This is a genomic window from Nonomuraea sp. B10E15 (genome assembly GCF_039871615.1).
Lineage (GTDB): Bacteria > Actinomycetota > Actinomycetes > Streptosporangiales > Streptosporangiaceae > Nonomuraea.
Genome location: NZ_JBDPMB010000022.1, coordinates 55,180 through 112,138 on the forward strand (window position 1 = coordinate 55,180; position 56,959 = coordinate 112,138).

The window sequence follows — 56,959 nt, forward strand, 5'->3', positions numbered from 1 at the left end:
GCGGCGTTGCTCACCACGAGCGCCCGCCCGGGAGGCACGGCGGTGCGGAAGAACTCCGTGAGCCCGTTGGCCAGCCGCAGCGTGCGCCGGGGCGCGGGCACGAGGATCCGTTCCTCCTCGGACAGCTCCGCGTCGATCGTCACTCGCACGGCCGGCACGATCCCGGCCAGCTCGGGCGCGGCCGCCCTGATCTCGATGTCGTACGCCGCCACGAGGTCGCTGGAGCGTTCCAGAACGGCCGGCACCAGGTGCCGCAACAACGCGGCGGCGACGGTGTACGGGCCACGCGGCCGCCGGTGCCCGTCGATCACCGGCATCAGCAGTCGCGCGAGCCCAGTCCGGACATAGGGTTCGCCCGGAATCCTGTGGTGGGACCTCGCGTCGGTCACCCCTTGTGAATGACGCTGGAGGTCCCCGCGAGCCTCACGGTGCCAGGCTTGCGGACGATGATGCGCTTCATGATTGCACCTCTCCACTCGGGGATAATCCCCCATTATTAGGGCACGCCACCGAATATCAAGGTTCAGGCAGAATTAGTGGTGGATTAATGGATAACAAGCACTTGCCTTTTGAATGGTATTTGTAACCTATCGGGAGCGAAACCAGCGGTGCAATCCGGTGGCACGAGTCCGTTCGGACTGCTCCATCAAGTCGCACAGGCATCTGCCGAGCAGCGTGACCGACTGGCAGCAGCCGGGCCGGGGCAGGTTGCGCGCCCTGACGATGAGGGTGGCCCGCTCGATCAGCCGCTCCAGGCTCGGTTCGCCCCCTCCCTTGAGCGAGCGGGTGTGCCAGGGACACGACCCGACGTCCTCGCAGGCGGTCTTGGCGATGACCGGCGACGGGGCGCCGTCCAGCCGCAGCCGATCGACCCGTTTGACTCTCAGGTCGGCGAGCCTTCTGGCGGCGACCCTGGTGGCGCCCGCGAGGTGATCGCGCTGACCACGCCCGCGGCGCAGGGCGGCGGACCTGCCCGGCAGCGCGAGCAACATCGCCCCGGCCATCAACCCGCCCCCGACGACCATGCTCACGCCCATCGCCTCGTCGAACCAGATCACCGCGATCGCGGCCACCCAGACGGGTTGCGACGACATGAGGATCGCGCTGGGCACGGCGGGCACGTGCGCCTGGCCGTACGAGCGGGCCAGGAAGCCCAGCGCGCACGAGACCACCGACAGGTGCGCCAGCACCGACCAGTCGTGCAGGCCGGCCGGCAGCACGATGCCGTCGCGCACGGCGTAGCCGCCGGTGAGCAGCCCGATGGTGAACAGCTGGATCACGGTCAGCGCGTACGCGTGGAAGCCCACCCCCCGGTTGGACAGCTGCGCGAGCAGGAGCGTGTGGCCGGAGTAGAGGGCGGCGGCGGCCAGCGTGACGCCGAGCGCGAGCACCGAGACCTCGTGCTCCTCCATCTCCTGCAGCAGCGTGAACACCGTCATGCCGGCCAGCGCGAGCACGACCCCGGCCCAGATGCGCCGCGGCACCTTCGTCTTGTGCAGGAGGAGCGCCAGGATCGGCGTGATCACCACGCCGCAGCCCACGGCGAACCCGGACACCGCCGACGGCAGCCCGTGCAGGGCGACCGCCTGCCCGACCTGCCCGACCCCGAACATGACCCCGAGGATGATTCCGTAGACCCACGTCACCCGTGGAAGACCCCCGAGGCAGCCCGGCCTGATGGCGAGCAGCGTCAGCGCCGCGAGGACGTAACGCTCGGCGAGCAGATCCTCGACCGGTATACGACCGATGAGATCCTTCATCAGCGGGAAGGCCGACCCCCAGGCGGCGCTGACGAACAACAGAAGCACAGCTCCCAGGAGGGGGCGGGGAGCGGGCAAGACTGCCATGCCCAGAAGCATCTCATTACAATTCGCATCCGTAGCTGTACAGTCAGCAGCCGGTGATAGTCCTCTACAACTCGGTGTTAAGAGCCTCACCCGCGGGTTCGTACATCCTTATCCGCGGCAGCGGGAGCCGGTCGTTGCTGACAGATTCGCCAGGCTGATCATCCGCGATCGTCCGCTTCACGAGACTGCCGCTCGTCACTCTGCGTGACGAGGGGGGGTAGGCGGGAAGGTCACACCGGAAGTGCGGGGAGTGCGGGGAATGGTCACCCGAGGAGGGGTACGGCCCCGGAGGGGGTGGGTGGGGCCGCCGGACGAGCGGAGTCGCTAGCGGTCGAGAGGCACGCCCGGGGTCAGCAGTTTCTCGACGTTGACCACGACGAGCGCGCCCACCTTGTGCCGGGAGAGCTCGCGCCACCCCTGGCGCGCGTAGAGCGCCAGAGCGGCCTCCTGGTTGAGCGTGGTGTCGCCTCTGACGCGCTCGAAGCCGAGCTCCACGGCCCGCTGCTGCAGGGTGACGAGCATGGCCTCACCGAAGCCACGCCGCTGGACATCGGGATGGACACGCAGCCGGCAGATCTCGGCCGTGCACGTGTCGACGGGTTTCAGCCCGCCCATGGCCACCACCCGGGAGTCGATCTCGCCGACGAGGAAGTCGCCGCCGCAGGCCAGATAGATCTCCTGGATGCGGGGGAAGTCGTCGTCGTAGTAGACGCCGTCACCGGGCACCAGGCCCACCTGCGCCAGGCAGATCTGGTGGAGGGTGAGGACGGTGTCGAGATCGGACCATCGATAGCGCCGGATCTTCAGTTTCATGCGCCCCCTTTCAGCTGGGCCCGTGCTCGCCGCAACTCGGCGCGGTAGCCCTCGAGCCCTGGGGCGTCGGCGTCACGGGACGCGATCGCCTGCTCGAGCGCCAGCGCCGGCCGCACGATGAAGTCGGTGAGATATTCGTCGCCCACCAGGCGCAGCGCCTGGGTGCCGATCGCCAGCGCCTCATGGACGTCGCCGTCGATCAGCCGGCACTGAGCCTGGTCGAGCCTGATCAGCGTCTGGTCGAGGATGTGGTCCTGGTATTTGGTGAGCGCCTGGCCGAGCACCACCTCCGCCTCGATCGTCTGGCCGAGCTTGGTGAGCACGTCGCCCTGGTAGAAGTAGAGCTGCTTCTCGGTGTAGCCGAAGGCGACGTCCTCCTGGTCCTCGCTCTTCAGGTGGGAGAAGGCGCTGCGTGCCCTCGACAGCGCGCGTTTGGCCTGGTCGACGACCTCCTTCTTGCTGTCGCCCCCTGACATCATGGCCAGTGCCCTGGCCTCGACGACCGGTGCCATGGCCTGCGCGGCGCACGGCATCGAGCCGGCCAGGTCGCGGCTCTTCTTGGCGAGGTTGAGCGCCTCGCGCGCGTCGCCGAAATAGAGGGGGACGAGCGACTCGCGAGCGGTGATCCAGGCGCGCAACGCGCGGTCACCGGTCTCGTCGGCCGCGGTGCGCCCGGTGCGGAAGAACGAGCGGGCCAGGCGGTGGTCACCGAGGTTGATCATGATCATGCCGCTCAGCCCGGACAGCTGGGCGGCCATCCTGCACAATCGTTCCTGCAGGTCGATGGGCTGGCGGCGGGACATCGCCGTACGGACCGCGCTCAACTCGAGCAGCACGTCGCACAGCAGTCTCAGGGGGCCCGTGGTCGTGTACTGGCGGCCGAAGCTGAGCGTCGCCTCTTCCCACTGGTCGAGCATGGCGGCGGACACCGTGGCCGAGACGAGGGTTTCGTCCATGCGCCGCCTGATGCCCTCGCACGCTCCGAGCACGACCCCGTCGAGGGCCGTGTTGAGGTTCGTGTCGGTGTGGAGCAGGTTTAACATCGTGCGCCGGAGGATGTTCTCGTCCTCCTGCGCCGCCGGCTCGGTGACCATGGGCTGGATGTTGAGCTCACGCTCCGTGGGCAGCAGCGGCGGCGGATCCTTGGACTCCGAGCCGCCGAGTGCCCCCGCCGGCCGGTGCGCGTGGCCGTGACCGCAGATGCAGGGCCCGTCGTAGCCGAGGGCGGCCGGCTCGACGCGGTAGACCGTGCACAAGTAGTGGAGATATTCGGGCCCCGGGCGTTTCAGCCCGCTCTCGTACGCCGAGAGCAGGGTCTCGCCGATGCCCGGCGTCGGTTTGGAGTCGCGCTCGAACAGGGCCCTGACCTGCTCGATGACATCGGCCAAGGCGATCCCGTAGGACAACCGGTGCGCCTTGATGCGGGTCGTGCTGAACTGCGAAGCGCAAGCCTCGTGGATCTCATCCGCGATCTGGGCCGAGATGCGCCCGGCGGCCAGGCCCTTGGCCCTGATCCGCCGGGCGATCTCCGTTTCCCTGTGCTGTCTGCCGGACATCCCGGCCCCTTCCAAACACGTCTCGACCGGTCCGCAACTGGTGACTCAGCGTAGCTCTCAGATCGCTGTCCGCCTACCCATGACTATGAACCAGGGACTGCGGGTTTGAAAACGCCTTCAGCCGACCCACGGTTAAGGATCGTCCACCCCGGGACTGTTTCTTCCATCCTTCGGGAGAAGAGCAACTCCCTGTAGCCGCACAAGCTCGTTGCGTTCGCCGTTGACATGAGACATGTTTGGCCCACCAGCGGCGATTGCTAGGGAGGACCAACGGTGGGGGACGACGACTTCGAGCACTTGGAGCGACTCGTGTCCGAACTGGGCGCTCACGGGTTGCTCGCACGAGTGGTCCAGAGCCAGAGCGGTCGCAGGTTCGTACGGGTCATCAACCCGAACGCGACCAGCCTGACCGAGAACGTCACTTGCAGGCCGGCCACTGTGTCCGATATGCCGGATTGGTGGTATTGCTGGTCCTGGGGCGAACGGATGCACACGGCCGACGACCCGGCCGGTGCCGCGACGAAAGTCGCCCGCGTGCTGGCCGCCGTGGCGGAATGATCGACGTGGTGGGCCGGGTGGAGCGCAGCCACCGCGGCGCGCCGCATCCACGGCGGCATCACAGGGCCGGCGGAGTGACCGGTGCGGAGGGTCCCGCACCTGTGGGGTCCTGGTCACTCCGCCGGTTCTGGCCTCACATCTGACTGCGGCCGGTACGGCCCGCACGCCGTACCCGCGAAGCCACCCTCCCGGTCCGCCGGGCGGGTGTTGGGGGGGATCCCTCCCGGAACCGGTACGGGACATGCTTCCGGGTGCCTGTCCCTTGCCGAGCCGTCCGTCATCGGAGCGTCGCTCTCTCCCTCCGCGGCCCAGAGAGCCGACGACCCCGTCTTCCCCGGCGTGATGTGACGGCGGGCGGTTCGGTCGGCGGTATTTTGGATCGCAACGGTCCAAAAGCCCGACCGAACCGCTTCTGGAGGGGGATCCACCTTTGTTACTGCTGGTGACACCGTCGCCGCCGCCCGCCTCACCGTCGAGCGGGCTTCCGGACCCCGAGAAGGTCGTCCAGGACATGGCCGGGATCTGTACCAAGGATCCTGTTTGCTCTACCCTCGTCGGGATGTTCGACAATGCGGTCTGGGCACCCATGGCGGCCAGCGCGATCGTCATCGTGCTGATCATCGTGCTGGGGTTCGTGCTCCGGAAGATCTCGCACCGGATGATCACGAGGGTGGTCCACCGCGCGGCCGCGAAGAGCTCCATCACCAGCCGCTTCCGCAAGGGCGCCGCCACCGACAGCATCGACGCGCTGCTCCGCGAACGCAGGAAGCAGCGGGCCGAGACCATGGGCTCGGTGCTCAAGCACGTCGCCTCGATCGTCATCCTGGGCACCGCGGTGCTGACCGTGCTCGACCGGCTGACGATCCCGATCGCCCCCCTGCTGACCAGCGTCGGCATCCTCGGCGTGGCCATCGGCTTCGGCGCGCAGGAGCTGGTGAAAGACTTCATCGCCGGCATGTTCATGCTGCTCGAGGACCAGTACGGCGTGGGCGACGTGGTCGACGTGGGGGCCGCGGTCGGCACCGTCGAGACCGTCACCCTGCGCGTCACCCGGCTGCGCGACGCCGACGGGCGCGTCTGGTATGTCCGCAACGGCACGATCACCAGGGTCGGCAACGAGTCGCAGGGCTGGTCGCGGGCCTACGTCGACGTGCCCGTGGCCTACGACGCCGACATCGTCAGCGTGCGCGTGCTGCTCGAGCACCTGGCCGAGGAGGTCTGGGCCGACCCCGAGCTGCGCGAGAGCAAGATCGTGGAGCAGCCGCAGGTGTTCGGCGTGGAGCAGCTGTCCGACAGCTCGGTGGTGTTCCGCATCACCGCGAAGACGCTGCCCAACGAGCAGGCCGAGGTGGCCAGGGAGATGCGCATCAGGGTCAAGACGGCCCTCGACGACGCGGGCATCACCATGGTCGCGGTGTGAGCGCGATGCACCACCACACGAGGCACACCCTAGGCTGGTGAGCGTGACTGAGACCTCCTTCTACGACGCCGTCGGGGGCGAAGAGACCTTCCGGCGCCTCGTTCAGCGCTTCTACGAGGGGGTCGCGGACGACCCGGTGCTGCGGCCGCTCTATCCCGAGCCCGACCTGACGGGGGCGGAAGATCGGCTGCGGGGCTTCCTGATCCAATACTGGGGCGGCCCCAAGACCTACAGCGAGCAGCGCGGTCACCCCCGCCTGCGCATGCGTCACATGCCGTTCGTGATCGGTGAGACCGAGCGCGACGCCTGGCTGCGGCACATGCGCGACGCGGTCGACTCGCTCGACCTGCCGGAGGAGCTGGAGACCCGGCTCTGGGACTATCTGGTCTACGCGGCCCACAGCCTGGTGAACTCACCCACGTAACGGGGCATGACACGCCACATGGATATCCCCTGGTGGCGTGATGCCGTCGTCTACGAGATCTACGTTCGCAGCTTCGCCGACGCCTCGGGTGACGGCGTCGGCGATCTGGCCGGAGTGCGCGAGCGCCTGCCGTACCTGCGCGATCTGGGGGTGGACGCCCTCTGGCTGACGCCGTTCTACCGCTCGCCCATGGCCGACGGCGGCTATGACGTCGCCGACTACCGCGGCGTCGACCCGCTGTTCGGCACGCTGTCCGACTTCGACGCGCTGGTCGCCGGCGCGCACGACCACGGGCTGCGGGTGGTCGTGGACATCGTGCCCAACCACAGCTCCTCCGCCCATCCCTGGTTCCAGGCGGCGCTGCGCGGCGAGGGCCGCGAGCGCTACCTCTTCCGCGACCGGACCAACAACTGGCAGTCCACCTTCGGCGGGCCCGCCTGGACGCAGGTCGAGGACGGCCGGCACTACCTGCACCTGTTCGCGCCGGAGCAGCCCGACTTCAACTGGCGCAACCCCGAGGTGCACAGGGAGTTCCTCGACATCCTGCGGTTCTGGCTGGACCGCGGGGTCGACGGGTTCCGCATCGACGTGGCGATGGGGCTCTACAAGGCGGAAGGGCTGCCCGACGTCGGCGACCAGTCGTTCAAGGGAACCTCCCCGATATGGGGCCGGCCCGAGGTGCACGACGTCTACCGCGACTGGCGCAAGGTGCTGGACGGCTATCCGGGCGAGCGCATGGCCGTCGGCGAGGTGTGGACCGACAGCTCCGAGGACCTCGCACTCTACGTGCGGCCCGACGAGCTGCACCAGAGCTTCAACTTCGCCTGGTTGCAGGCGCCCTGGTCGGCGGCGGCGTTCCGGAAGGTGATCGACGACACGCTGTCCGCCGTCCCGTTCGCGACGTGGGTGCTGTCCAACCACGACGTCGTACGCCACCGCACCCGCTACGCGCCCGACGACCCCGTCACCGGGCTGCAGCGGGCGAAGGCGGCGCTGCTCACGATGCTGGCGCTGCCCGGCTCGGCCTACCTCTACCAGGGCGAGGAGCTGGGACTGCCCGAGGTGAGCGACCTGCCCGACGCGGCCAGGCAGGACCCGATCTTCTTCCAGTCGAAGGGCGAGCTGCCTGGGCGTGACGGGTGCCGGGTGCCGATCCCGTGGACGGTCGATCCGCCCTCCCACGGGTTCGCGCCCGGCGGAGTGCGGCCGTGGTTGCCGCAGCCGGTCACGTTCGCGGAGCTGAGCGTCGAGAAGCAGGCAGGGGACGCCGGATCCACGCTCGAGTTCTACCGCCGGGCCCTGGCCTGCCGCCGTGACCTGGCGCGATCCATTCCTTATACGTTGGAGTGGCTGGAATCTCCCGAAGGAGTGCTTTTCTTCACCCGCGGGCCGCTGATCTGCGCGCTCAACTGCGGCACCCGGCCGGTGCACCTGCCGGAGCACGACGCGGTCCTGCTGGCGAGCGGGCCGCTGAGGGGCGACCTGCTGCCGCCCGACACGGCCGCTTGGCTGCGCCGCACGTCATAACCGCTCGCCGTCCTCGCCGCGGAAAGGGATGACGGGCAGTGAGAGCAGCGCGCCTCCCAGCCCCGCGGCGAAGGCGGCCCAATAGCCGACGTTCGTGATCAGCACGCCGGCCATCGGCGTGACGACGAAGGAGACGGCGTTCTGGACGGTGTTGTGGGTGCCGAGCACCCGGCCCGCCCACCCTGGCCCGGCCAGCTCGCCCGCCGTCAGGTAGGCGAGCCCGTTGCCTGCCACGGTCATCACCGCGGCCACCGCGAGCGCGGCGGGCCCGAGCCAGGCGCCCGAGAGCGTAGCGGTCACCAGCAGCGCCATCACGCCCAGATTGCAGACCGTGATCAGGAGCAGGGGCCGCATGCGCAGGCCGACCCTGTCGGACCAGCGACCTGCCGCGATGCGCACCCCTGCCCCGGCGATCGCCGCCACGCCGAACAACTGTCCGGCCGCCACCTCGTCCCAGCCGTACAGGCGTACGAGGCAGGTCACACCGTACGTGCTGACCACGATCTGCGGCAGCACGTGCAGGGCACTGGTGGCGTGCACCCGCCACAACGCCCGCTGCCGGTACGGCGAGCCCTGCGGCGCCGCGCCTGACCCGGAGATCGCGCGCGGCGGCTCGGCCAGGAAGATCGCGGCCAGCACGGCGGCCAGCAGGCTCGTGCCGGCGCACACGAACAGCACGCCGGCCAGGCCGTGCGCCTGCGCGATGGGCGGCAGCACGAACGCTCCGGCGGCCATGCCGAGGGTGAAGGAGACCTGGCGCAGTCCCATGGCGAGGCCGCGCTCCGGCGGCTCGAACCAGCGCAACACGATGCGCCCGCCGCCGACCATCGCGGCCGAGCCCCCGGCCCCGGCCAGGACCAGCAGCCCGATCACCGCCCAGATCTGGTCGGCGAACGCGACGGCGCCGAACAACACGGCGGCCAGGCCCACGCCCGTGCCCAGGATCACCCGCTCACCGTGCCGGTCGGCCAGCGCGCCCCAGGCCACGAGCGCCAGCAGGACGCCCAGGGAGGGCGCGTTCACCATGATCCCCGCCACGGCCAGCGGAACGCCGAAATGCCGCTCTATCTCGGGAATGACGAGGGGAAGGCCGAACAGCCCCAGCGTGACGCTCGCGTGGGCGTTGACCCCCAGCGCCAGCATCAGCCAGCGTTTCATGCGGAGAAACGTTTGAGGTACGCCAGTTCGCTCTCCGAGAGCCTGCGCGGGGCGGCCCGCTCGACGTCGTACGCCGCGAGCTCGGACGTGGCGGTGACGTAGACCGCGTCGTCGTCGCGGATCTCGTACGCGAGGGTGAAGCGCACCGGCCTGATCTCCGTCACCCACGTCTCGACGCTCACCGGCTCCGCGCGGAAGCCGAGCGGGCGGCGGTAGTCGATCTCGTGCCGGGTGACCACCAGGCCCTTGAACGGCTCGTCACCCGCGTTGTGCGGATCGATGTGGAACATGCCGAAACGGGCGTCCTCCAGGTAGTCGAGAAAGCGCACGTTGTTCACGTGCCCCTGGGAGTCGACGTCGGCGAATCTCACCGCTCGGGGGTAGAGGTGGCGCTGGGCCGGAGTGCGTTCAACCACGCCAGTCACCGTACCTGCCCCGGTCAGGAGGATCTGCGGCGGGCCAGGCAGGCGAGCACGGTCAGCACCGAGACGGTGGCCATGGCGGCGAGCGCCCAGCGGTAGCCGGTCACGAGTTGCTCGACCGCGCCGCCGTGCAGGTGGGAGAGCGTGCCCGCGAACACCTGCTCGTGCAGCGCGGCGGGCAGCGGCGCGGTGATGATCGACAGGACCAGGCCGGTGCCGACCACGTTCCCCGTGTTCTGCAGCATGAGCCGCATGGCGTTGACGATGCCGAGCCGCGCCGAGGGCAGGCCGTCCAGGATGGCGGTGGTGTTGGAGGGCATGAACACGCCCGAGCCGAGCCCGATCAGCACCAGCCCCGCCGCCACCGCCGCGTACGGCATGGTCGAGGACATCACCACCAGCATGACCACCAGCCCGCAGGTGGTCGCCGAGGCTCCGGCCACGGCCAGGGTGCGGGCGCTCATCAGGCGCTGCAGGAAGCCGGAGGCCACCGACGCGGTCATCGCCGCGACGGCCAGCGGCAGCACCTTCAGCCCTGCCTGCACGGGATCGTCACCACGCACGGCCTGGAAGTAGAGGGCGACGAGGAACACCATGCCCATGCGCGCGACGGCGTTGAGGAACGACGCGAGCGTGCCGAAGGAGAAGGCCCGGTCGCGGAACAGGCCCAGGTCAACAACCGGATGCGCCGCCCGCCGCTCCCTGACCAGGAACAACGGCAGCCCCACGGCGAAGCACGCGAGCCCGGCCATCACCACGGGGTGTCCCCAGCCGAGCCGGGTGAACTCCGACAGCGCCAGTAGCAGCCCGCCCAGGGTGACCAGCACGAGCACGCTGCCGGGCAGGTCGAGCCCTCGGTCGCGGCGGTCGGGGACGGTCCTGCGCAGCACGAGCGCGCCCCAGACCAGGCAGATCACCCCGATCGGCACGTTGAACCAGAACACCCAGCGCCAGCCGAGGCCGTCGGCCAGCACCCCGCCCAGCGTCGGCCCGATCAGCCCGGCGATCGAGAACGAGGCCACGTAGACCCCCATGCCCTCCCCCAGCCGCTCGCGCGGGAACGCGTCGCTGACCAGGGCGGCGCTGTTGGTGAGCAGCATGGCCGCCCCCGCCGCCTGGACCACCCGCATGGCCACGATCACCCACGCGTTCGGCGCCAGGCCCGCCAGCAGCGCGGCCACCGTGTACGTCGCCAGCCCGAGCAGGTACAGCCGGCGCCGGCCGAACAGATCCGCAAGCCGCCCGAATACCACCATGAGCACGGTCGTGGTCAACTGGAAGCCGAGGAGGATCCAGCCCGCGGCCGTCGCGTCGGCACCGGTGTGCCTGGCGATCTCGGGCAGGGCGACGTTCATCGCGCTGCCGCCGAGACCGGTCAGCACGCTCGCCAGGCTCACGACCGACAACGTCCGCCACGCGTGGCCTAAGGGGGTCGCAGCCGGCAAGGGCCTGTCCTTTCTAGATCTGGATACTAGAATATTATTCGAATCGTCAGCAGGTCGAGGAGCGAGGTTTCGGATGGGCGGGATCGTCGAAGGCCGCGTGGTGATCGTCACAGGTGCGGCCAGGGGCATCGGGCGCGGGCACGCGCTCGAGTTCGCCAGGCAAGGGGCGAAGGTGGTGGTCAACGACCTGGGCGCCGCGGTCGACGGCACCGGCTCGTCCGGAGCGGCCGCCGAGGTGGTGGCGGAGATCGAGGCCATGGGCGGCCAGGCCGTCGTCAACGGCGAGGACGTCTCCGACTTCGACGGCGCCGAGCGGCTGATCCGCTCGGCCGTCGACCACTTCGGCGGCCTCGACGTGCTGGTCAACAACGCGGGCATCCTGCGGGACCGTATGCTCGTCAACATGACGGCCGAGGAATGGGACGCGGTGGTCAGGGTGCACCTCCGGGGCACCTTCGCGCCGCTGCGCCATGCCGCCGCCTATTGGAGGGCCAAGGCGAAGTCGGGCGAACACGTGGATGCCCGGATCATCAACACCACCTCGTCCTCCGGCATCTACGGTAACCCGGGGCAGGGCAACTACGGCGCCGCCAAGGCCGGCATCGCGGGCCTCACCGTCATCGCGGCCAAGGAGCTGGAGCGCTACGGCGTGACCGTGAACGCCGTGGCCCCCGCCGCGCTGACCCGCATGACCGAGAACCTCATGCCCGCCGGCGCCACGGGCGCCGACCCCGACGACATCGCGCCCCTGGTGGTCTGGCTGTCCAGCGCCGAGGCCCGCGGCGTCACCGGCCGGGTGTTCAACGTGCGCGGAGGCGCGATCAGCGTCGCCGAGGGCTGGCACGCCGGGCCGGGCGTCGACAAGGGCTCCCGGTGGGACCCGGCCGAGCTGGGCGGCGTCATCCCCGCCCTGGTCGACAAGGCCGCGCCCAACGCGATGACCAACGGCCGCATCCCCGGACGGGAGGACTGACATGCCGCTCGACCACTCCATCGTCGGTGTCGAGGGCCCGGCCCACGAGCGCACCTGGACCGCCAAGGACACCATGCTGTACGCGCTCGGCGTCGGCGCGGGCACCTCGGAGCTGGAGTTCACCACGGAGAAGGGGCAGCGGGTGCTGCCGACGTTCGCAGTGCTGGCCGCGCAGTCTTTCGGGCAGTCTTTCGGGCGGCGGCTGGGCGACTTCGACCCGGCCCTGCTGGTCCACGCCGAGCAGGGCTTCGAGCTGCACAGGAAGCTGCCTCCCGAGGGCGGCGTACGGACGACCTCGAAGGTGACCGGCATCTACGACAAGGGCTCGGGCGCGCTGGTGACCTCCGAGGCGCGGGCCGTCGACCTCGGCACGGGCGAGCCGGTCATCTCCAGCCGCAGCGCGGTGTTCATCAGGGGCGAGGGCGGGTTCGGCGGCGACCGGGGGCCGCGCGAGGCGTGGGCCGCGCCGGACCGCGCGCCCGACCACAAGGTGACCTACCCGACGCTGCCGGAGCAGGCGCTGATCTACCGCCTGTCCGGTGACCACAACCCGCTGCACAGCGACCCCGAGTTCGCCGCCAGGGCGGGCTTCGACCGGCCGATCCTGCACGGGCTCTGCACGTACGGCGTGACGGGCCGGGCGCTGCTGCACGCCGTGGCCGGATCGGACCCCGGCCGTTTCCAGGCCATGTCGGGACGCTTCACCAGCCCGGTCTTCCCCGGGGAGTCGCTCACGGTGTCGATCTGGGTGGACGGCGAGGACGTGCACTTCAGGACCGCCAAGGACGACGGCACCGTGGTGATCGACCGAGGCCGCGCCACGATCAGTCGCCGGTGATGTCCTTGAGGGGATCGAGGCGGCGGATCAGCTTCATCGCCGCCTCGATGACCTCCCTGGCCTCCTCCTCCGTGTCCGAGGTGGCGACCTCGCGGGCGGCCTCGCCGATGATGCTGGTCAGCACCGCCACGGTGAACCGGGCGAGCGCGTCGCCGCCGGCCCCGAGCAGGACGGCGTTCTGGCGTACCCACTCCCTGCCTCGGGTGCGGCGCAGCAGCTCGAACCCCGGCGGCCCGTCGCCGTCGATGAACAGCCTGACCAGGTCGCGCCGCTCCCACGCCCCGTCGAGGTAGGCGCGGGCGCCGGCGATGAGCAGCTCGACCGGGTCGTCGACGCCGGACTTCCTGGCCTTGGCCACGCTGGCGGCCGACGCCTGCTCGTGCGCCGCCTGATGGTCTTCGTAGAGGGCCAGGAAGAGCTCGGTCTTGCCGCCGAAGTGGTGGTAGAGGCTGCCGACGCTGGACCCGGCGCGGGAGACCACCTCGGCGACGTTGGACTCGGCGAAGCCGTGCTCGCTGAAGACCTCGCGAGCCGCCCGCAGCATGCTTTTGCGGGTCTGGGCCGTACGGCTCCACTCCCACGAGGACTTGCGTGCCATGCCGGCCATCCTACCGCGCATAATTCTAGAATTCTGTTCTTGACACGAGACCTCATCGGCCAGAACCTCTTCCTAGATAAATATTCTAGAAATTTCCGGGAGGCGGCCGTGGACTTCTCGCTCACCACCGAGGAACGCCAGATCCGCGACACCGTACGGTCCTTCGTGGAGAAGGAGGTCATGCCGCTGGAGCCCGAGGTCCTGCGCAACGAGCGCGAGGGCCGGCCTGCGCTGGACGCGGACGCCCTTCGCGACCTACGGACCAAGGCCAGGAAGTCGGGCTTCTGGGGCATCAACACCCCCGAGGAGTACGGCGGCGCCGCCCTGGGACCGATCATGTCCGCGATCATCGCCATGGAGCTCGGCAGGACGTTCGTGCCGTTCTCGTTCGGCGGCAGCGCCGACAACATCCTCTACGCGGGCACCGAGGAGCAGAAACGCCGCTACCTGCTCCCCACCATCGAGGGCGAGCGCCGTTCCTGCTTCGCGATCACCGAGCCGGGCGCGGGCTCCGACGCCCGCAACATCCGCACCCGCGCCGTCAGGGACGGCGCCGAGTGGATCCTCAACGGCGAGAAGACCTTCATCACGGGCGGCAACGAGGCCGACTTCGTCATGGTGTTCGCCGTGGCCGAGCCGTACGGGGTGACGTGCTTCCTGGTGGACCGGGACATGGGCTGGCGCTCCGAGCCGATCCCCACCATGGGACAGTGGGGCCCGGCCTCGCTGGTGTTCGAGGACGTACGGGTGCCGGAGGAGAACATCCTGGGCGAGCCGGGCAGAGGCTTCGAGCTGGCCATGGAGTGGATCGGGCAGGGACGCTACATGATCCCGGCCCGGGCCATCGGCTCCGCCGAGCGCATGGTGCAGATGGCCGTCGACTACGCCAAGATCCGCAAGTCCATGGGGCGGGCGATCGCGGAGTACCAGGCCATCCAGTGGATGATCGCCGACTCCCAGGTCGAGATCGAGGCGGCGAAGTGGCTGACGCTGTACGCGGCGTGGCGGGTGCGGGAAGGGCTGGACGCGCGGCACGCCTCGTCGATCGCCAAGCTCAACGGGGCCGTGATGGCGAACCAGGTGGTCGACCGGGTGCTGCAGATCCACGGGGGCATGGGGTACACGAAGGAGCTGCCGATAGAACGGTGGTACCGCGAGCTGCGGCTGCTGCGCATCTTCGAGGGGACCGACGAGATCCAGCGGCGCACGATCGCGCGCAACCTGATCAAGGGACACGCGAGGCTCGGCCTGATCGGTGAGTGATCGCGGCGCCCGAGGCCGGAGCCCCGTCTCCCTACGGTGCAGGGCGGCGGCGGGCGGCCGCCGCCGTGCCGGGGAGCCGCGTTACCCGCCCCGGAAGCGGCCTGCCGTTCAGAGCGACGCCTCCTCCCGAGCGCGCGGTCTGGCCCGCATGTGCATGCGCTCCCCCTGGCGCCCGAACAGGACGTACAGTGCTCGGGGTCCTCGCGCGGCACACGCCGGCCGTCATCCCCCTCGTCCTGCTCCTCGGGATCGCAGGTTTCGTCCTCAACCCGGCCATCTACGCGCGGGTGTTCGCCATCGCGTCCGACGCCCCGTCGCTTGCCGGGGCCACCACCGTCTCCGCGTTCCAGCTCGGCATCAGCCTCGTCCCGGCGCTCGCCGGGGCGGCACTCAACGCCGGCGCGGGCATCACCTCCGTCACGTGGATCGGCGCGGCCCTGGCGGCGGCCGTCGTGCCGGCCGTCCTCACCGACCGGATGATCTCCCGTCGCGGGCCGCGCCAGGGTTGAGGGTCGCCGTGACACCGCCTATCGCTGCTGGGACCGGGATGTGGGGCAAGGACCGGTGGGGGCACAGGAGATGGTCGACGACGCACCAAGCCAGGCCGGGGTAGGCCACGCTCGGCGAGGACCCAGCGGATCAGGGAGGCCGCACGCTCGGCGAGGACCGGAGCGGGGTCAGCAGGGGTCCGGGCGGTCGGCGAGGGGTGCGGGGTCAGGGAAGGCGGTTGGCGAGGACCAGGGTGGCGGCCGAGGCGAACATGCCGCCGTTCCCCAGCACCACACCGACCTCCACCCCCGGCACCTGGGCCGCCGCCTCACCGCGCAGTTGCCGCACCGACTCCTGGATGGCGAACATGCCGTACATCCCCGTGTGCGTGTACGACAGGCCGCCGCCGTTCGTGTTCAGGGGGAGGCGGCCGCCCGGTGACGTGTGGCCCTCGGCGATGAAGGCGCCGGCCTCTCCCCTGCCGACGAACCCCAGGTCCTCCAGGCCGTAGATCGGCACGTGGGCGAACGCGTCGTACACCATGAGGTGGTCCACGTCGTCATGGCCGATCCTGGCCTCGGCGAAGGCCGCCTCGCCCGAGAGCCGGAACGCCTTCGACGTGGTGAAGTCCTCCATCTGCGAGATGATCGGGGACTCCGCCGACTCCCCCGAACCCAGCAGGTAGACCGGCGGCCGGCGGGACAGCTCCTCCGACGTGACGATCAGGGCGCCGCCGCCGTCCGTCACCAGGCAGCACTCCAAGAGGTGGAACGGGTACGCCACCATCCTCGACGCGAGCACGTCGTCCACCGTGATCAGGTCGCGGTGGAGGGCGCGCGGGTTGAAACGGGCCCACCGGCGCTGGGCCACGGCGACCTCCGCCAGCTGCTCGTGCGTCAGGCCGGTCTCCTTCATGTGGCGCAGGGCCGTGATCGTGAACGACGTCGGCGGGCCCATCACCCCGTACGGCAGCTCGAACTGGCCGATCAGCGAGTCGGGGCCCATTCCGTAACGGCCCGCTCCCACCCGTGACCTGCCGGACTCGCCATGGGTGATCAGCACCGTCCGGCACAGGCCGGCGCGGATCGCGGCGGCGGCGTGGCGTACGTGGAAGAGGAACGACGAGCCGCCCACACCCGTGCCGTCCAGCCAGGCGGGCGTGATGCCCAGGGCGTGGGCGATCTGGATCGGACCCGGGGTCCCGACCGTGGCGATGCCGTCTATGTCGTCCTTCGTCATGCGCGCGTCGGCGAGCGCGTTCCTCGCGGCCTCCAGGTGGAGCCGCATGGTCGAGTGGCCGGGAAGGCGGCCCAGCGCATCGGTCTCGGCGGCGCCCGCGATCACGACGGTCATCTGCGGCCCGCGGCGGGCTCGAAGAGGGGCACGTGCACGTCCCCCCGCTGCTCGAACACCACCCGCAACTCCATGTCGAGCGGCAGGTTCTCGGGGGTGCTGGGGACGCCCACGATGTTGCTCATCATGCGCACGCCCTCCTCCAGCTCGACCACCGCGATCGTGTACGGGGCATCGTCCTCGAAGCCGGGGGCGGGCCGATGATTGATCACGTACGAGTAGAGGGTCGCGCGGCCGCTGGCGCGTACCCACTCGACCTGGTCGCCGCCGCAGTGGGGGCAGCTCGGCCGCGGATAGAAGTAGTGTCGCGCGCACGTCTGACAACGCTGGATCCTGAGCTCGCCCGCGGCCGTGCCGTCCCAGAACGGCTGGGTCTCGGGCGTGGGCTTGGGTACCGGCTTCATCGGCTCCCCCATCTGGTTCTAGAATTTCACTCTAGATCCAGATCGGGCAGCCCTTCAAGGGCTCGGTACGCCGTCGCCGTCCCTGCCCCGGCCCGACAGCACCTCGTCGAGCGTCGGACGGGTGTCGCCGGGAAGGCGCGGCCCCGGCTGGGCGAGCTGGATCAGCACCCCATGCGCCTCCTTCGGGTGCAGGAACACCTCACGCCAGCGCGGGTCGGCCGTGTTGAGGCCGTGCAGCCGGTAGCCGCGGGCGGTCAGCCTGGCAACCGCCTCGTCCAGGTCATGGACATGGAAGTTCAGATGGTGAACGCCGCCCCTGCCTCTGGTGAGCTCGAAGAAGCTGTCGAAGAACGTCGAGCCCGACAAGGGCTCCATGAGCTCGACCTTGCCGCCGTTCGCGTACGTGAGTTGCAGCGTGCGGTAGCCGGCGATCCGGTGGTCGCCACCTCCGCCCAGGTGCCGGCCGCCCAGCAGATCGCGGTAGATCGGCAGCAGATCCCTGATCCGGGGAGCGGCCACGGCGGTGTGGTCGAAGGACACGTCGAGGCCGTCGAGTTCGAGATCCAACGCGGGCTCCTTGGGTGGGGGCGATCCTAGAATCCGATTCTAGCGGCCGCGGTTCGCACCGCCCTGACGGACGTCCGAACACCATCACCACCGGGGATCTCCGGAGCCGGCTACCACTCGACAGGCGGGCGCCGACACGAGCACGTCCGTCCTGGCTCACCACGTGCCTCGCCGTCTCGTCCGGCCGGAAAGCGTGTCCGCCGACCCCGGGGTGACCGATCGGTCCACCGCCCGGCGACTCGTCCGGCGCAGCGCTCAGCGGCTCGCCGGAGGGTCGCACGGCTCTCACCCGAGAGTGCGCGCGCCGCACGGCGCTCCCCAAGGGTCGTGTACGCGCACAACAAGGACGGCACATGCCCACGAAAACGCCCGGGTCCATGCCGTGTCACCACCCAGACGGCCGACGGGCCCGCCGTAACGGCGGGCCCGGTGTGCGGGTCAGCGGGCGTCACCCTCGACGCCACCAGCCACGGTCGGCGGATGGCGTGCCCCTGGCTGTGCCGTAAAGACGAAGCTCTTCTCCGGGACCGATCCCGATACGGACCGATCCCGCCTTACAGATCCACCGTCGGGCGGATCACTCTCGGTGCAGCTTCCGGTAGGTGACACGGTGGGGACGGGCGGCGTCGGCGCCCAGCCGCTCGACCTTGTTCTTCTCGTAGTCGGCGAAGTTGCCCTCGAACCAGAACCAGTTCGAGCCCTCCTCCCACGCCAGGATGTGGGTGGCGATGCGGTCGAGGAACCACCTGTCGTGCGAGGTGATCACCGCGCAGCCCGGGAATTCGAGCAGCGCGTTCTCCAGCGACGACAGCGTCTCCGTGTCGAGGTCGTTGGTGGGCTCGTCGAGCAGCAGCACGTTTCCGCCCTGCTTGAGGGTGAGCGCCAGGTTGAGCCGGTTGCGCTCGCCGCCCGACAGCACCCCCGCCTTCTTCTGCTGGTCGGGCCCCTTGAAGCCGAAGGCCGCGATGTAGGCCCTCGACGGCATCTCCACGTTGCCGACCTTGATGTGGTCGAGCCCGTCGGAGACGACCTCCCACACGTTCTTGCCGGGGTCGATGCCACCGCGCGTCTGGTCGGCGTAGGAGATCTTGACGGTGTCTCCGACCACGATGGAGCCGCTGTCAGGCGTCTCCGAGCCCGTGATCATGCGGAACAGCGTGGTCTTGCCGACGCCGTTGGGGCCGATGACGCCGACGATGCCGTTGCGGGGCAGGTCGAACGTGAGCTTCTCCATCAGCAGGCGGTCGCCGAATCCCTTGGTCAGGTCGTCGGCCTTGATCACCGTGGTGCCGAGGCGCGGGCCCGGCGGGATCTGGATCTCGTCGAAGTCGAGCTTGCGGTGCTTGTCGGCCTCGGCCGCCATCTCTTCGTAGCGCTGGAGGCGGGCCTTGCTCTTGGTCTGGCGGGCCTTCGGGTTGGAGCGCACCCACTCCAGCTCGCCTTCCAGGCGCTTCTTGCGCTTGATGTCCTTCTGCCCTTCGACCTTGAGCCGCTGAGCCTTGGCCTCCAGGTAGGTGGAGTAGTTGCCTTCGTAGATGAAGGGACGGCCCCGGTCGAGCTCGAGGATCCAGCCGGCGACGTTGTCGAGGAAGTAGCGGTCGTGGGTGACGGACAGCACGGTGCCCGCGTATTTCTCCAGGTGCTGCTCCAGCCACTGCACGCTCTCGGCGTCGAGGTGGTTGGTGGGCTCGTCGAGCAGCAGCAGGTCGGGCGCCTCGAGCAGCAGCTTGCACAGCGCGACCCGGCGGCGCTCACCACCGGACAGCTTGGTCACGTCGGCGTCGGGCGGCGGGCAGCGCAGGGCGTCCATCGCCTGCTCGAGCTGGCTGTCGAGATCCCAGGCGTTGCGGTGCTCCAACTGGTCCTGGAGCTTGCCCATCTCCTCCAGCAGCTCGTCGCTGTAGTCGGTGGCCATCTGCTCGGCGATCTCGTTGTAGCGCTGGAGCATCGCCATCGTCTCCGCAACGCCCTCCTGCACGTTGCCGAGGACGGTCTTCTCCTCGTTGAGCGGGGGCTCCTGCTGGAGCATGCCCACCGAGAAGCCGGGCATGAGCTTCGCCTCGCCGTTGGACGGCTGCTCCAGGCCGGCCATCATCCGGAGCAGCGTCGACTTCCCGGTGCCGTTCGGCCCCAGGACACCGATCTTGGCTCCGGGCAGGAACGACAGGGTGACGTCGTCAAGGACAACCTTGTCGCCGTGCGCCTTGCGCACGCGCTGCAGCGTGTAGATGTACTCCGGCATGCTCTCTAGCTTAGGGGCTCCTGGCCCAGGCTTCCGCCGCTCCCTCCGTCGGCCTCCGCCCGGACGCGCTCCAGGCAGATGTACGGCCGCCGGAACAGCCAGGCCGTCCGTGCGGGGCCGGAGGGCCGACCCGCTGGAGCGCCGATCCGGGACGTGCCATGGAAGCGCGCGGACATCGGGGCCGGAGCCGGGACGGGCAAGGGAGGGTCGGTCAGGAAGCGGGGTCGTCGGGGAGCGGTCGTGGGGGTGGCTGGACGACAGGAACGCAGACGCGGTCACGACCGAGCTCCTTGGCGCGGTAGAGGGCCAGGTCGGCGGCGGCCAGCAGCTCGATCAGGTCGTCGCCGTGCACGCTCATCAACGCGACGCCGACAGAGACGGTGACTCTGATCAGGGTGTCGTCGGCGGGGACGGCCATGTGGCCGGTGCGGGTGCGCAGGCGCTCGGCGACCCGGCGCGCCTCGTGGATGTCGGCCCCGGGCAGGAGCACGACGAACTCCTCACCGCCGAACCTGCCCACCACGTCGTAGTCGCGCAGCTGGCTGCGGAGCGTGGCCGCCACACCCACCAGCACCTGATCGCCCACCAGGTGGCCATGGGCGTCGTTGACACGTTTGAAATGGTCGATGTCGATGATCAGAAGCGCCAGTGTGTCGCCGGTGCGGCGCGCCCGGACGATCTCGGTGTCGGCCTCGCGCTGCCAGGCGGCCGCGTTGAGCAGACCGGTCTTGGCGTCGGTGCGGGCGGCTGCCTGCAATTGGGCGTGCAGGAGACTGCGCTGGAGCAGCACCACCGGCGGCAGCGCGAGGAGCAGCAGCACCGGGTTGACGCCGCAGCCGATCGACACCGTGACGCCCAGGCAGAGCTCGACGATGTCGAGCAGCAGGCTCTCCTTGTTCCACAACACCTCGCGCCAGGGTGTCTCGGGGTCGGCGGTGTGCGCGGCGATCGCGATCAGGGAGATGTTGAGCAGCGAGAAGAGCGCGGCCGCCGCCACCGCGTGGAAGATCGGCCCGCCGTCGCCCTGCGACAGCGCCCACGGGTCGTCGACGACATGGTGGAAAGCCAGGGAGGCCATACACCCTGCCAGGCCGATGGCGGCCGAGCTGAACACCCGCCGATAGAGCACCGTCGCCTTCACACGCACCTGCAGCAGGATCTGCAGCACGATCGGCGAGAAGAGGGCGTAGACCGGCGGCAGCAGCAGCGCCACGGGCAGCCACCAGGCGGACAGCAGGTCTCGCGCGACTCCGGCGGGCATGCCGAGACGCCTGGTCGCCTCGATGCACACCGCGCCGCACCCCATGAGGGCGCAGAACATCAGCAGATCCCGCCACCGCAACGAGGTGGACGCTCCGAGCACCACCATCGCGACGAGATCGAGACCGACGATCGCGCACAGATAGATCACAAGCGGGCGGCGTTGCCCAAGCAACGGCCATCGACCAGCGAGTGTTGACACACCGTCATGAGACTTGATCGAGGCGTGACCGGTAGCCGCCATCGCATCTCCTCCCTAACTAACGATGTGTAACACAATAATTGCGGAGTGTGCGTTGCGCGATGGGAACCGATACGTTGATATGGACCCACTCCCGCTCAGTCCACGAGCGGGCGGTGTTGTGGAGCCGCGCTGGAAAGGAGCAGCCATGGTGCGGGGCGTGACCTGGACCTATCAGGTGCCTTAGCCACCTGATCAGAGCTACACTCCATCGGCCGCCCTCGGGGTGCCAGTTCGGGCCACGCCGGTGCCCCCTCCCCCTCCGCTCAAGCCACGCCTGCCTGCTCTCCCAGCGTGTGATCCATCTCCTCCTCGCCGTCCCCGCAACATGCGCAAAGCCCCGACCGGCCTCCCAGCGACACCCCGCATCCCCGCCATCCCGGGCCCACCATCGGTGCGCGGCCCTCGGAGACACCCTCCGCACCGGCCCACCGGCAACCCTGAACACCGGACTCGGCGGCGCCGGGTGTGCCGGGCAGGGGGCATCGGGCGGCGCCGATGCCCCCTGCGCGGGCCTACGCAGCCACCCGGTCCTCCAGCTTCACCTGGTGCTCCTCGTCGTCAGAGCGCCCGTCTCCGGTGACGGACCGGTCGGCTTCGGCCCCGAGGATGCGAACGGTGTCGCCCTTCGACCGGGCGGAAACTCCGGCGGTGTCGCCCTTCGACGGTGTGACGGCGCCGGGGGTGTCGGTTGCCGGGGTGGGCTCGGGGCGGGACAGGGCCCGGAAGGGACGCGAGCCCATGGCCCAGTCGCTGGTCTCCTCGTCCAGGCGCTCGCGCATCTCCTTGCTCATCGAGCCGAGCCCGCCGCCGCGCTCGGGCTTGGCGAAGACGCCGGTGCCCCAGCGCAGGTCGTGTCCGACCGCGCTGGCCTCGATCTCGGGCACGAAGCGCCGGTCGCCCTCCGCGCCGAACTCGCGGATGCGCAGCTTGCCCGACACCACCACGGGCTGGCCGGCGCGGATGGAGGCTGCGACGTTGTCTCCCAGGGCGCGCCAGCAGCGAACCGTGAAGCAGACCTTCTCACCGTCTGTCCACTGGCCCGTCTTCCTGTCGAAATAGCGGTGTGAGGTGAGCACCCGCAACGAGGTGACCTTGGTGCCTTCGTCGAAGCTGTATTGCCTCGGCTCTGCTGCGACGTTTCCGGTCAGCGTGACGTAGATGTCATTCATCCCTGTGCCTCCCCATCTGGCGGGCCGGGTGCCCGCGATCTGGGGCCAGCGTGCCGCGGGGAGGCATGGCGGCGGCGTACGGAACGCGGTTCTGTGGACAGAGGGAAGGGCGGCCGGAGAGCCTGTGGACGGAGGGTCAGACCGACAAGTCCCGCAACGCGGTGAAGAAGGAGTGATGGCGGCCCAGCTCCCGCTCGACCGGCTCCACCACCATCGTCGCGGACACGGCGGCCACCCTGCGCCTCATCTCCCGCTCCAGCCGCTCACGCTCCCGGGAGGCGCCCAGCTCGACGAAGTTGCGTGCGGCGATGCCCGACAGCGCCCCCAGCCCCAGCACCGAGGCCATCATCAGCCCCACCCAGGGCAGCGCCCCGCCCTCGCCGAGCAACTCCAGCTGCGGAGGCAGCTGTCCCGGCATGAGCAGCCCGGCCACCAGCCAGACCACCCCGGCCACGAACACCCCCACCAGGGTGTACTGCCACACCTTGAGCGCGCGCCACCAGCCGGGTATCCGGTCGAGCTGCGGCGCCACCTCCGTGAGGTCCTCGGTCAGCGCCTGCGGGAGCTGGCCGGAGCGCGACCTGGCGGCCTGGTGCACCGCGGAGCGCCACACCGGATGCATGCCGGCGGAGAGCCCGTCGGCGAGCGCCTGCACGGCGTTGGCGACCTCGGCGGACTGGGCGCTCACGGAACCGGTCGTGATGCCGCGGATCTCCGCGCTCACGTCCTCCAGGCGCAGGGCCTTCAGCGGATCGGGGCGCAGCTTCGCGAACCACCGAGGGTACGGCCACCCGACCCACTGGCCGGACCGCTCGGCGTAGACGTTCTCCAGCGCCTCGCCCACCGCGGGCACGCCCACGGCGTCGCAGAGCGCGTCGGTCAGCCCCATCCGGCGGGCCTCGTCGACCGACGACGGCGCGGAGAGCGCCTCGCCGAGCGGCATGGCCTCGCCGAGGCGCTGCTCCAGGCGGTGCAGGTCGGCCTCGAGCTTCTGGATGGCGGCGCGCCGCCGGGAGACGGCGGTCGCTATGACGCTCTTGAGGCTTTCGATGCCCCGCCCGGTGACCGCCGAGGTGGGGACGACGCTGGGGTGGTCGACGCCTTCGCGGCGCAGCAGGTCGTTGAGGTCGATGACCAGCTCGGCCAGCTCTTCGGTGGTGAGCCGGTCGGCCTGGTTGAGCGCGAACACGGTGACCGCGTCGTGCCCCGCCAGGTCCGTGACGTAGCGCCGGTGCGTGGAGGCGTCGGCGTATTTCTGCGGATCGAGCACCCACACCACGAGGTCGGCCAGCCCGATCAGCCGGTCGGCCTCGGTGTCGGTGAGCGCCCTGATGGAGTCATGGTCGGGCAGGTCGAGCAGGATGAGCCCGTGGAGCTGGCTGTCGCCCTTGTCGAGGGCGCTGGCGCGGGAGAAGCGGTGCCGCCACTGGATCTGCAGCCAGTCGAGCAGCGGCCCGGCGCCCTCCAGCCCCCACACGCAGGCGTGGGTGCGTGCGGTGGTCGGCCGGCGTACGCCGGTGGGCGAAAGCTCAAGCCCGGAGATCGCGTTGAACAACGACGACTTGCCGCTGCCCGTGCCGCCCGCGAGGGCGACGACGGTGTGCTCGGACGACAGCTTGAGCCGGTCTCCGGCCCGCACCAGCACCCCGCTCGCCTCGTCGAGCAGCTTCTTGTCCAGCCGCCCCGGGCCCAGCTCCACCACCTTGGTGAGCGCGGTCAACCGCGGAGCGAGCCCCGGCCTGGTGGTCGTGGTGGTGGTCATCGAGCGACCTCGAGGTTGTACGTTGCCTGGTAAAGGCGGGTTGCGACGGACTCGTCGGGGATGCCCGCGGAGTCGAGCGCTTTCACGTAACGCATGGCTTCCTCGTCGAACAGCATGCTGATCCTGGTGCGCAGGTCGCTGAGCGCCTTCGCGCCGATGCCGCGCAGGGACTCGGCACCGAGCAGGGCGTTGACCAGCCGATGCGGCACGCCCTCGCCGTTGCTCCCGCTGAACATCGCGACCATGAAGATCAGGGCGAGCGAGTCGGGGTCGAACGAGACCAGCTTCGACACCGACCGCTTGGCCACACCCTCCGTGCGTACGAGCTCGCCCAGGTGGTCCTGCCAGGAGGCGATGGCGCGGCCGGTGTGGCGGATGAGGTTGTCAGAAGGGCTGTCGAGGCCCTCCGAGATCTTGGCGCCCAGCTCAGAGCGGTGCCGCCATCGCGCCACCACCTCCTCGGAGGCCCGGTGGGCGGCGGCGACGATCACTGACTCGAGGCCCGTGCGGATCGCCGCCTTGAACGCCAGCACGCGCTCGGGCGCCTGCTTGGCCGCCTTTCCGCGCCTGCGCAGCTGCAGCGAGCGCATGAGGTCGCCGGAACCGGCGAAGTCCTGCCATCGTGCCAGCACCTCGCCGTGCAGCAGCGAGCCGTTCTTGTACGCCTTGTCGATCTCCGTCAACGCGCCGCGGAAGGCCGCCTCCACGTCGCTGCGCAGCTCGGTCCTGAACGCGACCTGTCCCTCCAGATGCTTGGCCAGCGCGGGTACGCGGGTGCGGAAGCTGTCCAGCACGCCGTTGAGCGTCTCGCGTACGGCCTGCGCCCGGCGATCCTCGTCGACGGAGAGCTCGGCCAGCCAGAGCCGCAGCTCGGTGACCTCGCTGTCGGGCAACCTGCCGTCAGCCACCTTCGCCTCGTTGATGACGAACCTGTCGATGTCGCCCATGCCGTATTCGGTGAGCATACGGACGAAGTGCTTGAGCACGACGTCGGCGGACCGGGGCTGCACGCGCGACAGCACGATGGCGAGCCGGGCGCCTCGCTCCTTGGCCAGGCGCAGCAGATTCCAGGCCGGGGCGTCGGCGTAGCGGGCCGCCGTGGTCACGAAGATCCACAGGTCGGCGGCGTCGAGCATGCGGTGCGCGATGTCGTGGTGCTCCTCCACGACCGAGTCGATGTCGGGGGTGTCGAGCAGCGCGACGCCCTGAGGGAGCTTCTCGGTCGAGACGACGACCAGGCTGCCCGGCCCGGCGTCGGGCGTGGGCGCGTCGAGACGCTGCAGGTCGCCGAGCAACTCGCCCTCCGCGAACCACGCGCGGTCGTCCGGGTGGCAGGCCAGGACGGGGGTGCCGGTGGTCGGGCGGCGTACGCCGGTGCGCGAGACGGTCTTCTCGGCGAGCGTGTTGACCAGGGTGGACTTGCCTGCGCCTGTCGAACCCGCGATCACGATGAGCGCGGGAGCGGCGCTGGTCCTGACCCGGGGCAGCACGTAGCCCTCGAGCTGGGCCAGCAGATCGGCCTGGGCCTGCCTGGCCTCGTCCACGCCTGGCAGATCGAGCCCGAAGTGCAGGTCGGCGACGCTCTCGCGGAGGGTGTCGAGCGCGTTCGTGAGCGTTTCGGCCGCCTCCGCCGGCAACTCCTCACCGGCCGCCTGCCCGCCCGCGTCATGATCGCCGGCCTGCTCGGCCTCACTGACCGCCGCGCCGTCACCGCCGGCGCCGGACTCGCCGCCGGCCACCGCGTCGACGATCTCCTCGCCCCTGCTGCCGGTGGCGACATCGCTTACGGTCCCGGCATCGCCGCGCGACCCCGCCTCACCGACCGCCGCCGTCCCAGCGGCCGGCTCCGGCTTGCCGGCCGCTCCTGGCTCGCCACTCGTTCCTGGCACGCCGTCGCCCGCGGGCACGTCGACCGCCCCGGGGTCGTCACCCGCCACCGAGCCGCCGGGCTTCGCGGGCACGTCGACCGTCTCCGGCTCGTCACCCGCCGCCGAAGCGCCGGGCTTCGCGGGGTCGTCGGTCGTTGCCGGGCGCTTCGCCTTCCGGGGAGAGTCGCCGGCCTGAGGCTCCGGCTCGTCGGCCGGCGATTCGCTGGAGTGCGGCTCATTCGACGATCGCCCGCCGGTGGTCCGCTTGCCGGGCCGCCGTCCGCTGGGTGAACGCTTGCCGGGGGGGGCGTTTGCCTGACGACCGGCCGGCAGTGGCGCCCTCGCCGGGAAGCGGCGCACCGGAGCTCTCGCCGCCCGGCCCCTCCGCCTCCGTGTCACCGGCGGCAGCGCGTGCGGGGGGCGTACCCCCTGCTCCCGGTCTGCCCCGGACGGCGGGCCTGCGCGCGAAGAGGCTGGGGCCGGCGGGTGGCGTGTCCTGCGCCGCGGGTCCGGATCCCGGCTCGGCTCCGCCTTCCACCCCGGAACCGGCGCCAGATCCGGAACGGTCAGCGGGCACGGAACCGGCGCCAGACCCGGAACGGGCTCCCTGCCCGGAGCCCGGCTGGGAGCCCGGACGGGCGGCGGGCTGACGAGTGAACAGGCCGCCGGCAGCGGGAGACCCCTCGTCCGCGGGCTGCTCTTCGCGGGCGGCAGGTCCGCGGCTGGAAGGGCCTTCATGGGAGGTCTTGCGCGGGCCCGGGCCGCCGAGTGAGGCGGGCTTGACGAAGAGGGAGGGGCGCTCGGCGGCGCCGGAGTCGTCGGGAGCCGAAGGGGCGCGCAGGGCGGCCGGCTTCTCGAACAGGGACTGCCCTGACGGCTCCTCGGCGGGCTCGAGCGCAATGGAAGGATTCTCGGCCGCCGCAGGCTTCTGCGAGGCCGACGGCTCACGTGCGCGTCTGTCCACCGCCTCCGGCTCCTCTCGTGCCCTCTCCGGGGCACTGTCGTCCCGGACCTCGTCGAGGTCATCGTCAGTCACCGGGCGGAAGCTCATCGTCTGCTCCCCGGGTGACCCTTGCCGCCCGTCATCCATGGCCGTGTTCACGGCAGGCGCTCCGCTCGAACCATCTCGACCTCCTGGCCGACCCTCACGACGTCACCGACGACGACGATCGCCGGCGGGCGGATCCCAGCCGCGGACACGCGGTCGGCCACGGTGGCAAGCGAAGCGGTGACCGCCCGCTGGGTCGGAAGGGTACCGTCCTGCACCACCATTGCGGGAGTCTCCGGGGCACGTCCGTCTCGAACGAGTGCCTCGGCCACCTTCGCGAGCCGCTCGACGGCCATCAGCAGCACCAGAGTGCCCTGGGAACGGGCCATCGCGGGCCAGTCGACGGTGGACCTGGGATCGTCGGGCGCCACGTGCACGGAGATCACGTGGAACTCCTGGCTGACGCCCCGATGCGTGACCGGCACCCCTGCCGCGGCGGGGACCGCGACGGCGCTCGTGATGCCCGGCACCACCAGCACCGGGATGCCCGCGTGGGCGCAGGCGATCATCTCCTCGCCGCCGCGCCCGAACACGAACGGGTCGCCGCCCTTGAGCCGGACCACGAACTTGCCCTGCCGGGCGCGGTCGACCAGCAGCTCGCTGATCGTCTCCTGGGACAGCGCCCTGCCGTAGGGGACCTTGGCCGCGTCGATCAGCTCGACGTCGGGGGCGAGCTCGTCGAGCAGGGCGCGGGGCGCGAGCCGGTCGGCCACCACCACGTCGGCCTGCGCCAGCAGCTGCCGGCCGCGCACGGTGATCAGGCCGGGGTCTCCGGGCCCGCCGCCGACCAGGGCGACGCCGACGGGTTTGGTGCGGTTGCGCCGGGCGTCGACCGTGCCGTCGCGCAGCGCGCCGACGACGGCGTCCCTGATGCCGGCGGCCCTGCGCGGATCGCCGCCCGCGGTGACGGCCACGCTGATCTCGTCGACGCGGCCCGTCGCCGGGGTCCAGGCGGCGGAGGCGTCCTTGTCGTCGGCTCGCACGCACCACACGCGCTTGGCCTCGGCCTCTGCGGCGACGGCCGTGTTGACCGCTCTGTCGTCGGTGCAGGCCTGCACGAGCCAGGCGCCATCGCAGTCGCCGACTTCGTAGGGCCGGGCGTGCCAGGTGATCCTGCCCGCGGCGATGAGGTCGTCAAGGGCCGGGGTCACGCCCGGCGACACGACGGTGATCTCCGCGCCGGCCTCCAGCAGCGCGGGGACCCGCCGCTGCGCGACGCGCCCGCCGCCCACCACGAGGACCCGGCGGCCGGAAAGCCGCAGGCCGAGGAGGTAGGGACCCATGGGGGGAATCTCCCATTCGCGAAGGTTGTGTTAGGAGGTAAAACCTACCGGCTGTCTCTGCGCCGAAGTGCTGCGCGCGGGCTAACGACCGTCAAGGAGCGGCTGACGGGGATCCCAGCGCGGCCCGCCCTGATCGTCCTTGCGGCGTCTGGCCATCGCTGACAAGGCCTCAAGGATAACCCGGTTACCGAGGTGGGCGGTGATGTCCGCGTGGTCGTACGGAGGCGCCACCTCCACCACCTCCATCCCCGCCACGGGCAGCTCGTAACAGATCCTGCGGACCGCGTCGAGGAGCTGCCTGGCCGTCAGCCCGCCGGGCTCGGGCGTGCCGGTGCCGGGCGCGTGTCCTGGGTCGCACACGTCGATGTCGACGGACAGGAAGACCTGGTCGCAGCCGTCGAGCGCGATCTGGAACGACTCCGTGAGGCAAGCTTCGAGCCCTCGGGCGACGATCTCGGTCATCTCGTACGAACGCATGTTCCGGGCGGCCATCCAGTCCAGCGTCTCCGGCTCCGGCCAGTAGCCGCGCAGCCCGAGTTGCAGGAACCTGTCGCCCCTGATGGCGCCGGACTCGATGAGGCGCCGCATCGGCTGGCCGTGGCCGTACAGGTGGCCGAACGAGATGTTCCCCGTGTCGGCGTGCGCGTCGAAGTGGATCATCGACGTACGGCCGGGCGCGTACGCCCTGGCGGTGCCCCTGGCGTCGGGCAGCGCGACCGTGTGGTCACCGCCGAGCACGAGCGGGACGGCGCCGGAGGCGGCGACGCGGTGCACCGCCTCCTCGATCGCGGCCAGCGAACCCTCCACGTCGCCCGAGTAACACTCGACGTCGCCCGCGTCCAGCACCCGCAGGTCGCGCAGGGCGTCGACGCGCAGCGCCAGGCTGGGCCTGGAGCCGTCGTGCGGCAGATAGCAGGCCTGGCGCAGCGCCATCGGCCCGAACCTGGCGCCGGGGCGGTTGGAGGTGCCCCCGTCGAACGGGGCGCCGACGATCACCACGTCGGCGCCTTCGTAGCTCGCCGGATCGGCCACGTCGCAGCGGTCGACGCCGAGAAACGTGATGTCGGGGCCGTACATGGGACCGTAGCGGGACAAGCTCTCACCTCCAGGTGTCACACGGGCTTCTCGGTCACCCCTGCAGCGTCGAACGTGGCCACGTCGTGCATCATCCGCACGGCCGCGCAGATCATGGGATGCGCGAGCAGCGCGCCGGTGCCCTCGCCGAGCCGCATCTCCAGGTCTATCAGGGGGCGCAGGCGGAGGTGGTCGAGCGTGGCGGCGTGGCCGGGCTCGGCGGAGCGGTGCCCGGCGACGCAGTGGTCGGTGGCGGCGGGGTCGAGCGCGGCCGCCGCGAGTGCCCCCGCGCCCGCGATCACGCCGTCGAGGATCACCGGCACGCGTGCCGCCGCGCCGTACAGGATGAAGCCCGCGATGGCGGCGTGCTCGAACCCGCCGACGGCGGCGAGGGCCCGCAGCGCCTCGCTGGGCGACGAGCCGGCGGCGGGCTGGGACTCCCCGTGCGACAGGCCGTTGACGTGCAGCGCCTCGCGGACGATGGCGACCTTGCGCTCGTGGGTCCCGTCGTCGATCCCGGTGCCCCTGCCGGTCACCTCGGCAGGGTCCTTGCCGGTGAAGACGGAGACGAGGGCGGCCGAGGCCGTGGTGTTGGCGATGCCCATGTCGCCGGCGATCAGGCAGCGCGCGCCCTCGGCCACCAGGCCCCTGGCCACGACGATGCCGGCCTCCAGCGCCCTGACGGCCTGGTCGACGGTCATCGCGGGCCCTCGGGACAGGTCCGCGGTGCCGTACGCGATCTTGCGCTTGACGAGGTCGGGAGCGTCGGGCAGGTCGGCCGCGACCCCGACGTCGACCACCGTCACCGGTACGCCCGCCTGGGCGGCGAAGGCGTTGGCGACAGCTCCTCCGGAGAGAAAGTTGGCGACCATCTGCACCGTGACCTCCTGCGGCCACGGGGAGACGCCGCGGGCGTGCACGCCGTGGTCGGCGGCGAAGATGGCCAGCGCCGCGGGTGCGGGCATGGGCGGCGGGCAGGCGCCCGCCGCGCCGGCGAGCCGGATCGCGACGTCCTCCAGCGCGCCGAGCGAGCCGCGCGGCTTGGTGAGGCGGTCCTGGTGGGCGCGGGCCTCGGCGAGTGCCCGCTGGTCGGCGGGGCGGATCGCGGCGAGCGTCTCTGCGAGCACGGCAACCTCCGGGTCAAAGGACGAGCTGGAGTGGACCTCCGGGAGCGGGACGAGCTGGAGGGGGTGAACCTCTGTCAAGGGGCGGTGGACCGGCGGTCACGGGACGAGCTGGAGCGCTTCCTCGTACCGGTCGATCACGACGTCCGCCAGGGTCTCACAGTCGCCGATCACCTCGGCGCAGCGGATGTCGAGATCGGGGTGCCCCGCACCGTACGCCAGCGCCTGCGCCCACACGCGCTCCAGCAGGCCGCCGGCGAACAGCAGGTAGGGCACCACGATCACCCGCTTGGCCCCCAGGCGGCGGCAGCGCTCGAGCCCGCCGGGCACTCCGGGCGGGGTGACGGACACGAACGCGGTCTCGACCGTCATGAAGTCGTAGGCGTGCGTCTCCCAGAACAGCCGCGAGACCCGGTGGATCTCGGCGTTGGCGGCCGCGTCGGTCGAGCCCTCGCCGACCAGGACGACGGCGGTGTCACCCGGCTCGACGTGCGCGTGGTGCTCCTCGGCGGGCAGCGAGTCGACGGCCCGCAGCCGCGGCCTGGCGCCCGCCAGTTCGAGAGCGCGCGGCCTGGAGATCTCGGTGGCGGCGTCGTTGAGCCGCTCGGCCAGCAGGGCGAGCACGCGGGGGTCGGGGCCGAGGGGACGGCCGTGGTCGTACATCAGCGTGGGGTGGCGCTGCTGCTCGCGGGCCATCGCGGCGGGGAAGTCGTCGCCCACCCTGCTGAGGCTCAGCGGCAGCGCCACGAGCCGGTGGTGCCCCCTGGCGACCAGGGAGGCGACGGAGTCGCTCAGCCTGGGCGTGGCGCGCTCGAGGTAGCCGCCCGAGACGTCGGCGCCCGTCTGGTCGAGGCGGCAGCGGAGCCGGTGTACGAACCTGCCGAACTCCGCGGCGTAGGCGTCATCCTGTGAGCCCTGCCCGATCAGCAGGAGCGGCGGCTTCATTGTGAGGGATTCTCCGGTGCGCTAGACAAAGTCACGCGAGGATAACCGATGCACAGCGGTAGGGAACAGGTCACGTTGTGTGCGCGGGTGTCGCGTGCACGACGAAAACCGGCTCGGCGGCGGTCAGGTGGTGGGATCCGTCGGGGTCGTGGGTGAGTGTCGAGGCCAGGATCTGGGTGCCTTCTCCGTGGTAACCCTGCTCGCGCAGGCGGCCGAGCACGGCGGGCACCTGCTCCACCTTCCTGACCACGCACACGAGCGAGCGGGGGCCTCGGGCGGCGCAGGCGACGATGACGTCGGGGCCGCCGCCGCCCACGTAGACGGCGTCGGGATCGGGCAGCGGCTCCAGCGCCGGCGGCGCCTGTCCCCTGGTCAGGGCCACTTTGACGCCGTGTTCGAGCACGTTGGCGCGGAGCCTGGCACACGCGTCCTCGTCGCGTTCGACGGCCACGACGGCCGCTCCCAGCCTGGCGCACTCGACGGCGATCTCGCCGGCGCCCGCGCCCACGTCCCAGACCAGGTCGCCGAGGCGGGGGCCGAGCTTGGCCAGGATGTACGCCCTGGCCTGCGCGGGCAGCGCGCCCTCGAACGGCAGCGCCCACTCGGCCGGCCCGGGCCGCGCCCCCGCGACCCAGCTCGGCTCCTTCGGCTGGTGGAGCGGGTCGACGACGAGCACCACGTCGGGGTCCTTCCACGGCCGGGTCGTGGCCTCCCCCATGCGGCTGTGGGTGACGCGCTCGTCGGGCCCGCCGAGGTCCTCGCACACCAGGAGCGCGCGCGGCGTGGTGGGCGCCAGTTCCCTGGCGACCTCGCCGGGACCGGCGCCGGGGGCCACGAGCAGCGCCACCTTCGGGTGGGCGCGGCAGGCGTTGACGACGCGGCCGAGCTCGGCAGGGCCGGACGGGGCGACGACGAGCGCGTCCTCCCAGTTGAGCCCGGCGCACGCGAAGGCGCGGGTGACCAGCGACATCGCCGGCAGCACGGCCGGCTTGGCGCCGTGGGCCCGCAGGGTGCGCACGACGCCGAAGAAGCCGGGATCGCCCTCCGCGAGCACGACCACGGGCCCTTCGCCGTGTTCGAGATGGTCGTCGAGGGTCTCCAGCAGCGAGCCGTCGGGCACGGCCGGCGCGGAGAGCTTGAGCTGTCCCAGGATGGCGTCGGGACCTATGACGAGCCGGGCCTCGCGCAGTTTCTCCGCCGCCTTGGGGGAGAGATCCGATCCGTCCCAGCCGACCACCGTGATCATCACGCCTCACCGTCCCTCATCTCAAGGGTGACGGCTACCGGGTGGTTTCACAAAGGGTGGAAGGGAAAGTCCGGTGTGCCTTCAGGCCAGGTCGGACGGGATGAGGCTGTAGACCACCAGGTCGCCGCCGCCCAGCGAGGCGCGGGCGACGCCCTCGCGGACGAAGCCGGCCTTCTCCGCCACGCGCTGGGAGGCGGCGTTCGGCACGGCCACGCGCAGCTGGAGCCGGTTGAAGCCGTGCCGCTCGAACAGCCAGCGGGCGATCGCGAGCACGGCCTCGCCCGCGTACCCCATGCCTCGCGCCCGGGGGGCGGTCATGTAGCCGATCTCCGCGGTCCGGTGGGACCAGTCGACGTCTCTGAGGTCCACGGTCGCGGCGTAGCGGCCGGTCTCCTGCTCCACCGCGGTCCAGGCGATGCCCGCCCCCCTGATCCGGGTGCGCTCGCAGAAGTCGATGAACTCCCGCGCGTGCTCTTCGGTGTAGCCGCGCGGCACGCCCGTCCTGGCCTGGGTGACCGGGTCGGCGGCCGTGGCGGCCAGGTCGGGGACGTCGTCGGGAGCGGGCGGCCTGAGCAGCAACCGTTCCGTGCGCAGCTCCGTCCTGGGCAGGGTGTCGGAGGGGACGCGGCGGTCCTCGCGCAGCAGGCCGAACATGACGAGGTCGTGCGGGCCGTCGTCGTCCAGCACCGCGGCCCGCAGCACGCCTTCCCAGGTGAATCCCGCTTTCTGGGCCACGCGGAGCGAGGCGATGTTGCCGATGTCGGCGGTCAGGTCGATCCTGCGCAGTGCGGTGGCCTCGAAGGTCCAGGCCACCAGCGCGCGTACGGCCTCCGTGGCGAGGCCGCGCCCGCGGTAGAGCGGGTGGACCCCGTAGCCGACCTCGGTCGTGCCGGCGCTCCACGAGGTCTTGAACAGGCTGATGGCGCCCACGACGAGCCCTTCGGCGTCGATCATGGCCAGGTGGATGCCCTGCCCCGAGCGGCGCAGCTCGTGCACGCCCCTGGCCAGCCAGGCGGGGACGCCCGAAGCTCTGTCGGGCGCGCCCGGCGGGAGGAACCGGGCGTGTTGCTTGACGATGGCACGGATCCGCGCGGCGTCCTGGAGGCCGAACGGCCGCAGCGTCAGCCGTTCCGTCGCGATGCTCACGTCGGGATCGAACACCCTCGGCAGGGTACACACTCGCGATGTTTGCCCACGAAAGCAGGGGTAGGGGCGCAATTGAGAGGAGTGAGAGAACCATGGAACGTGGGAGCGACAAGCACGGTCCCCGGCTGGACGAAGAGCAGAAGCACGAGACCGAGGGCATGATCCGCGGCGGTGGCACGACGCACGCCGAGGAGTGGAAGGAGCCCGAGGCCATGCCCGCTCCCGGCGAGGAGGCGCAGTCGTACCCGCCAGGACACGAGCCAGGCACCCCCGAGGGCATCACGCAACGGGGGGTCGACGTCCGCAGCGAACTGGCCAAGTGGCTGAGCGACGCGCACTGGCCCGCGTCGAAACAGGACCTGGCTCGGCACACCGCACGTGTGGACGCGCCGGACCAGGTGGCCGACATGGTGGACTCCCTTCCGGAGCGCCGCTTCACGAATGTGGCGGAGGTGGCGGAGGCGCTCGGGCTCGGCGTGGAAAAGCGGAGGTGGTGACGTGCGGCTCGACCTCATCCGCCCGCTGTACGAGCGGAAGGGCCCGTACGCCTCGGTCTACCTGGGCGCGCTCACCATCCCCGAGCGCAAGGCCCAGTGGCGCAGCCTGCGCGACCGGCTGCAGCCGAACGGCGAGAGCCGCAAGGCCACGCTGGACGCTCTGGAGGAGGAGGCACGCCTGGCCACGCCTGGGCGGTCGCTGTTCGCCGCCCACGGGGACGTGGTGCTGGCCGAGCCGCTGGCCGAGCCGCCTCACCTGCTGGCCCTGTGGTCGCCGCTGCCGTGCGTCACGCCCATGCTGGCGCGGCGCGGCGAGAACGTGCCGCACATCCGGGTGATCGTGGACCACGCGGGGGCGGAGGTGACGGTGTTCGGCGCCGGGTCGCCGCGCAAGACTGTCGTGGAGGCGGCCTCGTGGCCGCTGCAGAAGACCTCCCAGGGCGGCTGGTCGCAGAAGCGGTACGAGCGGGCGGTGGACGAGACCTGGGAGAAGAACGCCATGGCCGTCGCGCAGGAGGTCGACGAGCAGGCGCGCCGCATCGGTCCCGAGCTGATCCTGGTGGCGGGCGAGGCCAAGTCGCGCTCGTACCTGCTGCAGCACCTCGGCACCAAGACCGCCGACAGGGTGCTGATGGTCGAGCACGGCAGCCGCTCCAACCACGGCCAGTTCGAGGAGGACGTGGAGCGGGCGCTGGACGGCTGGCTCGACCGCAAGCGGGCCGAGCTGCTGGAACGTCACCAGGAGACGGGCGGGCCGACCGGGATGGCGCGGGTCGCGCACGCCCTGCGCGAGGGCCGGGTGCAGGCCGTGCTCACGCCCGGTGAGTTGCCGAAGCCGGTCTGGATCGGCGATGGCGGCACCCAGCTCGCCACCGACCCGGACGAGCTGCGGCGCTGGGGCGTGTCCGAGCCCGTACGGGAGCGCTCCGACTCCGCGCTGGTCAGGGCGGCCGCGATGACGGACGCGGAGCTGTGGTTCACCAACGCGGTCGCCGACGTGGCCGCCGTGCTCAGGTACTGATGATCACTTCGAGCGTTCTGGGGCCGTGCACGCCTTCGACCCGGTTGAGCTCGATGTCGCTGGTGGCCGAGGGGCCGCTGATCCAGGTGAGCGGGCGCGACGGGTCGAGCCGGGCGACGGCCTCCGGCACGCCGGCCACGATCTGGCCGGCCCGCACCACGCACAGGTGGTAGTCGGGGACGAGCGTCTGCGCTCTCGTTCCCTGCCCGGGGCCGTGGTCGAGGACGATCGTGCCCGTCTCGGCGATGGCCACGGCGCAGCCGGTTATCACGCCGTCGGCCGTGCCGAGGTCGGACCAGCCGCCCGCGCGGCCGAAGCCGTCGGGGATGATCATCCGCCGGTCGCCGGTGAGCTCGTCGATCCTGCCGGGGACGTCGCCTTCGGGGAGGACGTGCACGATCGCGCGGTAGTCGTCGACCCGCTCGGCGAACAGCCCCACGAGATCGTCCACCCGCTGGGTCGTGCGGTAGCCGCGCGGGATCTCGACGTCCTCCGCGCCCGCCACGGCCCGGCCGATCCTGGCGAGGATCTCGTCACGCGCGCTCATCCGGCCCTCCTCGCTTCCACCAGTCCCTGAAGGACTCGGCCGGGATCTCGGGGAGATCCCGGGTGTCCGTCCACGCCGACGCCGGCCCGGGCAGCCGTTTCGGCAGCAGCCCGCGCAGGCGGGCGGCCGCGCGCTGGGCCCCGGCGAGCCGTACGTGGTCGTTGAGTATCCAGCCGGCCACCTTCATGCCCGCCCGCTCGGCGGCCGCGTGAGGGGCCTTGGAGCGCAGGTCCACCAGGACCTCCGGGATGTCGATGGCGACCGGGCAGACGTCGTAGCAGGCCCCGCAGAGGCTGGAGGCGAACGGCAGCGAGGCGTCGAGCTCGGACGACATGCCCCTGAGCTGCGGGGTGAGGATCGCGCCGATCGGGCCGGGGTAGACCGAGCCGTACGCGTGGCCGCCCGCGCGCTCGTAGACCGGGCAGACGTTCAGGCAGGCCGAGCAGCGGATGCAGCGCAGGGCCTGGCGGCCCACCTCGTCGGCGAGCACGTCGGTGCGGCCGTTGTCGAGCAGGACCAGGTGGAAGTCCTGGCCTTCGACGGCGCCCGTCCACATGCTCGTGTAGGGATTCATCCGCTCGCCTGTGGAGCTTCTCGGAAGGAGCTGGAGGAACACCTCGAGATCCCGCCATGAGGGGAGGAGCTTCTCGATCCCCACCACGCTGATGAGCGTCTCGGGGAGGGTCAGGCACATGCGGCCGTTGCCCTCGGACTCCAGCACGACGAGGGTGCCGGTCTCGGCCACCACGAAGTTCGCGCCGGAGATGGCGACCTTGCTCCTGAGGAAGCGTTCGCGCAGGTGAAGCCGGGCCGCCTCGGTCAGCGCGGGTGGGTCGTCGGTGAGGTTCTCCGGGACCTCGGGCATCTTGTCGAGGAAGATCTCCCGGATCTCCGACCGGTTGCGGTGGATCGCGGGGACCAGGATGTGGCTGGGGAAGTCGTCGCCGAGCTGGACGATCAGCTCGGCGAGGTCGGTCTCGTACGCCGCGATGCCCTGCTCGGCCAGCGCCTCGTTGAGCCCGATCTCCTGGGTGGCCATCGACTTGACCTTGACGACCTCGCGCTCGCCCGTGGCCCGCACCAGGCCGGTGACGATGCGGTTGGCCTCGGCGGCGTCCCTGGCCCAGTGGACGGTGCCGCCCGCCCTGGTCACCGCCTCCTCCATCATGACGAGGTAGCGGTCGAGGTTGCGGAGGGTGTGGTCCTTGATGGCCTTGCCGGCCGCGCGCAGCTCCTGCCAGTCGGGCAGTTCGGCGACGACGCCGGCGCGCTTGCCTCGGATGGTGTGGGTGGCTTTGCGGAGGTTGTAGCGGAGCTGTGAGTTTTGTACGGCCTGCGAGGCGTTTTTCGGGAAGTTTCCTGGCATGCCGAGGAACGTGGCACTCATTGGGCCTCCTCTGTCGATGCGAGGATCTCGGCCAGGTGCATCGTCCTGACCCCGGTCCTCTGGCGGCTGAGGGTGCCGCCGATGTGCATCAGGCACGAGTTGTCCGCCGCGCAGAGCACCTCGGCCCCCGTGTCCAGGATGTTGCGGGTCTTGTCGGCGCCCATCGCGGCGGAGACGGCCGGGTTCTTGACCGCGAACGTGCCGCCGAAGCCGCAACACTCCTCCGCGCCGGGCAGCGGCACGAGCTCGAGCCCGCGGACGTTCCGCAGCAGCCTGGCCGGCCGGTCGCCCAGGCGGAGCCCGCGGAGCGAGTGGCACGTCGGGTGATATGTCACCCGGTGCGGGAAATATGCGCCAACGTCGTCTTTCTTCAGAACGTCGACCAGGAACTCCGACAGCTCGTACACCTTCGGAGCGACCTCGGCGATCGCCGCCGCTCCCCTGCTGCCCGGCCGGGCCAGCTTCGGGTACTGCTCGCGGACCATGGCCGCGCACGACCCCGACGGCGCCACGACCGCGTCATACCCGGCGAAGACCTCGGTGAAGTGCCGCGCGAGCCGCACGCCCTCCTCCCGGTAGCCGGTGTTGACGTGCATCTGCCCGCAGCAGGTCTGGGCGGCGGGGAAGTCCACGTCGCAGCCGAGCCTGCGCAGGAGCGACACGACGGCCTTGCCCGTGCCGGGGAAGAGCGTGTCGTTCACGCATGTGATGAACAGAGCGACTCGCACAACTCTCCCTCTGAGGTATGGTCCGACCACAGTATGGTCAGACCATATCGAACCGCACTCTTTTCGGCCACCATGGGGAGGTTCCGTTGGGCGACGGCGGCTGGCGTCCCGTGAAGCGGACGCGGACGTTCGAGGACGTGCTCGCCCAGATCGAGCGGCGCATCTCGGAGGACGGCCTCACCGCCGGCGACCGGCTGCCCGCCGAACGCCAGCTGGCCGAGCAGCTCGGCGTCAGCCGGTCGTCCGTACGCGAGGCCATGCGCGTCCTGGAGTCGCTCGGCGTGGTCTCCTCGCAGGTGGGCAGGGGCCCCGACGCGGGCGCGGTGCTGACCTCCCGCCCCGACACGGCGCTGACCGACCTGCTCCGGCTGCACCTCGGCATGGCGGGCCTGGAGCTGCGCGAGGTCATCGACGCCCGGCACATGATCGAGCAGTGGGCCGCCTCCCACGCGGCCTCGGCGCGGGCCGGCACGTCCGCGCTGGCCGCCGCGCTCTCCGGCATGGACGGGGCGAGAACGGCGGAGGAGTTCGTGGAGCACGACACCGCCTTCCACTGCGCGATCGCTGACGCGTCCGGCAACCGGCTCATCGCGGCCATCATGCGCTCGCTACGCGACTCGATGCGGAGGTACGCGGTCGAAGCGGTCGAACGCCTCGGGGACACCACGATCCTGCGCGCCGGCCACGTACGCATCCTGCGGGCCATCGAGGCAGGCGACGCGGACGAGGCCGCCAGGGCGGTCTCGGAGCACCTGGCGCACGCGTATCCGTCGTTGTCCGGTCACTGAGCCATGTCCGCCTGCCGGCAGGTGGCGCCCGAGCAGGCCGTCATCGCCTGCAGCCGCCGCTCCAGACCGGCCACCAGCGCGGGATCGGCGCTCCCCGCGAGGTTGTCCAGCTGGTACGGATCCTCGTGCAGGTCATAGAGCTGCCGCTCCCCCGTGTCGTACCGGACATAGGTGTACTGGTCCGTGCGCAACGCCCGATAACCCGGCACGGGGGTCTGCCGGGCCGACTCCCTGTTGGCCGGCCTGGCGAACTCGACGAGCACGTTCCTGCGCCACTGTGCCGGCGGCCGGCCCCCGAGCAGCGGCACCAGCGAGCGCCCCTCGGCGAACGGCGGCAGCGGGGCCCCGCCCAGCGCGGCGAACGTCGCCGGCAGGTCCACCACGGAGGCCAGGGACGAGACCCTGGAGCCCGCGGCCACGCCGGGGCCGCGGACGACGAGCGGCACCCTGACCGCCTCTTCGAACGGGGTGGTCTTGCCTCGCTTGAGCCGGTGAGTGCCCAGGTGGAAGCCGTTGTCGGAGGCGAAGAAGAGGTAGGTGTCGTCGAGCTTGCCCGACTCGCGCAGGGTCTTCACCAGCGAGCCCACGAGGTCGTCCACGCCGAGCATGGCCCGCAGCCTGGCGCGGAACCGCTCGTCGATCCGCCTTTCCCCGGCCGGCCCGATCCTCGGCAGCTCGCGCATCCACAGCGGCTCGCGGCTGACGTCCTCCTGGTCGAATGACGGGGTCCGCGGCGCCTTGGCGGCGGGGAAGGCGCCGGCGTGCCGGGGCGCGGGGTTGGCCGGGTTGTGCGGCGGGATGGCCCCCAGGTAGAGGAAGAACGGCTGCTTCGACTTCGTGACGAAGTCGCGGGCCTTGCGGGACAGCACGTCGGTCAGGTAGTCGTTCTCCGACCAGCCGTAGTCGGCCACGCGGCCGTTCTCGTTGAGCCGGTAACCGTACTCCTGGTAGAGCTCGCGCACCGGCACGGCCCACTCGTCCCAGCCGGGCGGCACGTACGTCTCCCGGGCCGCGGCGCCGGGATAGTGGTTGAGATATTTACCCATGAGGGCGGTGCGGTAGCCGGCCTGCTTCATCCAGGTCCCGATGGTGGAACGTTCCAGGCCTTGCCGATGAAAGCGGTCGAACCCGCCTTCCGGCGCGGTGTTGGTCCATACGCGATGGCTGTGGACGTACTGCGAGCGCAGCGTCGACGCCCTCGACGGGCAGCACCAGGGATTGGTCGCGAAATACCGCTCGAACGAGGCGCCCCGGTGGAGGAGATGCCGGGTGATGTTCGGGAAATAGCCGAGCGTCCCGGTTTCGAGGTCGTCGGCCAGCACGAACACGATGTTCGGCCGGGAGCCGCCCTCGGCCGTCGCGATCCCGCCCGCCGGCAGGAGAAGCAGCAGGCAGACGAGTCGTGACAGGGCCTTCAGCACAGGCTTCCACTTCCCCCGAGATGTCCGTTGACACGGAGGAGCGCCCCGGGGTGAATGGAATCTACCTCCGGAGGTGGATCATGAAGCTCGGCCTGAATCTCGGTTACTGGCAGCGCGGCGCCGACGACGCGACGGAGTCGGTGCTCGCCGCCGAGCGGCTCGGCTACGACTCGGTGTGGACCGCGGAGGCGTACGGAAGCGACGTCTTCACCCCGCTGGCCTGGTACGGCGCGCGCACCAGCCGCATCAAGCTGGGCACCTCGATCGCCCAGATCTCGGCCAGGCCGCCCGTCACGACGGCGATGACGGCGATGACCCTCGACCACCTCACCGGCGGCCGCCTGCTGCTCGGCGTGGGCGCGTCGGGCCCGCAGGTCGTGGAGGGCTGGTACGGCCGGCCGTTCGCGAAGCCGCTGGCCAGGACCCGCGAGTACGTCGAGATCATGCGCAAGGTCTGGCGCCGCGAGGAGCCGGTCACCAGCGACGGCCCGCACTACCCGCTCCCGCTCGCGGGCGGGCTGGGCAAGCCGCTCAAGCTCATCACCCATCCGCTCCGCCCCGACATCCCCGTCTACCTCGGGGCCGAGGGCCCGAAGAACGTGGCCCTGGCCGCCGAGATCGCCCAGGGCTGGCTGCCGCTGTTCGCGTTCCCCTCCAAGATCGAGGAGATGTACGGCGCGTCGCTGGCGGGCGCCCCCGAGGGCTTCGACGTGGCGGCCATGGTGATGGTGGTGATCTCCGACGACGTCCGCTCCGCCCTCGACGGCGTGAAGATGATGCTGACCCTCTACATCGGCGGTATGGGGGCGAAGCAGCGCAACTTCCACGCCGACATCATCGGCAGGATGGGGTACGCCGAGGCCGCCGAGCACATCCAGTCGCTGTACCTGGCCGGGAAGAAGGACGAGGCGTTCCGGGCGATCCCGGACGAGCTGGCCGACGGCATCTCGCTCGTCGGCCCGCCCGGCCGGATCAAGGAACGGCTGGAGCTCTGGCGGGCCAGCCCTGTCACGAGCCTGCTGGTCATGGGCCCGCGCGACGAGCCCTCGCTGAAGCTGGTGCGCGACCTCGTCCTGGGCTGACCGGCCCTACGGGCACGCCGGTCAGTCGGGACGCGGCGCCGGGTCGGTGGTGACCGACCGCAGCAGCGGCCGGCTCAGCGCCCCCGCCCCGACCACGCCGGCGAAGCCGACCGCGACGCAGGCGAGCAGCGTGACCGCGCCCACCGTGCTGATCCCGCCCAGCATGAACGGCGTCGCGCAGAACACCCCCACCAGGATCGCGCCGCCGCCCATCACCGCCAGCGGGATGAGCGTCTCGGCGCGGCGGGCCCTGTCGAGCACCTCCAGCGGCGTGCCGGCCAGGCGCAGCAGCCCGTACGTCTGCCGCCGGTCCAGGATCGCCGACGCGGCCGTGATGCCCGCGCTGGCGATGGCCACGAGGAACGACACCGACAGCACGACGATCGTGCCCACGCGGACGTCGGCCAGGATCTGCGTGCCGAACCGCTGGTCGTCGTCCTTCGTCGTGGGGGTGCGGCCGGGAACGAGCCCGGCGAGCGCGGTGCGCGCCCGATCGACGGTCGCCGCGTCGGCGGTGCTGCCCAGAGCCGCGACGACGACCCCGTCCGACGCCTTCACGGTGGCCGGCACCTTGGCCGTCGCCAGCCGCTCGCGGGCCTGCTCGGTCGCCTTCGCCGCCTGCCCGGCGGGCGCGGTGACCCGGAGCTGGGGCGGCCCGGCCTGCTCCTCGAACGCCCCCGGGCTGAGCAGGCCGAGGAAGCCCGCCACGAAGCCGGTCAGCGCCACGCCGCTCACGGTGCGCCAGGCCGAGCGCGGGTCGTCCACCAGCCGCCGGCCGGCCAGCAGCCGGGCGGGCCTGCGCGCGCTCGCGGCCGTGATCCTGCCGATCATGCCGACGACCCAGGGCCCGGCCAGGTTGACGCAGAGGAACGCCAGGCCGAGCGCCGCGGCGACGATCGAGACGCTGGAGCTCCGGGTCAGCATGGGGAACACGGCCAGCACCGCCAGCAGGGCGAGCACCCGTACGAACCGCATGGCGGGCGGGGTCTCCCGCCTGGCCACGCCGAGAGGGCTCACCACGACGCGCCGCAATCCGATCACCGCGGAGAGCCCCACCAGCAGCGGCACCGCGACCAGCACCGCGGCCAGCACCAGCGGGCCGGGGAACAGGTCCGCAGCGAACCACGGGCCGCCCTGCATCTCGATGCCCGCCAGCAACGGCACGGCCAGGGCGAACGCGACCGTTCCCACGAGGGCGCCGGCCAGCGCCACGATCATCGCCTCCGCCACGGTCATGGCGACGACCTGCCCCGGCGTCGCGCCGACCAGGCGCAGCGCGGCCAGCCGCTGGTCACGCCTGGCCACGGTGAGCCTGGCCGCGGCGCCGCCGAAGACCAGCAGCGGCACCACCATGAGCACGCTCGCGATGAGCGCGAGCACCCGGTACGCCTCCGACTCCTCGCTCGGCGTGCCCGCCACATCGGCCACCTTGACCGGCGGCTTGGCGATGACCCAGTCGTCACTGCGGGCAGCGGTCAGCGCGGGGGCGTCAGGCTGGTGCCCGACGACGGCGACGAGCTCGTCCGGATGGATCAGCGCCTCGTCGCCGAGCACGCCGGCGGGATCGGGGTACCGGCCGGCGAGCTCGGCCGCGGGCAGCCGCGCGGCCAGCTCGGCCAGCGCGGGTGAGAGCCACACCTCGCCCGGGGCGGGGAAGCGCGGCATGCCGGGAGGCGCCGGCGCCCGGCCGAGCGCGCCCAGGTCGACGACGGTGATCGCCTGGTCGCGTACGTAGTCGAAACGGGACGCCTGGACGGCCACCGCGCCGGACGTCGCCGGGACCGGGTTGCGCCAGGCGCCGCGCTCGCCCCTGGCCTCGAAGGCGAAGTTCGCGGCCACGGCGAACAGCAGCAGCGCCGTGGACACGGCGACGGCGCCCAGGGTGAGCCAGGTGCCGAGCATCCCCTTGCCGCCGCCCTTCAGCAGCCGCCAGGTCAGGCCGAGGTTCACGCGCGCACCCCGTTCGGCAGGATCAGGCCGTCGCGCACCTCGACCGTGCGGTCGCACCACGCGGCCACGTCCGGGTCGTGGGTGACGACGATCAGGGAGGCGTCGTTGTGCCTGGTCGCCTCCGCGAGCAGCCGCATCGTGTCGTGGCCGGTCCGTTGGTCGAGCGCGCCCGTGGGCTCGTCGGCGAACACCACGGCCGGCCGGCTCACCAGCGCCCTGGCGATGGCCACCCGCTGCGCCTGGCCGCCGGACAGCTCGCCGGGCCGCCTGGTCTCCATGGACTGCAGGCCGAGCGGCCCGAACCACTCGCGCGCCCGGCGCACGGCCTGCGCTCGCGGCACCCCGTCCAGCATGAGCGGGAGCGCCACGTTCTCCTCGGCGGGCAGCTCGGGCAGGAGCTGGCCGAACTGGAAGACGAAGCCGAAGCGGGTGCGGCGCAGGGCGCTGCGCCGGCGCTCGGACATGGCGTCGATGCGCTGGCCGAGCAGGTGCACCTCCCCCGAGTCCGGTTTCATGATCCCGGCCAGGCAGTGCAGGAGCGTCGACTTGCCGGACCCGCTCGGGCCCATGATCGCCACGGCTTCGCCGGCTCGTACCGTGATGTCCACGCCGCCCAGGGCGACCGTCTGCCCGAACCTCTTGGCCAGGGCTCGTCCAACAAGTACGTCGTTCATGGCGTCCAGCCTCGGGCCGGCCGGGGGTGCGGCGGATCGGCCGGGCGGCCGGGACCGCATCGGCCGAACGGCCGATCTCTAGAGTTGGTGCGTGACTATTCGGGTTCTCATCGCCGACGATCAGCAACTGGTACGCACCGGCTTTCAGATGATTCTGGACGCACAACCGGACATGGAGGTCGTGGCCGCGGTGGCCGACGGCGCCGAGGCCGTCGCGGAGGCCCGCCGGCTCAGGCCCGACGTGTGCCTGCTCGACATCAGGATGCCCAAGCTCGACGGCCTCGAGGTGACCCGCGTCCTGGCCGGTCCGGGCGTGGAGAGCCCGCTGCGGGTCGTCATCGTCACCACCTTCGACCTGGACGAGTACGTCTACGGAGCGCTGCGCTCCGGCGCGACGGGGTTCCTGCTCAAGGACAGCGGGCCCACGCTGCTGATCGAAGCCGTCAGGGCCGCGGCGGCGGGCGACGCGCTGGTGTCGCCCTCGGTGACCGTGCGGCTGCTCCAGCACGTGGCCCGGCCCCGGCGGGCCCCGGCCCCCGTGAACGACCCGCTGACCGGGCGCGAGCTGGACGTCGTGCGCCTGATCGCCAGGGGACGCACCAATCAGGAGGTGGCCGCTGAGCTGTTCGTGTCGCTGTCGACGGTCAAGACGCATCTGGGCAGCATCTTCGCCAAACTCGGCGTCAGGAACCGGGTGGAAATCGCGGCGTGGGCGTGGGAATCCGGCGTGGTGAGCTGATTAAGCGAAGGGCTGGCGGGATACAAGTGAATCAGAACCTCAGCGCATGGCCCGGGGGGAGAACAACGTGCGCCACACCCAGGCATCGCCCGCGAGAGCCGCCCTCGCCGTACACGTGACCTTGGTCGCCCAGGTCCTCTCCCTCGGCGCTCTCGTGATCTTCGAGCAGGCGCGGGGCCGTGACCTCGCCGTCCAGCTCGCCACGTTCGGCGGCCGGCCGACCGGTGCCGACGCGGAGGCCGTGGTCGGGGCGGTGACGGTGTTCGCGGTGCTGATGATGCTGGTGGCGGGCACCTCCATCGCGGTCGCCGCGGCCTACGTCACCTGGCTCGTGCGGGCCAGGCAGGCCAACGACCGCTCGGCCGCCACCGGCCCCGTGGCGGCCGCCTGGCTGATCCCCGGCGTCAACCTGATCGCCCCCGTGGTGCTGGTCGACGAGGTGTGGCGCGGCGCCCGGCCGCCCGCCGGCCGCCGCGGCCGGTGGCTGGCGCTGCTGACGGGCTGGTGGCTGAGCTGGCTGGCCATGCTGGCGCTGGTCACCGTGCGGCTGCCGCTCGGCTCGTCGGAGCTCGACCTGACGGGGGTGGGGATGCTGGAGCTGTCCTGCTCGGCGCTGGCCGCCCTGCTGTGCGCGGCCACCGTACGCGAGCTCACCCGGCTCCAGCGGAGCTCCGGCGCTCCCCGGCCGGCGGAGCCCGGCACCGTACGCGCCTTCGCTCCCCAGCCCCGCCCGGCCTCCGGCTCCACCCCGATCGGACGCACGGGCTAGGCCCGGGGTTGCAGTCGATTGCTAGCCGAATGGCAGGGCCGAAGGCCGACTCGTCATTCCGGAGCCGGTGCTCGGCGAGGTATGCGGTTTTCTGCGTAACAACGTGCGCAACGGCCCCACGTTGGAGGTGCAGTTCCTCGAAGCCGTGGAGTCCCACTCCCATGGCGGGGATTTTGAGATCGTTTCGCCTGTTCCAGTGGACCGTGCCCGCGCGACAGAGCTGTCCAAGCGGCTCGTGTCAGGACCATTGGGCTACGTGGACGGGATCGTGTTGGCGATGGCGGAGCGGCTGAAGATCCCGGACATCGCGACCGTCGACTACAAGTTCCCGGGCATGGCGAGCCCGGTGAGCCGGCTCAGGCCGCTTTGCCGGGTTCTTCAGGAGACATCGGCCTAGGCGGCGGTGGGGCCCGAGCTTCCCGGGCTGGCGTGCCAGAGCCGCCTGGGCGGTTCGGTGACGGCCGGGGCGAGGTCGGAGTAGGGCGAGAGCCTGAACCCGTTGGCATATTCGATGGCGCGGCCCCCGACCCCAGCGTGGTCGTCCGGGGTGCGGGTGATGACGGCGCGGACCGCCTCGATGCCCTGGGAGCGCCAGAGCGCGTCGAGATCCACCAGGTTCCAGCAGTCGACCGCGCGCATCGACACCGCCCGCGTGCCCGTGCGCCTGACCACTCCCCTGGCCAGCATGAGCCACGAGCCGAACACGATCGACGCGCACCGCCCCTGCACCGACTCGAAGAACGTCAGGTCGACCGGCCCCGTCGAGTCGTCGAGCGTGGCGAAGATGACCCGCTGGCCCGAGCGCACGGCAGGCGTCTGGGTCGCCACCTTGACCCCCGCGACCAGCACCTCCGCGCCGTTGCGCTGGGCGAGAAGCTCTCTGGAACGTACCACTCCGAGCGCGTCGAGCAGCTCGTCGTGGAAGCTGATGACGTGCCGGCTGACGTCGATGCCCAGGATCTCCAGCTCGGCCTCGACCATCTCGGTCTCCGTCATCTCGGGCAGCTCGCCCGGCGGGAGGTGCTCGCCGAAACCGAGCGGGAGCTGCACGGACGGGTGTTCCTCCCGGGAGGGCGGGGCGGCGTAGCGCCTGGACCTGGGCGGGCCCGCCCGCACGCCGATCGCCGAGACCCGGTCGAGCGCGCCGACCTGGGCGATCAGGTCGCGGCGGGTCAGCTCGCCCGGACGCCAGCGGGGCCCGCCGGGGTGCAGGTCGTGGAGCGCGTCCAGGCCGCCGACCTGGACGATCCGCTCGATCGTGGGCCGGGAGGGCCGGGCGCGGTCCCAGAAGTCGGCCAGCGAGGTGTACGGCTGGCCGGCGACCATCCGCTCGACCTCCGCCTCGCTCACCCCCTTGACCGCCGAGAACGGCACCCGCAACGCGTACCCCTTGCCGATCTCCTCCTGGCGGAAGCCCCGCCGCCCGGCCGGGCCGTCGCCCAGCTCGGACGGGCGCACGCGCACCCGCACGCGCGGCCCGAGCCGCTCGACCAGCCAGTCCTTTCCCGACCGGTTGACGTCGAGCGGCAGGATCTTGACGCCGCACTGCCTGGCCTCGTCGATGATGACGCGCGGTGGGTACATGCCGGGCTCGTGCGTGAGCACGCCGGCGAAGAACGCCGCCGCGTGGTGCCGCTTCAGCCAGGCCGACTGGTAGGTGGGCAGCGCGAACGCCGCCGCGTGCGCCTTGCAGAACCCGAACGCCCCGAACGCGTCCAGCACCTTCCAGGCCCGCTCGACGGCCGCGTCGCCGAACCCGTTGGCCCTGGCCATGGGCACGAACGTCCTGCGTACCCGTTCGCGCCCCTCCGGGGTGTCCAGGGTGCGCCGCAGCAGCTCGGCGAACGACAGGTCGCGCCCGGTCATCACCGAGATGATCCTGAGCACCTGCTCGTGGAACACCACGACGCCGTGCGTCTCCTTCAGCGCTCCCCGCAGCCTCTCGTGCGGGTAGTACGGCTTGCGCCACCCGTGCCTGGCCTCCAGGTAGGGGGTGACCATGTCGGAGTTGACCGGGCCGGGACGGAACAGCGAGATGTCCACGATCAGATCGTGCATCCTGCGCGGCTCCAGCTTGGCGACCAGCTCGCGCTGCCCGGGCGACTCGATCTGGAAGCAGCCGAGGGTGCGGCCGGCGCTGATCATGTCGTAGGTGTCCTGGTCGTCGTGGGGGACGTACTGGGCCTCCGGGTCGTCCCCCCGCTGGGTGTCCAGCTCGACCACGACGTCGTCCACCCGCTTGATCTCGCCCAGCGCGTACGCCAGCGCCGACTGCATCCGCACGCCCAGCACGTCGAGCTTGAGCAGCCCGGCCTCCTCGACGTCCTCCTTGTCGAACTGCGACATGGGGAACTCCAGCAGGCTGCGCTCCACCGGCGTCCTGTCGCGCAACCCCGCGTTGCCGACCAGCACGCCGCACGGGTGCAGCGCGATGTGCCTGGGCAGGCCGTCGAGCTTCTCCGCCAGCCGGAACACCCGCTCCAGCCCCGCGTCGCCGAGCCGGCTCTCGCGCAGCTCGGGCAGGTCGTTCAGCGACGCGGTGATCTGCTTGGCCCTGATGTGCGGGAACGCCTTGGCGATGGCGTCGATCTCGTGCGGCGGCAGGCCCATCGCGCCGGCGACGTCGCGGATGGCGCTGCGCGCCCGGTAGGTCTCCATCATGGACACGCAGGCCACGCGCGCCTCGCCGTAGCGCTCGAAGATGGCTTTGTAGCAGTCGAGGCGGCGGGCCGACTCGACGTCGATGTCGATGTCGGGCAGCCCGATGCGGCCCTCCGACAGGAAACGCTCCATGAGCAGGCCGTGGTCGAGCGGGTTGACCTCGCCGATGCCGATGAGGTGGTTGACCAGGCTGCCCGCTCCCGAGCCGCGGATGGCGCAGCGGATGCCCATGCCGCGGATCATGTCGGTGATGCCGGCCACGGCGATGAAATATCCGGACAGGCGCTTCTTCTCGATGATGGCCAGCTCGTCCTGGAGGCGCCGCCTGGCCTCGGCGGAGCGGTCGAGGCCGCGCGCGAGCAGGCCGTCCTCGACGCGGTGGCGCAGCAGCGGCACCGGGTCGCGGCCGATCTCGGGCAGGTGCAGGTCGGGCGGGTCGTTCCGGAGCGCGAGCAGCCGGTTCGGGTCGATCGCGCACGCCTCGGCCAGCCGCCTGGTGGTGAGCCACACCTTCGCCACCCGCTCCTGGTCGGCGCCGCAGACCTTGGCCGCGACCTGAGCCATCTCCTTGCCGCTCTTGAGGTAGGCGTGGGAGGTGGTGCGGTCGAGGTGGCGAGGGTGCAGCGGGACGAGCTGGCGGGCCGCGTCGAGCACGTCGCCGACCTGGTGGTCGGCCGGATCGAGGTAGCGGGCGGCGTTGGTCAGCACGGCCGGCACGCCCGTCGACTCGGCCAGGCCGAGCATGCGCACGGCCGTGATGGCGTCGCGAAAGCCGTACTGGTCGACCAGCTCGATCACCACGCCGGGCACCGCGGCGCGCCACAGGCCGAGCAGCGTCCTGGCCTGCTCGTCGCGGCGTTCGGCCACCGCGCGGCCCACGTCGGACCTGGGGCCGAGGAGCACCACGAGCCCGTCGTCGGCGCCGAACCCGTGCTCGCCGCCCGGCCCGCCCGCCCACTCGCCGGCCAGCTCGCGGGTCAGCCTGGGCGCGCCCCGCCGAGCTCCGTCGCCGGCGTGGTGGGCGGCCGTGACCAGGCGGCACAGGCGGGACCAGCCGCCACCGCGGGCCAGCACCGTGACGCGGTCCTCCGCGCCTGGGCCGGTCCTGGGGCGGCGGGGTGGCGGCAGCCCCGGCAGCAGGCTGGGCGCCGGGACGTCGAGCGCGAGGTTGACGCCCAGCACCGGCGCGATGCCGGCCTCGGCGCACGCCTGGACGTGTTTGATCGCGCCGTAGAGCCCGTCGCGGTCGGTCAGCGCCAGGATGTCCATGCCGTGCTCGGCCGCCCGGCTCGCCAGCGCGCGGGGGAAGGCGGTGCCGTAGCGCATGGAGTAGGCCGAGCACACGTTGAGGTGCGGGAACGGGGGCGCCATCAGTCCCACGCCCTCAGCAGCAGCCAGCCGTTGCCGGCGGTGTCGTAGCGCAGCTCGTAGGAGCCCACCTCTCTGCCGGGGCCCGCCTCGACCCGCCAGAACCGGCGCTCGCCCGGATCGCCCTCGCCGGTCTTCCACCACTCGCGCGCGACCACCCAGTGGTCGAGGATCCGGCGCACGAGATAGAGGCGGTCGCGCCAGACGAACTGGGTCGGCTCCCCGTCCCTGGTCCACACCTCTATCGGATCGCCATAGAGTCTGCTCAAGACGCTTCTCCCCGCGGCTCTGGTCTGTATGTGGAGCCGCCCGGGGGAAGGCGGGCGCTTACCTATCGAACATATGTTCTCAGCGCCAGAAACGCAAGTCGTTCGCCCCTGCCCCGAGGCGGCCCTTCTTCCCCCGTACGGGGGAAGGGAACGCCCCCTCATGGGGAGGCGCTGGCCGGCGGGGCCGTCGCAGGATGGCGGCCATGAGGAAGCTCTCCGCCGCCCTCGCGTCCGTGCTCCTCTACGGAGGGCTCCGGGTCTACTGGCAGCTCGGGCACATGCCGCAGCGCCTGTCGCCGATCGGTCCCGACCTGGTCGTCTTCACCGGCTGGGGAGCCGTGGCCCTGTGCGGCGCGGCGGCGGGGACGCTCGTGGCCATGATGACCGTCCGTCCGGCCGCCCCGGCCAGGACGGCGCTCGCCGCCGTGGCGTGGGCAGTGGGCGGCGCGTTCGTGGTGTCGGGGGCTCTGCTGCTGCTCGACGTCGTCGGCACGGTCGTCCCCGGGTCCGGGATCCCGGTCCATCCGCTGGGCGCCGCCGGCAAGGCGGCCTGCGTCGGCTGCGGGCTGCTGGTGTGGCGGGCCGCGCGGGCGTACCGGCCCGTGGAGCTCAAAGGGCTGGACCACACGCCGCTCTGGGCGTACGCGGGCGCCTACGCCGCCGTCGGCGGCTTCCTGACGCGGGTGGCGGCGCAGGCGGCGGTCGGCTTCGGGAACACCCCCCTCGCAAGCGGGACGGCGGTGTTCGAGACCGGGTTCCTGCTGGGTGGGACCGTGTTGCCGCTGGCGCTCGTGCACCGGTGGGGGCGGGTGTGGCCGCGCTGGGTACCCGGGCTCGCCGGCCGCTCCGTGCCGCGCCGGCTGGTGTTGTGGCCGGGCGTCGCCGTGTCGGGCGGGCTGCTCGCGTACTTCGGGGTCGGGCTCGGGCAGATGGTGGCCGAACGGCTCAGCGGGCGCGTCCCGTTCGGCGCGGGCGGCCTGCCGGAGGCGTTCTACTGGGTCGCCGTACCCGCCTACCTCGTGTGGGGCGCCGGGCTGGCCGTGGCGGCGCTGGCGTACGCGAGGCGCACACGGGATTTCTACGGATCTACGCCAAGCAGGCCGGTATCGGTAAGCTAGCGCGGCGTGAGCGGTGAAACATCCCAGATCGGGCGCTACCGGCTGCTGAACGTGCTGGGCCGAGGCGGGATGGGCACGGTCCACCTGGCCGAGGATCCCGCCGGGCAGCGCGTCGCCGTCAAAGTGATCAATCCGGAGCTCACCCAGCACGAGCAGTTCCGCATGCGGTTCCGCCGGGAGGCCGACGCCGCCCGGCGGGTGCGCAGGTTCTGCACGGCCGCGGTGATCGAGGCCGCTCTCGACGGCGACCAGCTCTACGTCGTCACCGAATACGTGCCCGGCCCCAACCTCGAGGAGGCCGTACACCGGTCAGGGCCGCTGCGCGGGTCCAGCCTCGACGCGCTGGCCGTCAGCGTCGCCACCGCGCTCACCGCCATCCACGGCGCCGGGGTCGTGCACAGAGACCTCAAGCCGTCCAACGTGCTGCTGTCCCCCGTCGGCCCGCGGGTGATCGACTTCGGCATCGCGCGGGCGCTCGACACGCTCGGCGGCGTCACGGGCACCGGCGAGCTGGTCGGCACACCCCGCTACATGGCCCCCGAGGTGCTGCGCGGCGATCCGGTGTCGCCGGCCTGCGACGTGTTCTCGTGGGGGTGCCTGGTGGCGTACGCGGCCAGCGGGCGGGCGCCCTTCGGCGGCGACACGCTGCCGTCGATCGTCTACCAGGTCCTCAACACCGAGCCGAACCTCGACGCCGTCGAACCCGGCCTGCGCGAGCTGGTCGGCGCCGCGCTGCGGAAGGACCCGGCCGCCCGGCCGACCGCGCAGCAGCTGCTCGACCATCTCGTCGGGCGCTCGGCCGCGCCGGAGCAGGCGGCGCAGACCGTACAGGTGACCTGGCAGCAGGCCGCCACCGCCGCCTACACCGGCGTGCGGCCGGGCGCGGCGAAGGGGCGCGGCAAGCTGATCGCGGGGATCGCGGCGGCCACGGCGCTGGTCGTGGCCGGCGGGGTGACCGCGTGGGCGCTGCTCGGCGCCGATGGGCCGCCCGACGACCTGCGCGTCCTCTACCGCGAGGACTTCACGCAGACCAGCGGCGGCTGGAACGGCACCTACGACCCGGACCAGAGCTCCAGCTACGGATATCGCACGGACGGCACCTACGGGCTGGACGTGGAGAAGTACAACGAGGAGCGCTGGGCGGAGGCGCCCATCCCCTTCCTCGTCGCCGAGCCCACGACCACGCCCGACCCCTCGGCCACGCCCACGCCGATGTTGCCGTCGTCCGTCGTGGTCGCCGTCACCTCCGAGGTCAAGAAGTCCGCGGGCGCCGGCGAGTACGGCGTCTACTGCCACAACCCCGAGGACAGCACCTACTACGAGTTCGGGCTCGACACGAAGGGGCAGGCCAGGATCCGGCGCATCTTCGACGGCGCCGGCGGCACGCTGGCCCAGCCGGTGCAGGTCGACGGGCTGCCCGGCAAGCCCGCCCGCATCGTGGCGTCGTGCGAGCAGCGGGGGACGGCGGTGCGGCTGACGATGTGGGTGAACGACCAGCGGGTGCACCAGGTGGACGACCCCAACGGGATCGGCAACGGCAATGTGGGGTTGTTCGCGCGTACGGCGAAGGACGGCACGTCGCTGCTGAAGACGACGTTCGACGACTTCGAGCTGCGCGCCCAGAAGGAGCCCTGAGCGCGCCCGTTCAGCGGGCCGTGGCCCCGCTCAGAGGACGCCGGCGCGGGCGGCGGCGAGCGCGGCGTCGGCGGCGCGGTCGGCGTCCTGCTCGGTCACCGGCTCGTGCGCGACGAACAGCCGGTAGTAGACGGGGGCGACCGCGACCCTGATCACCTCGCGCACGTCGATGACGTCGGGCAGCTCCCCCCGCGTGATCGCCCGCCTGACCACCTCGGCCGACTGCTCGTGCCGCGCCTCGAAGAACTCGTGCAGTGCCCGCGCCGCGCCGGGATTCTGCATGGCGGCCGCCACGAACGCCGACGAGACCGGCCCCAGCTCCGGATCGTCGAACCCGGTGCGCACCAACTGCACGATGCCCCGCAGATCGCCTTCGATCGAACCGGTGTCGGGAACGGGCCACGGCTCGTCCGTGGCCAGCTCGAGAGCGTCGGAGATCAGCCCTTCGACGTTGCCCCATCTCCGGTAGACCGTCGTCTTGTGCACCCCTGACCGCTCGGCGATGTTCTCCACCGTCAGGCCCGCGTAGCCGCGCTCGCCCAGCTCGGCGAGCGTCGCCCTGCGTACGGCGTCACGCACGCGCGCGCTCCGCCCTCCTGGACGCTTGTTCGACTGCAAAATCTACTCCAGTTGCATTAACTGTCCCCCGCATGCCACACTAAAGCTACATCAGTTGCGATTGGAGTTCTATCCTGATCAGCCTCCGCAGAGTTTCCAAGGCCTACGGCGATCGCGCCGTGCTCGTCGACGCGTCCATGTCCGTGGGCCCCGGCGAGCGGGTGGGCGTCGTCGGCGACAACGGCTCGGGCAAGTCCACGCTCCTCCGGCTGCTGGCCGGGGTCGAGGCGCCCGACGACGGCGAGGTCACCGTGCCCGACGACGCCGGCTACCTCGGCCAGACGCTCGGCCTGCCGCCGTCCCACACGGTGCAGCAGGCGATCGACGCCGCGCTGGCCGGCCTGCGCGCCATGGAGCGCCGGATGCGCGAGCTGGAGTCGTCACTCACTGACGAAGTCATGGGCGAGTACGGCGAGCTGCTCACGGCGTACGAACTGCGCGGCGGCTACCAGGCGGACGCGCGGGTGGACAAGGCGTTCCACGGGCTGGGCCTGGCCCGCGTGGGCCGCGACCGGGTGTTGTCGAGCCTGTCGGGCGGCGAGCAGGCGCGGCTCGGCCTGGCCTGCGTGCTGGCCGCCTCGCCCCGCGTGCTGCTGCTCGACGAGCCGACCAACCACCTCGACGCGCCGGCGCTCGCCTGGCTCGAGGACCGCCTGCGCGAGCACAGGGGCGCGGTGGTCGCCGTGTCCCACGACCGGATCTTCCTCGACCGGGTGGCGACGGCGGTGCTCGAGGTCGAGCGGGGCGCCATCACCCGGTTCGGCGGCGGCTACACCGGTTTCCTCGCCGCCAAGGCGGCGGCCAGGGCGCGCTGGGAGCAGTCCTACGCGGCGTGGTGCGAGGAGGTGCGCCAGGTGCGCGAGCGCGCGGCCACCACGGCGCACCGGGTGGCCGCCGGGCGGGTGATGCGCGACAACAACAAGGTGGCCTACGACCGCGACGCTGGGCGGGTGCAGAGCTCGGTCGCCAGCCGGGTCCGCAACGCCCACGAGCGGCTGCGCCGGCTGGAGGCCGACCCGGTCCCACGCCCGCCGGAGCCGCTGCGCTTCCGCGGCACCTTCGGCGGCGCGCCGACGGCACGCATGCCCTCCGGCGCCGCGGCGGGCGAGCACGACACCGCGCCGGCGGCAACCGTCTCCTCCGGCCCGGCCGTGGCCGCGGCGGCCCGCGTGGTCGTGGAGCTGCGCGACGTACGCGTCGGCGAGCGGCTGCGGGTCGACTCGCTGACGATCAGGGCCGGTGACCGCCTGCTGGTCCGGGGCCCCAACGGCGCGGGCAAGTCCACGCTGCTGCAGACCATCGCCGAGCACGCGGGGAGCGGGGTCGGATTCCTGCCGCAGGAGGTCACGTTCGACCCGGGCCAGACCGTGCTCGACGCCTACGGCATCGGCTACGCCGACGAGCGCAGGGCCGCCCTGCTGGCCACCGGCCTCTTCCGGCCGCACACCCTCGACCAGAAGGCGGGCGCCCTGTCGGTCGGGCAGCAGCGCAGGCTCGCGCTGGCCAGGCTGCTGGGGCGGGAGCACGACCTGCTGCTGCTCGACGAGCCGACCAACCACCTGTCGCCGGTGCTGGCCGAGGAGCTGGAGCAGGCACTCGACGCCTACGACGGCACGCTCGTCGTGGTGTCACACGACCGCGCCCTCGCCCGGCGCTTCCGAGGCGACGACATCGAACTCATCGGGGGAACCATATGTTGACCAGGATCAGTGCCGGCGCACCGTACGGCATCACGGCAGGGGCGGACGGAGCCCTGTGGTTCACGCTCGTCCACGAAGGGCGCGTCGGCAGGCTGGTGCCCGGCCAGGAGCCGGTGATCCACCAGCTCGACCCGGCCGACGGCCTGCCGACCGTGATCACGCCGGGTCCCGGCGGGGACCTGTGGTTCACCGAGGGCAAGGGCGGGCGGGTCTGCCGCATCACCGCCGACGGGCAGGTGACGGCGCACGCGGCCGACTCCCCCTACGGCATCGTCGCGGGCCCCGACGGCGCCATGTGGTTCACCCAGATGCAGAGCGGCAGGATCGGGCGCATCGCGGCCGACGGGACGCTGAGCGAGTTCCAGGTGCCGGTGGAGGGCGGCATGCCCGCATTCCTCACGGCGGGGCCCGACGACGCCCTCTGGTTCACGATCAACCAGGGCAACGCCATCGGCCGCGTGTCGATGGACGGCAAGGTGACCGTTCACCCGCTCCCCACGGAGGGCGGCGCGCCGGTGGGCATCACGCCGGGGCCCGACGGGGCGCTGTGGTTCGTGGAGATCGGCGCGGGCCAGATCGGCCGGATCGACACCGCCGGCGACATCAGCGAGTTCGCCCTTCCCGACCGGGAGGCCCGCCCGCACGCCATCATCACCGGCCCCGACGGCGCCCTCTGGTTCACCGAATGGGCCGCCGGCCGCCTCGGCCGCATCACGATCGACGGCGTCATCGATCACCATCCGCTCCCCCGCCTTCCTGAGGATCTCGCCCACGGGCCTGACGGCGTGTGCAAGGGCGAGCCGCACGGGCTGACGGTCGGGCCCGACGGGGCGATCTGGGTGGCGCTGGAGGCGGGCGCCCTGGCCCGCATGTCCCCGGCACCGCCGGCCTGACCCCCGCGGTTCGGTTCCTGGCCGGCCCGCCCCCGTCCGTGCCTGCTGTGCGGGCCCTGTCAGCGGGCGGGTCCCGTCCCCTCCCGGACGGGGCCGGTTGGATCGGAGCGGCGGCGAGGGAGTTGACTAGGGGCATGCAGAGCATCGTCGTTTCCGCCCAGGGCGGCCCAGAGGTTCTCGAGTACGCCGAGCGTCCCGACCCGGTGCCGGGTGAGGGCGAGGTCGTGGTCGACGTCGCCGCAGCCGGGGTCAACTTCATCGACATCTACCATCGATCCGGCGCCTACCCGCTCAACCTTCCGACGTCCATCGGTCTGGAGGGCGCCGGCACGGTCTCGGCCGTGGGGCCAGGGGTGCGCGACCTCGCCGTGGGTGACACCGTGGCCTGGGCTGACGTCATGGGAAGTTACAGCGGCAAGGTGGTGGTGCCGGCGGCCCGTGCGGTGCCGGTGCCCGACGGCGTGCCGGCCGACGTGGCGACGGCGGCGATGCTCCAGGGGATGACGGCCCACTACCTCACCCACTCCACCCACGAGGTGGGCGAGGGCGACCAGGTGCTCGTTCACGCAGGGGCGGGCGGCATGGGCCAGCTGCTGATCCGGCTGGCCAAGCTCAAGGGCGCCACGGTCCACACGACGGTCTCCACCGACGAGAAGGCCAAGCTGGCCCGGCAGGCGGGCGCCGACGAGGTGCTGGGCTACGACGACTTCACCGACGCCCTGCGCGGCAAGATCGACGTCGTGTACGACGGGGTCGGCAGAACGACCTTCGACGGCGGCCTGGAGGTCCTGCGGCCGCGCGGCCTCATGGCCCTGTACGGCGCCGCCAGCGGCCCGGTCCCGCCGCTCGATCCCCAGACGCTCAACCAGAAGGGCTCGCTCTTCCTCACCAGGCCCACGCTCGTGCACCACATCGCGCGGCGCGAGGAGCTGCTGCAACGCGCGTCCGACCTGTTCGGCTGGATCTCGGCGGGGCAGCTCCCGATCACCATCTCGCGCCGCTACCCGCTGGCCGAGGCGCGTCAGGCC

50 protein-coding genes and 1 pseudogene (2 of these 51 running past the window's edge) are annotated in these 56,959 nt (G+C 71.6%); 20 read left to right on the forward strand and 31 right to left on the reverse strand.

Annotated elements, in window-relative coordinates; translation table 11 throughout:
• From ABGB14_RS39790 to ABGB14_RS39805, 4 genes are all read right to left on the reverse strand, one after another.
• Positions 1–317, reverse strand: the 5' end (the start) of a protein-coding gene (locus ABGB14_RS39790; RefSeq protein WP_347649033.1) for a tetratricopeptide repeat protein. 1,321 nt of this gene lie to the left of the window's left edge; only the first 317 of its 1,638 coding nucleotides appear in the window; it begins with the start codon at positions 315–317; the stop codon falls past the left edge of the window.
• Positions 318–587: 270 nt separating this feature from the next.
• Positions 588–1,808, reverse strand: coding sequence for a DMT family transporter (locus tag ABGB14_RS39795; protein WP_347649034.1), 1,221 nt, complete (start codon positions 1,806–1,808; stop codon positions 588–590).
• 363 nt (positions 1,809–2,171) lie between these two features.
• A complete protein-coding gene (locus ABGB14_RS39800; protein ID WP_347649035.1) occupies positions 2,172–2,660 on the reverse strand; it encodes a GNAT family N-acetyltransferase in 489 nt (162 codons plus the stop codon).
• Positions 2,657–4,216, reverse strand: coding sequence for an XRE family transcriptional regulator (locus tag ABGB14_RS39805; protein WP_347649036.1), 1,560 nt, complete (start codon positions 4,214–4,216; stop codon positions 2,657–2,659). The genes ABGB14_RS39800 and ABGB14_RS39805 overlap by 4 nt, the downstream gene beginning before the upstream one ends.
• Positions 4,217–4,489: 273 nt before the next feature.
• On the opposite strand from ABGB14_RS39805, the gene ABGB14_RS39810 reads away from it, so the two are divergent.
• The 4 genes and pseudogenes from ABGB14_RS39810 (at position 4,490) to ABGB14_RS39825 (ending at position 8,145) form a co-directional block, all read left to right on the forward strand.
• Positions 4,490–4,774, forward strand: a complete 285-nt coding sequence (locus tag ABGB14_RS39810; protein WP_347649037.1) for a hypothetical protein — start codon at positions 4,490–4,492, stop codon at positions 4,772–4,774.
• Positions 4,775–5,333: 559 nt separating this feature from the next.
• Positions 5,334–6,194 carry a mechanosensitive ion channel family protein gene (locus ABGB14_RS39815; RefSeq protein WP_347649038.1) on the forward strand — a complete coding sequence of 287 codons (861 nt, stop codon included), beginning with the start codon at positions 5,334–5,336 and terminating at the stop codon, positions 6,192–6,194.
• Between the two features lie 43 nt (positions 6,195–6,237).
• Positions 6,238–6,612 (forward strand): annotated as a pseudogene (locus ABGB14_RS39820) (globin); the annotation flags it as partial.
• Between the two features lie 24 nt (positions 6,613–6,636).
• A complete protein-coding gene (locus ABGB14_RS39825; RefSeq protein WP_347649039.1) occupies positions 6,637–8,145 on the forward strand; it encodes a glycoside hydrolase family 13 protein in 1,509 nt (502 codons plus the stop codon).
• Here ABGB14_RS39825 and ABGB14_RS39830 read toward each other — a convergent pair.
• Genes ABGB14_RS39830 through ABGB14_RS39840 form a run of 3 tightly spaced genes read right to left on the reverse strand, consistent with a single transcriptional unit; the run spans position 8,140 to position 11,122 of the window.
• A complete protein-coding gene (locus tag ABGB14_RS39830) occupies positions 8,140–9,303 on the reverse strand; it encodes an MFS transporter (RefSeq protein ID WP_347649040.1) in 1,164 nt (387 codons plus the stop codon). The two genes, ABGB14_RS39825 and ABGB14_RS39830, sit on opposite strands and share 6 nt — an antisense overlap.
• Positions 9,300–9,719: a thioesterase family protein gene (locus ABGB14_RS39835; protein ID WP_347649041.1), complete on the reverse strand. Its 420-nt coding sequence runs from the start codon at positions 9,717–9,719 to the stop codon at positions 9,300–9,302. Before ABGB14_RS39835 ends, ABGB14_RS39830 begins: the two co-directional genes overlap by 4 nt.
• 23 nt (positions 9,720–9,742) lie before the next feature.
• The gene (locus ABGB14_RS39840) at positions 9,743–11,122 is read right to left on the reverse strand and encodes an MFS transporter (protein WP_347649042.1); all 1,380 of its coding nucleotides are present in this window, start codon (positions 11,120–11,122) and stop codon (positions 9,743–9,745) included.
• Between the two features lie 121 nt (positions 11,123–11,243).
• Here ABGB14_RS39840 and ABGB14_RS39845 point away from each other — a divergent pair, with 121 nt between their 5' ends.
• Both ABGB14_RS39845 and ABGB14_RS39850 read left to right on the forward strand, forming a co-directional pair.
• Positions 11,244–12,143, forward strand: coding sequence for an SDR family oxidoreductase (locus tag ABGB14_RS39845; RefSeq protein WP_347649043.1), 900 nt, complete (start codon positions 11,244–11,246; stop codon positions 12,141–12,143).
• 1 nt (position 12,144) lies between these two features.
• Entirely contained in the window at positions 12,145–12,981 is an 837-nt protein-coding gene (locus ABGB14_RS39850) for a MaoC/PaaZ C-terminal domain-containing protein (RefSeq protein ID WP_347649044.1), read from the forward strand.
• Here the strand turns inward: ABGB14_RS39850 and ABGB14_RS39855 are convergent.
• On the reverse strand, positions 12,968–13,579 hold the full coding sequence (locus ABGB14_RS39855; RefSeq protein ID WP_347649045.1) for a TetR/AcrR family transcriptional regulator: 612 nt from the start codon (positions 13,577–13,579) through the stop codon (positions 12,968–12,970). The two genes, ABGB14_RS39850 and ABGB14_RS39855, sit on opposite strands and share 14 nt — an antisense overlap.
• 108 nt (positions 13,580–13,687) lie before the next feature.
• On the opposite strand from ABGB14_RS39855, the gene ABGB14_RS39860 reads away from it, so the two are divergent.
• Positions 13,688–14,842, forward strand: a complete 1,155-nt coding sequence (locus ABGB14_RS39860) for an acyl-CoA dehydrogenase family protein (protein ID WP_347649143.1) — start codon at positions 13,688–13,690, stop codon at positions 14,840–14,842.
• A gap of 188 nt (positions 14,843–15,030) precedes the next feature.
• The gene (locus tag ABGB14_RS39865) at positions 15,031–15,351 is read left to right on the forward strand and encodes a hypothetical protein (RefSeq protein WP_347649046.1); all 321 of its coding nucleotides are present in this window, start codon (positions 15,031–15,033) and stop codon (positions 15,349–15,351) included.
• A 205-nt stretch (positions 15,352–15,556) separates the two neighbouring features.
• Here the strand turns inward: ABGB14_RS39865 and ABGB14_RS39870 are convergent, their stop codons facing one another.
• The 14 genes from ABGB14_RS39870 to ABGB14_RS39935 all read right to left on the reverse strand — a co-directional run bounded on the left by ABGB14_RS39870 (position 15,557) and on the right by ABGB14_RS39935 (position 34,081).
• Positions 15,557–16,684: a thiolase gene (locus ABGB14_RS39870; RefSeq protein ID WP_347649047.1), complete on the reverse strand. Its 1,128-nt coding sequence runs from the start codon at positions 16,682–16,684 to the stop codon at positions 15,557–15,559.
• Complete coding sequence (locus ABGB14_RS39875) at positions 16,681–17,088, reverse strand: Zn-ribbon domain-containing OB-fold protein (RefSeq protein WP_347649048.1); 408 nt, start codon at positions 17,086–17,088, stop codon at positions 16,681–16,683. The genes ABGB14_RS39870 and ABGB14_RS39875 overlap by 4 nt, the downstream gene beginning before the upstream one ends.
• Positions 17,089–17,142: 54 nt before the next feature.
• A complete protein-coding gene (locus ABGB14_RS39880) occupies positions 17,143–17,655 on the reverse strand; it encodes a VOC family protein (RefSeq protein WP_347649049.1) in 513 nt (170 codons plus the stop codon).
• 577 nt (positions 17,656–18,232) lie between these two features.
• Complete coding sequence (gene ettA / locus ABGB14_RS39885; protein WP_347649050.1) at positions 18,233–19,897, reverse strand: energy-dependent translational throttle protein EttA; 1,665 nt, start codon at positions 19,895–19,897, stop codon at positions 18,233–18,235.
• A 211-nt stretch (positions 19,898–20,108) separates the two neighbouring features.
• A complete protein-coding gene (locus ABGB14_RS39890; RefSeq protein ID WP_347649051.1) occupies positions 20,109–21,308 on the reverse strand; it encodes a GGDEF domain-containing protein in 1,200 nt (399 codons plus the stop codon).
• A gap of 605 nt (positions 21,309–21,913) precedes the next feature.
• The gene (locus ABGB14_RS39895) at positions 21,914–22,570 is read right to left on the reverse strand and encodes a single-stranded DNA-binding protein (protein WP_347649052.1); all 657 of its coding nucleotides are present in this window, start codon (positions 22,568–22,570) and stop codon (positions 21,914–21,916) included.
• A 136-nt stretch (positions 22,571–22,706) separates the two neighbouring features.
• On the reverse strand, positions 22,707–24,332 hold the full coding sequence (locus tag ABGB14_RS39900; RefSeq protein ID WP_347649053.1) for a GTP-binding protein: 1,626 nt from the start codon (positions 24,330–24,332) through the stop codon (positions 22,707–22,709).
• The gene (locus ABGB14_RS39905; RefSeq protein WP_347649054.1) at positions 24,329–26,293 is read right to left on the reverse strand and encodes a dynamin family protein; all 1,965 of its coding nucleotides are present in this window, start codon (positions 26,291–26,293) and stop codon (positions 24,329–24,331) included. The genes ABGB14_RS39900 and ABGB14_RS39905 overlap by 4 nt, the downstream gene beginning before the upstream one ends.
• A gap of 1,005 nt (positions 26,294–27,298) precedes the next feature.
• Complete coding sequence (cobA, locus tag ABGB14_RS39910) at positions 27,299–28,531, reverse strand: uroporphyrinogen-III C-methyltransferase (protein ID WP_347649055.1); 1,233 nt, start codon at positions 28,529–28,531, stop codon at positions 27,299–27,301.
• Positions 28,532–28,612: 81 nt separating this feature from the next.
• A complete protein-coding gene (speB, locus tag ABGB14_RS39915) occupies positions 28,613–29,626 on the reverse strand; it encodes an agmatinase (RefSeq protein WP_347649056.1) in 1,014 nt (337 codons plus the stop codon).
• 17 nt (positions 29,627–29,643) lie between these two features.
• Positions 29,644–30,732, reverse strand: coding sequence for a nicotinate-nucleotide--dimethylbenzimidazole phosphoribosyltransferase (gene cobT, locus ABGB14_RS39920; RefSeq protein WP_347649057.1), 1,089 nt, complete (start codon positions 30,730–30,732; stop codon positions 29,644–29,646).
• Positions 30,733–30,828: 96 nt separating this feature from the next.
• A complete protein-coding gene (locus ABGB14_RS39925; RefSeq protein ID WP_347649058.1) occupies positions 30,829–31,674 on the reverse strand; it encodes a sirohydrochlorin chelatase in 846 nt (281 codons plus the stop codon).
• A 70-nt stretch (positions 31,675–31,744) separates the two neighbouring features.
• Positions 31,745–32,920 (reverse strand): precorrin-6y C5,15-methyltransferase (decarboxylating) subunit CbiE, encoded by a 1,176-nt coding sequence (cbiE, locus tag ABGB14_RS39930; RefSeq protein WP_347649059.1) that lies wholly within the window; start codon positions 32,918–32,920, stop codon positions 31,745–31,747.
• Positions 32,921–33,001: 81 nt separating this feature from the next.
• Entirely contained in the window at positions 33,002–34,081 is a 1,080-nt protein-coding gene (locus ABGB14_RS39935) for a GNAT family N-acetyltransferase (protein ID WP_347649060.1), read from the reverse strand.
• Between the two features lie 77 nt (positions 34,082–34,158).
• Here ABGB14_RS39935 and ABGB14_RS39940 point away from each other — a divergent pair, with 77 nt between their 5' ends.
• Positions 34,159–34,563, forward strand: coding sequence for a DUF2795 domain-containing protein (locus ABGB14_RS39940; RefSeq protein ID WP_347649061.1), 405 nt, complete (start codon positions 34,159–34,161; stop codon positions 34,561–34,563).
• Position 34,564: 1 nt separating this feature from the next.
• Complete coding sequence (locus tag ABGB14_RS39945) at positions 34,565–35,584, forward strand: Vms1/Ankzf1 family peptidyl-tRNA hydrolase (RefSeq protein WP_347649062.1); 1,020 nt, start codon at positions 34,565–34,567, stop codon at positions 35,582–35,584.
• Here the strand turns inward: ABGB14_RS39945 and ABGB14_RS39950 are convergent.
• Genes ABGB14_RS39950 through ABGB14_RS39960 form a run of 3 tightly spaced genes read right to left on the reverse strand, consistent with a single transcriptional unit; the run spans position 35,574 to position 38,246 of the window.
• Positions 35,574–36,131, reverse strand: a complete 558-nt coding sequence (locus ABGB14_RS39950) for an LUD domain-containing protein (protein WP_347649063.1) — start codon at positions 36,129–36,131, stop codon at positions 35,574–35,576. The genes ABGB14_RS39945 and ABGB14_RS39950 overlap by 11 nt on opposite strands.
• Positions 36,118–37,518: a lactate utilization protein B gene (locus ABGB14_RS39955; RefSeq protein WP_347649064.1), complete on the reverse strand. Its 1,401-nt coding sequence runs from the start codon at positions 37,516–37,518 to the stop codon at positions 36,118–36,120. The genes ABGB14_RS39950 and ABGB14_RS39955 overlap by 14 nt, the downstream gene beginning before the upstream one ends.
• Positions 37,515–38,246 carry a (Fe-S)-binding protein gene (locus ABGB14_RS39960; protein WP_347649065.1) on the reverse strand — a complete coding sequence of 244 codons (732 nt, stop codon included), beginning with the start codon at positions 38,244–38,246 and terminating at the stop codon, positions 37,515–37,517. Before ABGB14_RS39960 ends, ABGB14_RS39955 begins: the two co-directional genes overlap by 4 nt.
• A 110-nt stretch (positions 38,247–38,356) precedes the next feature.
• On the opposite strand from ABGB14_RS39960, the gene ABGB14_RS39965 reads away from it, so the two are divergent.
• Entirely contained in the window at positions 38,357–39,034 is a 678-nt protein-coding gene (locus ABGB14_RS39965) for an FCD domain-containing protein (protein ID WP_347649066.1), read from the forward strand.
• Here ABGB14_RS39965 and ABGB14_RS39970 read toward each other — a convergent pair.
• Positions 39,028–40,455, reverse strand: coding sequence for a sulfatase (locus tag ABGB14_RS39970; RefSeq protein ID WP_347649067.1), 1,428 nt, complete (start codon positions 40,453–40,455; stop codon positions 39,028–39,030). The two genes, ABGB14_RS39965 and ABGB14_RS39970, sit on opposite strands and share 7 nt — an antisense overlap.
• Positions 40,456–40,535: 80 nt before the next feature.
• Here ABGB14_RS39970 and ABGB14_RS39975 point away from each other — a divergent pair, with 80 nt between their 5' ends.
• A complete protein-coding gene (locus tag ABGB14_RS39975) occupies positions 40,536–41,537 on the forward strand; it encodes an LLM class F420-dependent oxidoreductase (RefSeq protein ID WP_347649068.1) in 1,002 nt (333 codons plus the stop codon).
• A 21-nt stretch (positions 41,538–41,558) separates the two neighbouring features.
• Here the strand turns inward: ABGB14_RS39975 and ABGB14_RS39980 are convergent, their stop codons facing one another.
• Positions 41,559–43,487: an FtsX-like permease family protein gene (locus ABGB14_RS39980; RefSeq protein ID WP_347649069.1), complete on the reverse strand. Its 1,929-nt coding sequence runs from the start codon at positions 43,485–43,487 to the stop codon at positions 41,559–41,561.
• Complete coding sequence (locus ABGB14_RS39985) at positions 43,484–44,161, reverse strand: ABC transporter ATP-binding protein (protein ID WP_347649070.1); 678 nt, start codon at positions 44,159–44,161, stop codon at positions 43,484–43,486. The genes ABGB14_RS39980 and ABGB14_RS39985 overlap by 4 nt, the downstream gene beginning before the upstream one ends.
• A 91-nt stretch (positions 44,162–44,252) precedes the next feature.
• Here ABGB14_RS39985 and ABGB14_RS39990 point away from each other — a divergent pair, with 91 nt between their 5' ends.
• From ABGB14_RS39990 to ABGB14_RS40000, 3 genes are read left to right on the forward strand one after another with little or no spacing between them, the layout of a single operon-like run.
• Entirely contained in the window at positions 44,253–44,900 is a 648-nt protein-coding gene (locus tag ABGB14_RS39990) for a response regulator transcription factor (protein WP_347649071.1), read from the forward strand.
• Positions 44,901–44,946: 46 nt separating this feature from the next.
• Positions 44,947–45,669: a DUF4328 domain-containing protein gene (locus ABGB14_RS39995; RefSeq protein WP_347649072.1), complete on the forward strand. Its 723-nt coding sequence runs from the start codon at positions 44,947–44,949 to the stop codon at positions 45,667–45,669.
• 55 nt (positions 45,670–45,724) lie between these two features.
• Positions 45,725–46,066 carry a hypothetical protein gene (locus ABGB14_RS40000; protein ID WP_347649144.1) on the forward strand — a complete coding sequence of 114 codons (342 nt, stop codon included), beginning with the start codon at positions 45,725–45,727 and terminating at the stop codon, positions 46,064–46,066.
• Here the strand turns inward: ABGB14_RS40000 and dnaE are convergent.
• A complete protein-coding gene (gene dnaE / locus ABGB14_RS40005) occupies positions 46,063–49,701 on the reverse strand; it encodes a DNA polymerase III subunit alpha (RefSeq protein ID WP_347649073.1) in 3,639 nt (1,212 codons plus the stop codon). The two genes, ABGB14_RS40000 and dnaE, sit on opposite strands and share 4 nt — an antisense overlap.
• Positions 49,701–49,967 carry a DUF6504 family protein gene (locus ABGB14_RS40010; RefSeq protein WP_132506970.1) on the reverse strand — a complete coding sequence of 89 codons (267 nt, stop codon included), beginning with the start codon at positions 49,965–49,967 and terminating at the stop codon, positions 49,701–49,703. The genes dnaE and ABGB14_RS40010 overlap by 1 nt, the downstream gene beginning before the upstream one ends.
• A 203-nt stretch (positions 49,968–50,170) precedes the next feature.
• Here ABGB14_RS40010 and ABGB14_RS40015 point away from each other — a divergent pair, with 203 nt between their 5' ends.
• Both ABGB14_RS40015 and ABGB14_RS40020 read left to right on the forward strand, forming a co-directional pair.
• A complete protein-coding gene (locus ABGB14_RS40015) occupies positions 50,171–51,085 on the forward strand; it encodes a hypothetical protein (protein WP_347649074.1) in 915 nt (304 codons plus the stop codon).
• A 6-nt stretch (positions 51,086–51,091) separates the two neighbouring features.
• Positions 51,092–52,720, forward strand: coding sequence for a protein kinase (locus tag ABGB14_RS40020; RefSeq protein WP_347649075.1), 1,629 nt, complete (start codon positions 51,092–51,094; stop codon positions 52,718–52,720).
• Between the two features lie 30 nt (positions 52,721–52,750).
• Here the strand turns inward: ABGB14_RS40020 and ABGB14_RS40025 are convergent, their stop codons facing one another.
• Positions 52,751–53,299 (reverse strand): TetR/AcrR family transcriptional regulator, encoded by a 549-nt coding sequence (locus ABGB14_RS40025; protein ID WP_347649076.1) that lies wholly within the window; start codon positions 53,297–53,299, stop codon positions 52,751–52,753.
• A 158-nt stretch (positions 53,300–53,457) separates the two neighbouring features.
• Here ABGB14_RS40025 and ABGB14_RS40030 point away from each other — a divergent pair, with 158 nt between their 5' ends.
• The 3 genes from ABGB14_RS40030 to ABGB14_RS40040 form a co-directional block, all read left to right on the forward strand.
• Entirely contained in the window at positions 53,458–55,038 is a 1,581-nt protein-coding gene (locus ABGB14_RS40030; RefSeq protein ID WP_347649077.1) for an ABC-F family ATP-binding cassette domain-containing protein, read from the forward strand.
• Positions 55,032–55,931: a virginiamycin B lyase gene (locus tag ABGB14_RS40035; RefSeq protein ID WP_347649078.1), complete on the forward strand. Its 900-nt coding sequence runs from the start codon at positions 55,032–55,034 to the stop codon at positions 55,929–55,931. The genes ABGB14_RS40030 and ABGB14_RS40035 overlap by 7 nt, the downstream gene beginning before the upstream one ends.
• Before the next feature lie 134 nt (positions 55,932–56,065).
• Positions 56,066–56,959 carry the 5' portion of a quinone oxidoreductase gene (locus tag ABGB14_RS40040; RefSeq protein ID WP_347649079.1) on the forward strand. Its footprint extends 54 nt past the window's final position, so the window shows 894 of its 948 coding nt (coding positions 1–894); the start codon lies at positions 56,066–56,068; its stop codon lies off the right edge, out of view.

What these genes read in the sequence shown, in the direction of transcription:
- ABGB14_RS39800 (WP_347649035.1), bottom strand. Translation starts at nt 2,660, where the DNA reads ATGAAACTGAAGATCCGGCGCTATCGATGGTCCGATCTCGACACCGTC.
- ABGB14_RS39805 (WP_347649036.1), bottom strand. Translation starts at nt 4,216, where the DNA reads ATGTCCGGCAGACAGCACAGGGAAACGGAGATCGCCCGGCGGATCAGG.
- ABGB14_RS39815 (WP_347649038.1), top strand. Translation starts at nt 5,334, where the DNA reads ATGTTCGACAATGCGGTCTGGGCACCCATGGCGGCCAGCGCGATCGTC.
- ABGB14_RS39825 (WP_347649039.1), top strand. Translation starts at nt 6,637, where the DNA reads ATGGATATCCCCTGGTGGCGTGATGCCGTCGTCTACGAGATCTACGTT.
- ABGB14_RS39830 (WP_347649040.1), bottom strand. Translation starts at nt 9,303, where the DNA reads ATGAAACGCTGGCTGATGCTGGCGCTGGGGGTCAACGCCCACGCGAGC.
- ABGB14_RS39845 (WP_347649043.1), top strand. Translation starts at nt 11,244, where the DNA reads ATGGGCGGGATCGTCGAAGGCCGCGTGGTGATCGTCACAGGTGCGGCC.
- ABGB14_RS39850 (WP_347649044.1), top strand. Translation starts at nt 12,145, where the DNA reads ATGCCGCTCGACCACTCCATCGTCGGTGTCGAGGGCCCGGCCCACGAG.
- ABGB14_RS39855 (WP_347649045.1), bottom strand. Translation starts at nt 13,579, where the DNA reads ATGGCACGCAAGTCCTCGTGGGAGTGGAGCCGTACGGCCCAGACCCGC.
- ABGB14_RS39870 (WP_347649047.1), bottom strand. Translation starts at nt 16,684, where the DNA reads ATGACCGTCGTGATCGCGGGCGCCGCCGAGACCGATGCGCTGGGCCGC.
- ABGB14_RS39875 (WP_347649048.1), bottom strand. Translation starts at nt 17,088, where the DNA reads ATGAAGCCGGTACCCAAGCCCACGCCCGAGACCCAGCCGTTCTGGGAC.
- ettA (WP_347649050.1), bottom strand. Translation starts at nt 19,897, where the DNA reads ATGCCGGAGTACATCTACACGCTGCAGCGCGTGCGCAAGGCGCACGGC.
- ABGB14_RS39895 (WP_347649052.1), bottom strand. Translation starts at nt 22,570, where the DNA reads ATGAATGACATCTACGTCACGCTGACCGGAAACGTCGCAGCAGAGCCG.
- ABGB14_RS39900 (WP_347649053.1), bottom strand. Translation starts at nt 24,332, where the DNA reads ATGACCACCACCACGACCACCAGGCCGGGGCTCGCTCCGCGGTTGACC.
- cobA (WP_347649055.1), bottom strand. Translation starts at nt 28,531, where the DNA reads ATGGGTCCCTACCTCCTCGGCCTGCGGCTTTCCGGCCGCCGGGTCCTC.
- ABGB14_RS39925 (WP_347649058.1), bottom strand. Translation starts at nt 31,674, where the DNA reads ATGAAGCCGCCGCTCCTGCTGATCGGGCAGGGCTCACAGGATGACGCC.
- cbiE (WP_347649059.1), bottom strand. Translation starts at nt 32,920, where the DNA reads ATGATCACGGTGGTCGGCTGGGACGGATCGGATCTCTCCCCCAAGGCG.
- ABGB14_RS39940 (WP_347649061.1), top strand. Translation starts at nt 34,159, where the DNA reads ATGGAACGTGGGAGCGACAAGCACGGTCCCCGGCTGGACGAAGAGCAG.
- ABGB14_RS39950 (WP_347649063.1), bottom strand. Translation starts at nt 36,131, where the DNA reads ATGAGCGCGCGTGACGAGATCCTCGCCAGGATCGGCCGGGCCGTGGCG.
- ABGB14_RS39955 (WP_347649064.1), bottom strand. Translation starts at nt 37,518, where the DNA reads ATGAGTGCCACGTTCCTCGGCATGCCAGGAAACTTCCCGAAAAACGCC.
- ABGB14_RS39975 (WP_347649068.1), top strand. Translation starts at nt 40,536, where the DNA reads ATGAAGCTCGGCCTGAATCTCGGTTACTGGCAGCGCGGCGCCGACGAC.
- ABGB14_RS39985 (WP_347649070.1), bottom strand. Translation starts at nt 44,161, where the DNA reads ATGAACGACGTACTTGTTGGACGAGCCCTGGCCAAGAGGTTCGGGCAG.
- ABGB14_RS39995 (WP_347649072.1), top strand. Translation starts at nt 44,947, where the DNA reads ATGGCCCGGGGGGAGAACAACGTGCGCCACACCCAGGCATCGCCCGCG.
- dnaE (WP_347649073.1), bottom strand. Translation starts at nt 49,701, where the DNA reads ATGGCGCCCCCGTTCCCGCACCTCAACGTGTGCTCGGCCTACTCCATG.
- ABGB14_RS40015 (WP_347649074.1), top strand. Translation starts at nt 50,171, where the DNA reads ATGAGGAAGCTCTCCGCCGCCCTCGCGTCCGTGCTCCTCTACGGAGGG.
- ABGB14_RS40035 (WP_347649078.1), top strand. Translation starts at nt 55,032, where the DNA reads ATGTTGACCAGGATCAGTGCCGGCGCACCGTACGGCATCACGGCAGGG.